The 57,671-nt window shown below is 35.4% G+C and carries 57 protein-coding genes; 27 read left to right on the top strand and 30 right to left on the bottom strand.

Annotated features, from left to right (window positions below):
- The first annotated feature begins 513 nt into the window (after positions 1–513).
- Both Q0838_RS04815 and Q0838_RS04810 read left to right on the top strand, forming a co-directional pair.
- Entirely contained in the window at positions 514–867 is a 354-nt protein-coding gene (locus tag Q0838_RS04815) for an ArsC/Spx/MgsR family protein (protein ID WP_298951948.1), read from the top strand.
- Positions 868–1,755 carry a DMT family transporter gene (locus Q0838_RS04810; RefSeq protein ID WP_298951946.1) on the top strand — a complete coding sequence of 296 codons (888 nt, stop codon included), beginning with the start codon at positions 868–870 and terminating at the stop codon, positions 1,753–1,755.
- A 508-nt stretch (positions 1,756–2,263) separates the two neighbouring features.
- On the opposite strand, the gene Q0838_RS04805 is transcribed toward Q0838_RS04810, so the two are convergent.
- The 6 genes from Q0838_RS04805 to aspS form a co-directional block, all read right to left on the bottom strand.
- Positions 2,264–2,743 (bottom strand): thioesterase family protein, encoded by a 480-nt coding sequence (locus tag Q0838_RS04805; RefSeq protein ID WP_298951944.1) that lies wholly within the window; start codon positions 2,741–2,743, stop codon positions 2,264–2,266.
- Between the two features lie 104 nt (positions 2,744–2,847).
- Positions 2,848–4,209 (bottom strand): MATE family efflux transporter, encoded by a 1,362-nt coding sequence (locus Q0838_RS04800; RefSeq protein ID WP_298951942.1) that lies wholly within the window; start codon positions 4,207–4,209, stop codon positions 2,848–2,850.
- A 79-nt stretch (positions 4,210–4,288) separates the two neighbouring features.
- A complete protein-coding gene (gene hemH, locus Q0838_RS04795; protein WP_298951940.1) occupies positions 4,289–5,320 on the bottom strand; it encodes a ferrochelatase in 1,032 nt (343 codons plus the stop codon).
- Positions 5,321–5,421: 101 nt separating this feature from the next.
- On the bottom strand, positions 5,422–6,063 hold the full coding sequence (locus Q0838_RS04790; protein WP_298951939.1) for a hypothetical protein: 642 nt from the start codon (positions 6,061–6,063) through the stop codon (positions 5,422–5,424).
- 98 nt (positions 6,064–6,161) lie between these two features.
- Positions 6,162–6,425: a hypothetical protein gene (locus Q0838_RS04785; protein ID WP_298951937.1), complete on the bottom strand. Its 264-nt coding sequence runs from the start codon at positions 6,423–6,425 to the stop codon at positions 6,162–6,164.
- A 29-nt stretch (positions 6,426–6,454) separates the two neighbouring features.
- Positions 6,455–8,206 carry an aspartate--tRNA ligase gene (aspS, locus tag Q0838_RS04780; protein ID WP_298951935.1) on the bottom strand — a complete coding sequence of 584 codons (1,752 nt, stop codon included), beginning with the start codon at positions 8,204–8,206 and terminating at the stop codon, positions 6,455–6,457.
- Positions 8,207–8,441: 235 nt separating this feature from the next.
- On the opposite strand from aspS, the gene Q0838_RS04775 reads away from it, so the two are divergent.
- From Q0838_RS04775 to Q0838_RS04755, 5 genes are all read left to right on the top strand, one after another.
- Complete coding sequence (locus tag Q0838_RS04775) at positions 8,442–8,798, top strand: nicotinic acid mononucleotide adenyltransferase (protein WP_298951933.1); 357 nt, start codon at positions 8,442–8,444, stop codon at positions 8,796–8,798.
- A gap of 195 nt (positions 8,799–8,993) precedes the next feature.
- Positions 8,994–9,194, top strand: coding sequence for a hypothetical protein (locus Q0838_RS04770; RefSeq protein WP_298951931.1), 201 nt, complete (start codon positions 8,994–8,996; stop codon positions 9,192–9,194).
- A gap of 10 nt (positions 9,195–9,204) precedes the next feature.
- Entirely contained in the window at positions 9,205–9,795 is a 591-nt protein-coding gene (locus Q0838_RS04765; protein WP_298951929.1) for a hypothetical protein, read from the top strand.
- 186 nt (positions 9,796–9,981) lie between these two features.
- On the top strand, positions 9,982–10,665 hold the full coding sequence (locus Q0838_RS04760) for a TetR family transcriptional regulator C-terminal domain-containing protein (RefSeq protein WP_298951927.1): 684 nt from the start codon (positions 9,982–9,984) through the stop codon (positions 10,663–10,665).
- 95 nt (positions 10,666–10,760) lie between these two features.
- Positions 10,761–12,101 carry an AarF/UbiB family protein gene (locus Q0838_RS04755; RefSeq protein ID WP_298951925.1) on the top strand — a complete coding sequence of 447 codons (1,341 nt, stop codon included), beginning with the start codon at positions 10,761–10,763 and terminating at the stop codon, positions 12,099–12,101.
- Between the two features lie 101 nt (positions 12,102–12,202).
- Here the strand turns inward: Q0838_RS04755 and Q0838_RS04750 are convergent, their stop codons facing one another.
- Positions 12,203–12,616, bottom strand: coding sequence for an endonuclease domain-containing protein (locus tag Q0838_RS04750; RefSeq protein ID WP_298951923.1), 414 nt, complete (start codon positions 12,614–12,616; stop codon positions 12,203–12,205).
- 719 nt (positions 12,617–13,335) lie between these two features.
- On the bottom strand, positions 13,336–14,469 hold the full coding sequence (locus tag Q0838_RS04745; RefSeq protein ID WP_298951921.1) for a DegT/DnrJ/EryC1/StrS aminotransferase family protein: 1,134 nt from the start codon (positions 14,467–14,469) through the stop codon (positions 13,336–13,338).
- A 241-nt stretch (positions 14,470–14,710) separates the two neighbouring features.
- Between Q0838_RS04745 and Q0838_RS04740 the strand changes: the two genes are divergently transcribed.
- The 5 genes from Q0838_RS04740 (at position 14,711) to Q0838_RS04720 (ending at position 17,582) form a co-directional block, all read left to right on the top strand.
- Positions 14,711–15,976 carry a glycosyltransferase N-terminal domain-containing protein gene (locus Q0838_RS04740; protein WP_298951919.1) on the top strand — a complete coding sequence of 422 codons (1,266 nt, stop codon included), beginning with the start codon at positions 14,711–14,713 and terminating at the stop codon, positions 15,974–15,976.
- Positions 15,954–16,931 carry a carboxypeptidase-like regulatory domain-containing protein gene (locus Q0838_RS04735; RefSeq protein WP_298951917.1) on the top strand — a complete coding sequence of 326 codons (978 nt, stop codon included), beginning with the start codon at positions 15,954–15,956 and terminating at the stop codon, positions 16,929–16,931. Before Q0838_RS04740 ends, Q0838_RS04735 begins: the two co-directional genes overlap by 23 nt.
- A 3-nt stretch (positions 16,932–16,934) precedes the next feature.
- Positions 16,935–17,120 carry a hypothetical protein gene (locus tag Q0838_RS04730; protein WP_298951915.1) on the top strand — a complete coding sequence of 62 codons (186 nt, stop codon included), beginning with the start codon at positions 16,935–16,937 and terminating at the stop codon, positions 17,118–17,120.
- A complete protein-coding gene (locus Q0838_RS04725; protein ID WP_298951914.1) occupies positions 17,121–17,282 on the top strand; it encodes a hypothetical protein in 162 nt (53 codons plus the stop codon).
- A 72-nt stretch (positions 17,283–17,354) separates the two neighbouring features.
- Positions 17,355–17,582 carry a hypothetical protein gene (locus Q0838_RS04720; protein ID WP_298951913.1) on the top strand — a complete coding sequence of 76 codons (228 nt, stop codon included), beginning with the start codon at positions 17,355–17,357 and terminating at the stop codon, positions 17,580–17,582.
- A 3-nt stretch (positions 17,583–17,585) separates the two neighbouring features.
- Here Q0838_RS04720 and Q0838_RS04715 read toward each other — a convergent pair whose 3' ends face one another.
- Both Q0838_RS04715 and Q0838_RS04710 read right to left on the bottom strand, forming a co-directional pair.
- Positions 17,586–18,248, bottom strand: a complete 663-nt coding sequence (locus Q0838_RS04715) for a DUF2461 domain-containing protein (RefSeq protein WP_298951912.1) — start codon at positions 18,246–18,248, stop codon at positions 17,586–17,588.
- A gap of 58 nt (positions 18,249–18,306) precedes the next feature.
- Positions 18,307–19,077, bottom strand: a complete 771-nt coding sequence (locus tag Q0838_RS04710) for a S24 family peptidase (RefSeq protein ID WP_298951911.1) — start codon at positions 19,075–19,077, stop codon at positions 18,307–18,309.
- A 131-nt stretch (positions 19,078–19,208) separates the two neighbouring features.
- Between Q0838_RS04710 and Q0838_RS04705 the strand changes: the two genes are divergently transcribed.
- From Q0838_RS04705 to Q0838_RS04680, 6 genes are all read left to right on the top strand, one after another.
- Positions 19,209–20,036: an SOS response-associated peptidase gene (locus tag Q0838_RS04705; protein ID WP_298951910.1), complete on the top strand. Its 828-nt coding sequence runs from the start codon at positions 19,209–19,211 to the stop codon at positions 20,034–20,036.
- Positions 20,037–20,049: 13 nt separating this feature from the next.
- Complete coding sequence (locus Q0838_RS04700; protein WP_298951909.1) at positions 20,050–20,334, top strand: hypothetical protein; 285 nt, start codon at positions 20,050–20,052, stop codon at positions 20,332–20,334.
- Positions 20,335–20,476: 142 nt separating this feature from the next.
- Positions 20,477–21,694 carry a DNA polymerase IV gene (gene dinB, locus Q0838_RS04695; protein WP_298951908.1) on the top strand — a complete coding sequence of 406 codons (1,218 nt, stop codon included), beginning with the start codon at positions 20,477–20,479 and terminating at the stop codon, positions 21,692–21,694.
- A 28-nt stretch (positions 21,695–21,722) separates the two neighbouring features.
- Positions 21,723–24,842, top strand: coding sequence for a DNA polymerase III subunit alpha (dnaE, locus tag Q0838_RS04690; protein ID WP_298951907.1), 3,120 nt, complete (start codon positions 21,723–21,725; stop codon positions 24,840–24,842).
- A gap of 130 nt (positions 24,843–24,972) precedes the next feature.
- Positions 24,973–26,235, top strand: a complete 1,263-nt coding sequence (locus Q0838_RS04685; RefSeq protein ID WP_298951906.1) for a putative DNA modification/repair radical SAM protein — start codon at positions 24,973–24,975, stop codon at positions 26,233–26,235.
- The gene (locus tag Q0838_RS04680) at positions 26,232–27,035 is read left to right on the top strand and encodes a TIGR03915 family putative DNA repair protein (RefSeq protein WP_298951905.1); all 804 of its coding nucleotides are present in this window, start codon (positions 26,232–26,234) and stop codon (positions 27,033–27,035) included. The genes Q0838_RS04685 and Q0838_RS04680 overlap by 4 nt, the downstream gene beginning before the upstream one ends.
- Before the next feature lie 73 nt (positions 27,036–27,108).
- On the opposite strand, the gene Q0838_RS04675 is transcribed toward Q0838_RS04680, so the two are convergent.
- A complete protein-coding gene (locus tag Q0838_RS04675; protein WP_298951904.1) occupies positions 27,109–29,844 on the bottom strand; it encodes an AsmA-like C-terminal region-containing protein in 2,736 nt (911 codons plus the stop codon).
- Positions 29,845–29,853: 9 nt separating this feature from the next.
- On the bottom strand, positions 29,854–30,552 hold the full coding sequence (locus tag Q0838_RS04670; RefSeq protein ID WP_298951903.1) for a queuosine precursor transporter: 699 nt from the start codon (positions 30,550–30,552) through the stop codon (positions 29,854–29,856).
- A 64-nt stretch (positions 30,553–30,616) separates the two neighbouring features.
- Between Q0838_RS04670 and folK the strand changes: the two genes are divergently transcribed.
- Entirely contained in the window at positions 30,617–31,747 is a 1,131-nt protein-coding gene (gene folK / locus Q0838_RS04665; protein ID WP_298952032.1) for a 2-amino-4-hydroxy-6-hydroxymethyldihydropteridine diphosphokinase, read from the top strand.
- Positions 31,748–32,124: 377 nt separating this feature from the next.
- On the opposite strand, the gene Q0838_RS04660 is transcribed toward folK, so the two are convergent.
- The 11 genes from Q0838_RS04660 to Q0838_RS04610 form a co-directional block, all read right to left on the bottom strand.
- Positions 32,125–33,678: an aldehyde dehydrogenase family protein gene (locus tag Q0838_RS04660; RefSeq protein WP_298951902.1), complete on the bottom strand. Its 1,554-nt coding sequence runs from the start codon at positions 33,676–33,678 to the stop codon at positions 32,125–32,127.
- Positions 33,679–33,692: 14 nt separating this feature from the next.
- Positions 33,693–34,688 carry an NAD(P)H-dependent glycerol-3-phosphate dehydrogenase gene (locus Q0838_RS04655; protein WP_298951901.1) on the bottom strand — a complete coding sequence of 332 codons (996 nt, stop codon included), beginning with the start codon at positions 34,686–34,688 and terminating at the stop codon, positions 33,693–33,695.
- Positions 34,689–34,904: 216 nt separating this feature from the next.
- Positions 34,905–36,752, bottom strand: coding sequence for a SulP family inorganic anion transporter (locus tag Q0838_RS04650; protein ID WP_298951900.1), 1,848 nt, complete (start codon positions 36,750–36,752; stop codon positions 34,905–34,907).
- Positions 36,753–36,864: 112 nt separating this feature from the next.
- Positions 36,865–37,623, bottom strand: a complete 759-nt coding sequence (locus Q0838_RS04645) for a tetratricopeptide repeat protein (protein WP_298951899.1) — start codon at positions 37,621–37,623, stop codon at positions 36,865–36,867.
- 1 nt (position 37,624) lies between these two features.
- Positions 37,625–39,391, bottom strand: a complete 1,767-nt coding sequence (locus Q0838_RS04640) for a BatD family protein (protein ID WP_298951898.1) — start codon at positions 39,389–39,391, stop codon at positions 37,625–37,627.
- Positions 39,391–40,239, bottom strand: a complete 849-nt coding sequence (locus Q0838_RS04635; RefSeq protein WP_298951897.1) for a tetratricopeptide repeat protein — start codon at positions 40,237–40,239, stop codon at positions 39,391–39,393. The genes Q0838_RS04640 and Q0838_RS04635 overlap by 1 nt, the downstream gene beginning before the upstream one ends.
- Positions 40,232–41,263 (bottom strand): VWA domain-containing protein, encoded by a 1,032-nt coding sequence (locus tag Q0838_RS04630; protein ID WP_298951896.1) that lies wholly within the window; start codon positions 41,261–41,263, stop codon positions 40,232–40,234. The genes Q0838_RS04635 and Q0838_RS04630 overlap by 8 nt, the downstream gene beginning before the upstream one ends.
- Positions 41,264–41,382: 119 nt before the next feature.
- Positions 41,383–42,393, bottom strand: a complete 1,011-nt coding sequence (locus Q0838_RS04625) for a VWA domain-containing protein (RefSeq protein WP_298951895.1) — start codon at positions 42,391–42,393, stop codon at positions 41,383–41,385.
- Positions 42,393–44,042 carry a hypothetical protein gene (locus Q0838_RS04620; protein ID WP_298951894.1) on the bottom strand — a complete coding sequence of 550 codons (1,650 nt, stop codon included), beginning with the start codon at positions 44,040–44,042 and terminating at the stop codon, positions 42,393–42,395. Before Q0838_RS04620 ends, Q0838_RS04625 begins: the two co-directional genes overlap by 1 nt.
- On the bottom strand, positions 44,039–44,902 hold the full coding sequence (locus Q0838_RS04615) for a DUF58 domain-containing protein (RefSeq protein WP_298951893.1): 864 nt from the start codon (positions 44,900–44,902) through the stop codon (positions 44,039–44,041). Before Q0838_RS04615 ends, Q0838_RS04620 begins: the two co-directional genes overlap by 4 nt.
- Before the next feature lie 59 nt (positions 44,903–44,961).
- Entirely contained in the window at positions 44,962–45,966 is a 1,005-nt protein-coding gene (locus Q0838_RS04610) for a MoxR family ATPase (RefSeq protein WP_298951892.1), read from the bottom strand.
- A 243-nt stretch (positions 45,967–46,209) separates the two neighbouring features.
- On the opposite strand from Q0838_RS04610, the gene Q0838_RS04605 reads away from it, so the two are divergent.
- From Q0838_RS04605 to Q0838_RS04590, 4 genes are all read left to right on the top strand, one after another.
- Positions 46,210–46,962 (top strand): SDR family NAD(P)-dependent oxidoreductase, encoded by a 753-nt coding sequence (locus tag Q0838_RS04605; RefSeq protein WP_298952030.1) that lies wholly within the window; start codon positions 46,210–46,212, stop codon positions 46,960–46,962.
- Positions 46,963–47,001: 39 nt separating this feature from the next.
- Positions 47,002–47,388 carry a hypothetical protein gene (locus Q0838_RS04600; protein WP_298951891.1) on the top strand — a complete coding sequence of 129 codons (387 nt, stop codon included), beginning with the start codon at positions 47,002–47,004 and terminating at the stop codon, positions 47,386–47,388.
- Positions 47,389–47,390: 2 nt separating this feature from the next.
- Entirely contained in the window at positions 47,391–48,365 is a 975-nt protein-coding gene (gene hemB, locus Q0838_RS04595) for a porphobilinogen synthase (protein ID WP_298951890.1), read from the top strand.
- Between the two features lie 102 nt (positions 48,366–48,467).
- On the top strand, positions 48,468–48,941 hold the full coding sequence (locus Q0838_RS04590; protein WP_298951889.1) for a regulatory protein RecX: 474 nt from the start codon (positions 48,468–48,470) through the stop codon (positions 48,939–48,941).
- Here Q0838_RS04590 and Q0838_RS04585 read toward each other — a convergent pair.
- The 7 genes from Q0838_RS04585 to Q0838_RS04555 all read right to left on the bottom strand — a co-directional run bounded on the left by Q0838_RS04585 (position 48,931) and on the right by Q0838_RS04555 (position 55,694).
- Positions 48,931–49,803 (bottom strand): cupin-like domain-containing protein, encoded by an 873-nt coding sequence (locus tag Q0838_RS04585; protein ID WP_298951888.1) that lies wholly within the window; start codon positions 49,801–49,803, stop codon positions 48,931–48,933. The two genes, Q0838_RS04590 and Q0838_RS04585, sit on opposite strands and share 11 nt — an antisense overlap.
- A 50-nt stretch (positions 49,804–49,853) precedes the next feature.
- Positions 49,854–50,942, bottom strand: a complete 1,089-nt coding sequence (bioB, locus tag Q0838_RS04580) for a biotin synthase BioB (RefSeq protein ID WP_104514023.1) — start codon at positions 50,940–50,942, stop codon at positions 49,854–49,856.
- A 113-nt stretch (positions 50,943–51,055) separates the two neighbouring features.
- Positions 51,056–52,177 (bottom strand): beta-ketoacyl synthase N-terminal-like domain-containing protein, encoded by a 1,122-nt coding sequence (locus tag Q0838_RS04575; RefSeq protein WP_298951886.1) that lies wholly within the window; start codon positions 52,175–52,177, stop codon positions 51,056–51,058.
- A 101-nt stretch (positions 52,178–52,278) separates the two neighbouring features.
- Positions 52,279–53,556 carry an adenosylmethionine--8-amino-7-oxononanoate transaminase gene (gene bioA, locus Q0838_RS04570; RefSeq protein ID WP_298951884.1) on the bottom strand — a complete coding sequence of 426 codons (1,278 nt, stop codon included), beginning with the start codon at positions 53,554–53,556 and terminating at the stop codon, positions 52,279–52,281.
- On the bottom strand, positions 53,553–54,170 hold the full coding sequence (gene bioD, locus Q0838_RS04565) for a dethiobiotin synthase (protein ID WP_298951882.1): 618 nt from the start codon (positions 54,168–54,170) through the stop codon (positions 53,553–53,555). The genes bioA and bioD overlap by 4 nt, the downstream gene beginning before the upstream one ends.
- Positions 54,163–54,576: a hypothetical protein gene (locus Q0838_RS04560; RefSeq protein WP_298951880.1), complete on the bottom strand. Its 414-nt coding sequence runs from the start codon at positions 54,574–54,576 to the stop codon at positions 54,163–54,165. The genes bioD and Q0838_RS04560 overlap by 8 nt, the downstream gene beginning before the upstream one ends.
- On the bottom strand, positions 54,573–55,694 hold the full coding sequence (locus Q0838_RS04555; protein WP_298951878.1) for a pyridoxal phosphate-dependent aminotransferase family protein: 1,122 nt from the start codon (positions 55,692–55,694) through the stop codon (positions 54,573–54,575). Before Q0838_RS04555 ends, Q0838_RS04560 begins: the two co-directional genes overlap by 4 nt.
- Positions 55,695–56,013: 319 nt before the next feature.
- On the opposite strand from Q0838_RS04555, the gene Q0838_RS04550 reads away from it, so the two are divergent.
- The 4 genes from Q0838_RS04550 (at position 56,014) to Q0838_RS04535 (ending at position 57,412) form a co-directional block, all read left to right on the top strand.
- On the top strand, positions 56,014–56,136 hold the full coding sequence (locus Q0838_RS04550; protein ID WP_298951876.1) for a hypothetical protein: 123 nt from the start codon (positions 56,014–56,016) through the stop codon (positions 56,134–56,136).
- Between the two features lie 3 nt (positions 56,137–56,139).
- Positions 56,140–56,640, top strand: coding sequence for a hypothetical protein (locus Q0838_RS04545; RefSeq protein ID WP_298951874.1), 501 nt, complete (start codon positions 56,140–56,142; stop codon positions 56,638–56,640).
- 3 nt (positions 56,641–56,643) lie between these two features.
- Positions 56,644–56,847, top strand: a complete 204-nt coding sequence (locus Q0838_RS04540) for a helix-turn-helix transcriptional regulator (protein ID WP_298951872.1) — start codon at positions 56,644–56,646, stop codon at positions 56,845–56,847.
- Positions 56,848–56,986: 139 nt separating this feature from the next.
- Positions 56,987–57,412: an ankyrin repeat domain-containing protein gene (locus tag Q0838_RS04535; protein ID WP_298951870.1), complete on the top strand. Its 426-nt coding sequence runs from the start codon at positions 56,987–56,989 to the stop codon at positions 57,410–57,412.
- The last annotated feature ends 259 nt before the right edge of the window (positions 57,413–57,671 follow it).

Raw genomic sequence — 57,671 nt, 5'->3', positions numbered from 1 at the left:
TCCATACGCAACGCCTTTTCTACATCACATTGTATAATTAGTACTAGTTGTGTATTTCTTAAACACCTTAAAAGATCTGTTCTCGCAGTCTAGTTTAGTTTTCTTATGCAAGGCTCACTACCTAGACTTTGCAATCTACTACCTACACTTTACTTACCACATCGTCCCGTGTTGCCGTTACCTTATGTTTATGTACATTGTTTGATTAGAATATTTACAGATTTCACGGATCCTAAAATAGACCTTGCCCTGCAATAATGCTATGCGCAATATTTTAAATGTTATTATTTTTTAATACTTATGGAATCCGTTTTAATTCATGTACAGTAAAGTATTTATTCTATAGAGATTAGAAACAGCTGTCTAGTAACTGGATTATATTTGAATAATTAAATGACATAACGATGTATTTCAACTACAGTTGGTATTATTTCGCTTTCGCGAAAGCGAAACGAGCACATTAATTAATGTTAAAGATATTCCTTATCAAAAAACCTATCGTAATTTTGCAATATGAAAAATCTATTCATTTATCTAGATAGCTGCAATACTTGTAAACGCATAAAAAGTGAGTTAAAACTTACAGAAGACATCTCTTCACAAAACACAAAACAAGAACCTGTAACCATAGATCAGGTTGAGTTTTTAAAAGAACAGGCAGGCTCTTATGAGTCTCTTTTTAATAGAAGAGCTCAATTATACAGAGGTCGAGGTCTTCATGAAAAGGATTTAACAGAAGAGGATTATAAAAACCTTTTACTGGATCATTATACGTTTATAAAAAGACCTATCCTTATATACAATGATCAGGCATATATAGGTAATTCTAAAAAAGTAGTCACTGCGGCGCAGGAGGCACTGTCTTAAATGAGTAAAAGAACAGTTGCTATTATTTGTGGCTTTTTAGTAGCATTATTTTATGCTTATAACTTTACGGCTGCAAAGGAGGTTACTCCAGAGCATGTAGGACCATTAGGCCTGGTATGGTATAGAGTTGTAGCTACTTGTGTCATATTCTGGATTATCTCCCTTTTTACTGAGTCTAAGAAAAAAATACCTTATCGAGAATTACCGCTCATAGCCCTAGCTGCTTTTTGTGGTGTAGGTTTTAACATGATTACCTTTATGTGGGGACTCTCATTAACGTCTCCTATAAGCGCATCTGTTTTAATGGTAAGTACACCTATAATCGTGCTGGTTTTGAGTGCTCTTTTTTTAAAAGAAAAACTACATACTTTGCGCATAATAGGTATTATGATTGGGTTTTCTGGGGCAGCGCTATTAACACTTCTTTCTACAGGAGCAAGCACCGCAGCAAAAGATCCCTTTTTAGGAAACATACTAGTTCTAGTAAACGCGATTTCTTACGGTATATATATCCTACTGGCAAAAAGACTAACCGCTGTATATGATGTGTTTACACTTATGAAATGGTTGTACTTTTTTGGTGTTTTAATTATCACACCTTTTGGCATTTCTCAGGGACTAGAATTTGAGATCACAACTGCTAGCACAGAGGTTTTACTGAATATAGGTTATGTGGTAATTTTTGCCACCTTTGGGACCTACATGCTCAATATTATAGCTATAAGAACATTAAAACCAAGTGTAGTTGCTGTGTTTATTTACTTACAACCTTTACTAGCAACACTTATAGCTGTAGGACTGGATAAAGATGTGATTACCTGGCAAAAACTCGTTGCAGGTTTGTTGATTTTTACTGGTGTATTTTTAACAGGACTTAAGAAAAAGTAACTTTTATAATATTTGAACAATCTATTGAGTTCTCTAAATATAAAGCTCAACACATACGCACTAGTATATTGGTAAAAATTAGAGAACGTACAAAATTGATTCAAATACAACACTTTTAAGTACTACTTGATACTATTCTACAATAACCTCTATACGTGCTTAAAGAAAATGAACTCATTCAACTGGTTTAATATAATAATGATTACCACGATTAAGCACATAAACCATTACCTTACCTCTAATGTTGCGGTGAGGCGATCTCTTATCCATCGCAATTTTCATGTAAGTCTAACAGAGATCACCCTTCCTTTTGTCTCTTAAAAAGAAATAGAAGTCTTCAAAATGGCAATTTGATTCCCTTTAAGCTCTAGTGTAAAATACAAAATCTGCTTAAACATTATAAAAAGCTATTGATACAGTACCATAATGGCTGAAAAACAAGCTGGTACAATACTTTTTCTTAACTTTTCAACTACCTTAATATTTAATCTGGTTTTAACAAAACAAATTAAATATCTAGATCTTGAGCAAATTGTCCATGGGATCTAGTATCTGATTTTTGTAATATTTTAAAATCTGCAGATCTAGGGAAATGTTTAATTTTATCGAGCAATTCTGGATGTAAGGCGGTTATTTTACGTTCTCTTAAATTCATCCATGCGCCGGTCATTAAACCTCGCGCAACATTACGACCCTTAAAATCATAAAAATTATGCACAAAACTGAATAGGCTACCGTCTTCACTCATTCCAGTTACTTCACAACTAACTCTAATGGGTCTACCTTGATGAATTTCTTTAAAATAAAATATATTTTCATTAAAAATGACCGGTCCTGTTTCATATTGGGACATTTCTCTATGACCAAAGTCGTTCTCTATTAAAAATGCCATACGCGTATGACTCATGAAATTTTGATAAGCACTGTTTGCCATGTGCCTATTAGCGTCTAGGTCACTCCATCTCACATCAAATTCTTTGATATACATAAAAGCTTAATTTTTAAGTAAAGATATTATATGCGCAGATAGTAAAGAAAAGGTTTAGAGAATATTTAATTATTCCGCTTTCGCGAAAGCGGAAACAAAATAAATTACCCTGTTATTTTTATTTTCAGTTTCTTCATCGCTTTCCACAAATAACCGGCAGTAATAATTGTAGAGAACACGTCTGCAATGGGAAAACTAATCCACACTCCTAACTCACCATATAAACCAGGAAGAATTAATAGCAATGGAATAAGAATAATAGCCATTCTCAAAAGAGTCAATAGCAACGCAGGAATTGCTTTACCGATAGCCTGATAATATGCTGCTCCTATTAACTGAATTGCTATAAATGGGACAGATAGAAAAACCATTTTCATTGCAAATGAGCTTTTTTCAATTACATTAATATTGTCTGTAAAAGCACCGGCTATTTCATAAGTAAATAGAAAAAGCCCCATAAAAATAAGAGCTCCTAGAATACAAGAAATCTTAATCGAGGTGTAAATAACTTCTCGTACACGACTCCATAATTGTGCACCGTAGTTAAATCCAGCGATGGGTAAAAACCCTTGTGTTACTCCTAGAACAGGAAATATGGCAAACATCATCATCGCCCCTATAATTCTAAAAACAGCAACACCATCTGCACCACTTAATTCAAAGAGTATATTATTCATGATCAAAAAAATAATACTGGAAGTTGCCTGTCTAGCAAGGGTAACAAAACCTAAACTTCCTATTTCTTTAAGAATATTTCTATCTGGAATTAAATCTCGTAGCGATATGTTTAATTCACTTCTTCCAGATAGAAAAAACCATGTCACATAACTAAAACACAAGAAATAACTAGCCGTAGTCGCCCACGCAGCTCCGGCCATTCCAAAATTGTACACATTAATTAAAATATAATCTAAAAACAAATTACCTACTGATGGAATAAGCATGGCAATCATAGCATGCGTAGGAGCACCTTCTGCACGAATGACATTATTTCCCATCATACATAAAGACAGAAATGGTATACCATAAAAGACAATCTGGCAATAGATGCTCGCTGGCTCGAACAAGACTCCTCTACCACCAAAAGCAGGAACCAGTGTATGGATAAATAACAGACCTAAAACGGTAAGAATAGCGGTTACAACTATAGTAAGGGCTAGCATATTACCCAAGGTTAGTTGTGCCTTAGTTTTATTATCAGAACCTAAAGCTCTAGAGATTATACTTGATCCACCTATCCCTATAGCCATTCCTAAAGCTCCTACAAAAAAGGAAATAGGCAACACTACACCCACGGCTGCTAGCGCATCAGAACTGATCCAGTTTCCCACAAAAAAGCTATCTACTAAGATGTTCAAAGACATCACAAGTATTCCTATAGAAGCAGGCACGGCTTGCTTGATAAGTAGCTTTGTAATAGGCTGTTTACCTAATAGTTCTGATTTACTAGAGTTTAATGGTTTCATGAGCGGCAAAGGTATGCGTAGTAAAATAAAAAAGGTCTCCTGACTAGAAGACCTTTTGTAATAAAGTAAAACATCATATTTATAAAGTAACCTCACTCATTGCCCATTCATCTATCCATCGAGAAAGTACTTTTACCCAATCTTCACGATCATTGAGACATGGAATTACATGAAATTCTTTACCTCCTACTTCATGAAAAATCTCTTCTCCTTCCATAGCTATTTCTTCTAGTGTTTCCAGGCAGTCACTCACAAAAGCTGGAGTAGCAATGGCCATTTTCTTAGTCCCACCTAATCCCATTTTTTCAATAGTACGATCTGTATATGGTGTTAACCATGGGTCAAAACCTAGTCGCGACTGGAAACTGGTAGAAAAAGTACCTTCTTCCATACCTAGGTATTCTCCTACTAATCTTGTTACCTCCTTACATTGATGACTGTAACAAAACTCGTGTGCTGGTGATGGTGTAGAACAACATTTTCCATCCATTTTACAATGTGACTTTGTGATATCACTCTTTCTTATGTGCCTTTTAGGAACTCCATGATAAGAGAACAATAAATGTTCATAATCTTTGCCTTCTAAGGATTCTCTAATAGATTCAGACAGTACGCGTATATAATCTGGATGATTATAAAATGGCGGCATGTGTGTAAAAGACATATTCGGGAATTTTTCCTGACGCAGCTCTTCAGCAAGTACTTGAATAGTTTCAGTAGTCGCCATAGCAAATTGAGGATACAGAGGTATAAGCAGTACCTCATCTACACCTTTATCATGCAATTCTTGCATTCCTTTTTCTATAGACATAGATCCATAACGCATAGCAAGAGCAATAGGCACACTAGTAAAAGCGTCTATTTTTTCTTGTAAGCGTTCTGAAAGTACAATTAATGGACTTCCTTCATCCCACCATATTTTACTATAGGCCTCAGCACTTTTTTTAGGCCTTGTGTTTAATACTATTCCCTTTACTAGAATAGCTCTCAATATGTATGGTAAGTCTATAACTCGCTCGTCCATCAAGAACTCATCAAGATATTTTTTTACATCTTTTGGGTTAGGACTATCTGGAGATCCCAGATTAACCATTAATACACCTTTTTTCATATTATTGTTTAACAGTTACAAAAGTCGGTAATAAGGAGAAGTTATTACTTAATTTGGTTCTAAAATGTGGAAAAGCTTTATGATTAATAATAAAATTGTAATCAAAAAGAATTACTTTTTAAATAGCCATTAGCTCGTATTTCTTTATGAAATGCCTCTATATCTTCTGGAATATCTGCATTTAATAGCCAGTTGACATCAAATCTATTAAATGTAGCTGCGCGCATCAAATACTTATTATCAGAAATGAGAGTTCCCAGTTTTTTTAGGTCATCTTCAAATTCCATAAATGTATCTTCATGCATTTTACAGATTAAAATTAATATTTTAAAAGCTCTAGCAATAATGTAAACAGAAAGTTTCCTAGACTTACCAGGGGTGTATTCTTCTATTTTTTTATTATGAATTTTTAAACACTCAACTAGCATCAATAAATTAAGACTTACTTCTCCGAATTTATCTTTAGTTATCTTGAGATGCTCGGTAATTCTACCACTCATATCTCTTAAGTCCATCATTAGATAACCTGGTGTCGTTACAAAAGTAGCTCTATATTCTATTTCGTTTTTTAAAGCTATTTCAAGATCAGCTCTTCTATCATCAACACTTCCATTGTCCAATAATTCAAAGGCTAATCTATTAGCCAGCATAAGATCTTTCTTTAAAAGTCTTAGAATGAGTTTATCCTTCTCGACACTTGATAGATGACTTAGCGCTTCTTTAAATTCTTTATGGAACGTCATTTAATTCTTTTATTTATTCAGTACTCACAATTATATATCTATTATCAATTTACCAGTGTTACTTAATTAAAAAGCTACCATATAAGTAACTATAATATTTAATTTAATCGGCTTTTATCATTGATATCCCAGTCTTCGTCCTCTTCACTTTTATTTTGATGAAAGTTAAATTTAGAAAGGTCCTTATTTTTATAGCGCGTCCAAATAAACGATGGCATGATGACTAAAAATATAAAAAGCGTAGCAAGCCCGATCATTTTATGACCTAACGCATCGTTACCTTGATGTAGTAATAAAAACCCTACCGCTATGGCCACAACAGCACATAAGAGTAGGATTCCTAATGTTTTTAAAAAGTTCATATTTTTAATAGGGTCGATGTGATCTACCTTTACGATACGGTTACTTTTAAATTCAATTCTTTCAATTGTTCTAGATCGATAGCACTAGGCGCATCTATCATAACATCTCTACCACTATTATTTTTAGGGAATGCGATAAAATCTCTAATCGTTTCCTGACCTCCTAAAATAGAAACCAACCTATCAAAACCGAAAGCTAATCCTGCATGTGGTGGCGCTCCATATTCAAAAGCATCCATAAGGAAACCGAATTGTGCTCGAGCCTCTTCTGGAGTAAACCCTAAATGATCGAACATTAAGACCTGTAATTCTTTATCAAATATTCTCACAGATCCACCACCTATTTCATTACCATTCATGACCAGATCGTAAGCGTTTGCACGCACATTTCCTGGATCTGTTTTTAGCTTTTCTATGTCTTCTGGTTTAGGAGAAGTAAATGGATGGTGCATGGCGTGGTAACGCTCTGTATCTTCATCCCATTCTAATAATGGAAAATCTACCACCCATAGAGGAGCAAATTCATTTGCATTACGCAATCCTAGTCGCTCTGCCATTTCCATACGCAAGGCACTTAATTGCGCACGCGTTTTATCTGCAGGTCCTGACATTACACAGATCAAGTCTCCTGGTTCTGCGCCAGTAGCTTCTGCCCATTTTGAAAGGTCTTCCTGAGAATAAAATTTATCTACACTAGATTTATAAGTACCATCTAGGTTGCATTTTGCGTACACCATTCCTGTAGCACCTACTTGTGGACGTCGCACCCAATCAATTAATTTATCAATTTCTTTACGTGTCATGCTCTCCCCACCTGGAATTGCAAGAGCAACAACCAGCTCTGCTTCGTTAAAGATTTTGAATTCTCCCGCTTTCGCGAAAGCGGAAATATCAGCAAACTCCATCCCAAAACGAATGTCTGGTTTATCATTACCATACTTCTCCATCGCCTCCTGATAGGTCATACGTGGAAACTCTGCAACATCTACGTTCTTCACTTTTTTCAATAAATGGCGCGTCATATCTTCAAAAATATTCAAGACATCTTCTTGTTCTACAAAAGACATCTCGCAATCTATTTGAGTAAACTCTGGCTGGCGATCTGCACGTAAATCTTCATCTCTAAAACATTTTACAATCTGGAAATACTTATCCATTCCACCTACCATCAGCAACTGCTTAAAGGTTTGTGGTGATTGTGGCAAGGCATAAAACTGCCCTTCATTCATGCGCGATGGCACCACAAAGTCACGAGCACCTTCTGGTGTGGATTTAATTAAAACAGGCGTTTCTACTTCAATAAAATCTTTATTTGCTAAGAAATTGCGCACTTCCATAGCTACCTTAGAACGGAAGATTAAATTCTCACGCACTGGATTGCGACGTATATCTAGATAGCGGTATTTCATACGCAGCTCTTCACCGCCATCTGTTTTATCTTCTATGGTAAATGGAGGCGTTTTAGACTCGCTTAATATTTCTAATTCTTTAACTAGAATCTCAATTTCTCCTGTAGGAATATTTTTATTTTTAGACTCACGCTCAATTACAATACCTTTTACCTGGATCACAAACTCGCGACCTAACTTTTGCGCCTTTTCTATGAGTGCCTTTTCTGTACGTTCTTCATCAAATAGCAGCTGAGTAATACCATAGCGATCTCTCAAATCCACCCAAACGATAAAACCTTTATCACGGCTTTTTTGAACCCAACCGGCAAGTGTTACTTCTTTATTTATATCGCTAGCACGCAGGCTTCCACAATCGTGTGATCTATACATAATAATCTCTTCTATTAATTATGCAAAAATAAAGGGATTTCACTCATAAACATATAACTAATGATACAAAGATTTTGCATTACGACTCCTTAAAACACATTTTAACATGATGTTTCATTTTGTTTAATTAATTGATTTTTAGATTATTATGAATTCAATGTAAATTTAATGTTACCTAATTGTTGTGTAAAAGCGTTTTTAATGTTAAGTTTGATTATAATTAAAAGAAAGAACGATGAAGAAATTAATAATTTTTGCAGTAATGATGGTAGGTGTATTTGCAACGGCACAAGAGGTAAAACCTACTTTTGAAAAAATGGAAGATGGTGTAGTTAAAGCTACCTATTTTCATGAAAACGGAACAGTAGCACAAACAGGAACATTCTTAAATGATAAAAGACACGGTGAGTGGATAAGCTATAGTGCTGATGGTCTTAAAACTGCTAAGGCAGAATATAAAAACGATAGAAAAGCTGGTAAATGGTTTTTCTGGAAAGGTGACCAACTTACAGAGGTAGATTATAGTGAAAATGCTATTATAGCAGTTAACACCTGGGTAAGTAAAGAGCCTGTTGCTACTAACAAACCATAGTTCACGAGTTACTTATAATCTTGAAAATCCCTTTTTAATTATTTAAAAAGGGATTTTTTTTGTAACATTATTTGTAAATGATAAAATTTTAGTAAAACTTTGTACATCGCTAAAATCACTTTATTGTGAAAAAACAACAAAACAGTAAAATAGCAAAGGAATAAATTTAGAAAATATTTTCTCAGCTTTGCAGTTATGACACCTTTAGTACTTGCCACTGGATGCAAATCTAGATCTTATAAGTATACAGAGGGAAGCGATTTTATAGGAGAATTTGATGTTGCATTTTATGATAGAATGATCCATCTTAATCCATGTGATAACAAATTGTATCTTAGGCTGTATTCACCTTCTCAACTGGAGATAGAAATAAGACCTGTACAAGTAGAATTTTAAAAAAGAAACTATGAATAATATAAAATTAATAGCGGTAATCATCATCAGTCATCTGTTTTTTGTAAGCTGCAATGATGACGATAATATCGAAACTTTACCTGCTAACCTGGGCATTTATGAATTGCAAAGTCTAGAATCCAGCATAGAAATGGACTTAGACTACGATGGTATTGCAAGCACAGATTTTAAAGAAGAGCTACAATTATTGTGGTTTTCCTTTCCATTCAGGCAGGAACATCATCATCTAGAACTATATGAATCTCAAACTAAAGGAAAATATTGGCTTGAAACAGAAGGCATGCCTAGAGATGACTATAATGGCTTTCATCAAGATTTGAATTATAGATTCAAACCTCAAGGGAGAACACATTCCCTATTTATAGAAAACGAGGAAATTGTTTCGTTCGTAGAAGATGAGCCTTATTTTAACCATTTAGATCCTACTGATATATTAGGTCAATCACGACCGTATTTAATTGAATTTGATACTTCTGATAAAATAACCATGGAGTTGACACAACACTTTTATGATCACATGATTGATGAATGGATAGAAGTCAGTTTAATAGCAAAATTTAATAAAAAAGAAGAAAATTTATAGCATTATCTTTAAGAAATCGTGTTTGATTTTTACAAAAATCCCTTTCTAAAATTTAGAAAGGGATTTTTTTTTGTGTGTGATGCTAAGTTTTAGAGTTAAACAACGACCAAATCTTAACATTCTTTTGTTTAAACTTATTATGTGATAAGTTGAACAGAGATTATCTTTACATATATATTTAAGATTATGGCAACGACTAAAAAAGCACCAGCAAAAAAGACTCCCAAAAACAAGGAAATCACTAAGCATGATATTCTTACTGCATATATGGATTATGTTCTAGAACATGAAAAAACACCTAAGTCTGTTTTTAAATTTGCTAAAGAGAACAATATGCCAGAGCAAGATTTTTATAAATTCTTTGGAAGTTTTGACAGCCTACGCAAGGATATCTGGAACACCTTCTTTACCATGACTATGGATGTCTCGCATAAAAATGAAGAATATGTTCATTTTTCTAACCGCGAGAAGATGCTTACTTTTTTCTATACTTTTTTTGAAATTTTAACTTTAAATAGAAGTTACGTGATCTACACGTTGAAAGAAAATCAGCACATGATGTCCAAAATGGAGCAACTGAAAGGTTTGCGCAAGCATGTGAAGAATTTTGCCAAAGAACTGATCATGGAACGCAATGAAAATAAGACTAACATCCTTTTAGAGCGTTCAGAAACGATTTATAGTGAAGGCGCGTGGGTACAAATGTTATTCCTTATAAAATTTTGGATGGACGACGACAGCGCTGGATTTGAAAAAACAGACATGGCGATAGAAAAATCTGTCAATACCATTTTTGACGTTTTTGATAACACACCTTTAGACGCTGTTTTGGATTTTGGTAAATTCCTTTGGAAAGAACGCATGTCTTAATAATATAGAGATCTATCTCTTTTTTAGAATTATTTGATTGTAACTATTTTTTATTGCATGTTCCGCTTTCGCAAAAGCGGAATTAATATCATCCTATGAAAACACTAGACAAAATACCTACCAGTAAAATAGGCCGTACCACAGAGCTAGTAAAAACTGGCGCTAAAATAGGTGCTAATTATATCAAGTATTATTCTAAAAAAGCAGTGAATCCTTCTATGGATAGATCTTCTCTAGACGAAGACAATGCCACTGATATTTATGATGGATTAAAGAGCTTAAAAGGTAGCGCGCTTAAGGTAGCACAAATGCTTTCTATGGATAAGAGCTTACTGCCTGGAGCTTATGTAGAAAAATTTAGTCTAGCACAATTTAGTGTCCCACCACTTTCTGCTCCTTTAGTAAGAAAAACGTTTAAAAAATATCAAGGTGCTTTTCCCGAAGAGATTTATGATACTTTTTCAAAAAATTCTGTAAACGCAGCCAGTATAGGTCAGGTACATCGAGCGACAAAAGACGGTAAAGAACTAGCGGTAAAAATTCAGTATCCTGGGGTAGCAGAGTCTATAGGTAGCGATCTTGCGATGGTAAAACCTATCGCTATAAAAATGTTTAATCTTAAAGGTGAAGATTCAAAGCGCTATTTTGCCGAGGTTGAAGATAAACTTACTGAAGAGACAGATTACACCCTTGAAGTAAAACAAAGTATTGAAATTACAGAAGCTTGCAGTCATATACCTAATTTGAAGTTCCCACAATACTATCCAGAGCTATCTAGTAAGCGCATCATTACCATGGACTGGATGACGGGACAACATTTAAGTGAATTTGCAAAAACCGAATTCGCTCAAAAAACTGGTAATAAACTAGGGCAATCGCTTTGGGATTTTTATATGTTCCAGATGCACGGTCTTAAAGCCGTCCATGCAGACCCACATCCAGGAAATTTTTTGATTTCTAAAGATGAAGAATTAATAGCTATAGACTTCGGTTGTATTAAAGAAATCGTGGACGAATTTTACCAACCGTATTTTGAGCTGGCTGTACCTGCAAGTATAAATAATCCTGCTATTTTTAAAGCAAAATTATACGAGCTAGAGATTCTACGGAAAGACGATAGTGAGAAAGAAATTATTTATTTCAGCGCATTGTTTCATGAAATGTTAAGCCTATTTACAAAACCATTTCAAGAAAAGACCTTTGATTTTGCTGATGAATCATTCTGGGATGAGATTTCTTCCCTAAGCGAGAAATACAGCAATGATAAAGAATTACGTAAGATGAACGGTAACCGTGGTAGCAAGCATTTCTTATACATTAACCGTACGTTCTTTGGCCTTTATAATCTTTTACACGATTTAAAAGCGACTGTGAATACACATGAATATGTAAAGTATCTAGAAGAGAAAGGTTTTAAAAATCATAGTGCTTTGTAGTAAGAAACCTTTATTGAAAAACAAAAAAACTTATTTCCCCTGCCTTAAAGGGTTAGGGAAAAGGTTTCTCATCTACTAAACCCAAACTTCTTTCCCCTACCCTAAAGGGTGGAAGTTTTTAGTCTGTCTTTTATTATAGCTTCTATTTCATTTTGAACCTTTTCAAAGTCTTGAATTACTTCAACGTCAGTGAATCGAATAACATCTACTTTATATTTTGAAATTTCTAAAGTTCTGTCTCGGTCTTTTTCTTGTTGCTGTCTAGTAAAATGATAACCTCCATCAACTTCTATTCCTAGTCGTAACTTATGACAGTAAAAGTCTAATATATAAAGATTAAAAGGATGTTGTCTTCTGAATTTTATCTCAAATGGTTTATTCTTTAAATAAGTCCACAATTTATCTTCAGATTCAGTAGTATTTGCGCGCAATTGAATCGCAAATCTTCTTACATCAGCGGTTGCTCCTGCAAACATTCCTTCAATTTTTAGATAATCTATTTCTTCTTTTTTCATTGTGTGACATACTAGAAGAAACCTACCCTTTAGGGTTAGGGAAAAGGTTTCGGCATTTGATCTTGAACGGTTTCCATTCCCCAACCTTGAAAGGTGCGGAAACAAAAAATTCAGGATTATTTTTAAAATTTAATAGTAACATTCAATTGTAATCTAGAAACCTACCCTTTAGGGTCAGGGAAAAGGTTTCTCTTCTATTAAACTAAAACTTCTTTCCCCAACCCTAAAGGGTGGAAGTTTTTAGCCTGTCTTTTATTATAAAATCAACTTTAAAATAGCTCTTCAAAAGGATATTCTTTATTAATCTCTTTATCTAGAAACCTACCCTTTAGGGTTAGGGAAAAGGTTTCACTTCTACTAAACCAAAACTTCTTTCCCCAACCCTAAAGGGTGGAAGTTTTTAGTCTGTCTTTTATTATAAAATCAACTTTAAAATAGCTCTCCATAAAACGAAATCATTTATGAAACGCTTTATTTAGAAACCTACCCTTTAGGGTTAGGGAAAAGGTTTCAACATTCAACCTAAAATATTATCACCATAAGGCAGTGCTTATTAAGCTCTATCGATTTATTTAAGTGTATTATTACTTTAATGGCATTATAAACCGTAAGACGGTAAGTATTCCGCTTTCGCGAAAGCGAAAAATGGAAAAACCCCTATAAAAACAAATTACATCTTTGTTTTCATAAGGGTCTTTTATTTATTATTAGATCTTCATCTATCTATTCAAAAACTCTTTTACATGATCTGTAATGAATTTAATTTGCTCGTCGTCCAGCTCTGTGTGCATAGGTAAAGAAATACATTCTTTTACTAGCTGGTTAGTCACGGTAAAGTTTTCTTCTTTATATCTATCGTCTACATAAGCTTTTTGTTTATGTAAAGGTATCGGATAATAAACACCGCAAGGAATGTTATTTGCCTGTAAATGTTTTACAAGTCCATCGCGATCTGCGTCTTTAATAACTAGTGTGTATTGATGGAAAACGTGACAGTCACAATTATCACAAACTATAGGTGTTATTATTTTTTCTTCTCCTGCAAATGCAGCTGTATACTTTCTCGCCGCATCTCTACGTGCGTTATTGTAATCATTAAGTTTAGGCAGTTTTGCTCTTAAGACTACGGCTTGCATTGCGTCTAGCCTAGAGTTAACACCTACTACGTCATGGTGGTAACGCTCGTACATACCATGATTTACAACACCTCTTATAATGTGTGCCAGCTCATCGTCATTTGTAAAGATAGCGCCTCCATCTCCATATGCACCTAAATTTTTAGATGGAAAAAAAGATGTTGTACCTACATTACCTATAGTACCAGTCTTAGACTTAGAACCATTTGCGTGCATATAATTAGAACCTATTCCTTGTGCATTATCTTCTATTACAAAAAGGTCGTGCTCGTTTGCAATAGCCATGATCTCGTCCATATTTGCCGTCTGGCCGAATAAGTGAACTGGTACAATCGCTTTAGTTTTAGGCGTTATAGCTTTTCTTATCGCGTCTGTATCGATATTAAAGTTATAAGGATTTACGTCTACTAGAACCGGCGTTAGATTTAAAAGTGCAATTACTTCTACGGTAGCTGCAAATGTAAAGTCGGCAGTAATGACTTCGTCGCCAGGTTTTAAACCTAGTCCCATCATAGCTATTTGTAAAGCATCAGTACCATTTGCACATGGTATTACATGTTTTACATCTAGATAGTCTTCTAGCTCTTTTTGAAAAGCATGAACTTCTGGTCCATTAATAAAAGCCGCCGACTCGATGACTTCTTTCAACCCATTATTCACTCTATCTTTTATTCCTTCATACTGACCTTGAAGGTCAACCATCTGTATTTTACGCATTTGCAAATTTTATTAAATTAGTGCGTTTAACCACACTAGTCCTTGTAAAAATAAGCAATAATGAGAGGAATGCCTACACCTAATTTCACACTACTCAACTGGGAGTTTTAAGGATAAGGAAACTTATAACCACTGGTTTTGGATAAATAGAGAAACTATTTTTTTTTTATATCACTACGTTTTAGTCTTGTAAATTTAACTAGTAAATGCTATTGTGCTACATTTGAAAAAAAACTGATTTTTGAAGACGTTGTATGATATTTTTTCCGCTTTTGCAAAAGCGTGCCTACCACTAGCCGGTCCCTTTAATAAAAAACTCCAATTAGGTGTTAAAGGACGTGCGAGAACATGGGATATTATAGACCAGAAAGTAAAATCTTCTCTGCCTAAAGTATGGGTACACGCAGCGAGTTTAGGAGAATTTGAACAAGTAGTGCCTGTCATTGAACATATTAACCGTGATAAATTTCAGATAATTCTTACCTTTTTCTCACCTAGCGGTTATGAGAATAAAAAGAACACTCACCTGGCAGACGTAGTTTGTTATCTACCTATAGATGCCGTAAGCAATGTGAATAAATTTATGGCAACGGTAAATCCTACGGTGGCTATTATGATTAAGTATGAATTCTGGCCTAATTATTTAAATGCGCTTAAAAAAATAGACTGTACGACTATATTAGTGAGTGGCGTTTTTAGAGATAAAATGTCATTTAATAGCTGGTATGGAAAATGGATGACTAGATCTCTAGAGAGTTTTGATTATTTCTTTTTACAGAATAATTCTTCTCTTAAAAATCTAGAAAAACTGGGTTTTACAAATGCTAGTGTAAGTGGTGATACGAGATTCGACCGTGCGAGCCAGTTGATAGAACAGGACAGTACAATAAAGCAACTAGAAGAATTTGTAGGAAACAAGAAATGCATAGTTATAGGCAGTTCCTGGCCAGAAGACATTGAGATCATGAAAAACTGGCTCAATGAAAATGAAAAGACTGGAGCTTATAAGGTCATTATCGCACCGCATGAAGTAGGAGTTTCTCACATAAATGAATTAGAAAAAACACTGAGTTATTATCCAGCCAAATGGAGCAGTCTACAAGGCTGTGTTATTCATGATTTAAAAAAGTCGTCTACCCTAATCATAGACACTATAGGTTTACTGACTAAAGCCTACAGCTATGCAGATGTTGCTTATGTAGGTGGAGCAATGGGCACAAAGGGATTGCACAACATTCTAGAAGCAGCTACCTACGGTGTACCGGTAATTATAGGCAAGAATTATGAAAAATTTCCTGAGGCTGGAAAACTAGAAGACTTAGGCGGCTTATTTTCTGTTGCGACTTCTACAGATTTTAAATCTATCGCAACCCAATTATTTGAAGACGATCATTTTAGAGATAAAAGTGGTATGATTTGTGGACACTGGATCAATAGCAATACGGGCGCAACTCGCGAGATAGTCGCTTATTTAAAAAACATCAATGAAAAACTTATTCTGGATTAGTCTCATATTACTCAACTTAAACCTAATACAAGGTCAGGACATCATTATCAAAGATGGAGCTACTCAAGAGGCGATTGCTTTTGCTACTATTAGTTTTGGTAATGGTAAAGGAACATTTGCCGACGATGAAGGTAGTTTTAGGTTTACCAAAGAATTATATAAAGATGTAGATTCTTTATTCTTTTCCAGCATCGGTTATGCAGACTTAAGTGTGTCTGTAGCCAATTTAAAATCTGAAGTTTTTTTAACTCTAGAAGCAGACGAACTAGAAACCGTAATCATAAGCGCCGCACTTACTGGCAAACATAAAGATCGCAAGCAGAAGGAAATAGGTCATGATAATTATTTTGACTGCTGGTTACCTACGGTAGAAAGTGAAATAGCCGTAAAATTTGAACGTTATGATGGCGAGCCTACACAAATTACTCAACTTAAATTACCTGTAGTTCTAGAAGAAAGTCAGCGTAGTAAGAAAGGGAAGCTACGTAAATTTTCTACGATGTTTAGAGTTAGTTTTTATGACGTGCAAGAAGATGGCAGCCCATCGAGAAAATCTTTATATCCTTCAAAAACATTTGTGATCAATCAAACTACCGAAGAGACATACGAACTAGACATTACAGAACTTAAAATAAATATTCCTAAAAATGGAATTTTTGCTTCTATACAAGTATTAGGTTATACAAAGCCCGATGGAAAATTAATCAAGGCAAAGAAATACCGAGAGATTAAAACTAGATCTGGTTTTGAGAAAGTTTCTACTACTTACCGACCGCTTTTGCCTTTTACTAAAGAAATAGAAGGTAAAAACACATGGGTACGCCGTATTTTCTTTAATAATAAGACTTGGCAATTATTTGATTTGACTTATAATCCTAACAGTAAATTAGTGCGATCTGGAAACGATGATTATGGTATGGGCGCAGAGTTTAAGGTGTTTTATAGGGATAAGTAAAGGATGAAAAAACTTATCTTTTTATTTCTATTATCAATTCTTATAGGTTGCAAAGAATCTGATTCAACAACAACTGTAATCACTAATGAGTTTAAATTAGAATTTTTAAACGAGGTGTTTTCTGACACAGTAGATATTCAAATACTTTATTCAAAAAGCGAGATAATTTCAAATTTTGGTAAAGGATAAATGTCACCTCCCTTATCTATGGATCCCGATATGATAAAGACCATTACGGGATCTGACTTTAGTTACCGTACTGCTTACTCTACAGAAAACACAGACTTGAATGAACTTGAATTAATCTCAAATAGCTTATCAGAACCTGATACGGCTTTCATTCAAAAATAAAGAAAAAGCGTTTCAACCATTGATCTTAACGAGCTATCAACTTATGGTTTCAGAATTCTTGATGTTAAAGAAATGTCTAGAAATAACTATTCTTATGAAAATATCTTAGAATCGGCAGATAGTATAAATCAAAAAACTGGTAACTACAGTTTTTTAAAATTCACAATCCCGATTTTTAATAAAGAAAAGAATCTGGCGTATATAAGGTTAGAAAAAGACGGTAGCGGTGAAGCTATTATTTTGGAGCAAAAAGAGTGTGGCTGGAAAAGGAACATACAACTTTATGAATGGGTAGAGTAAAATTTAAACCGTTACCGCTTCACTCAAATAAGTTCTAAAAGGTTTCATCTCTTTATACAACTTGATATAAAGATCTGTAAAATATGGAGATAGAATCTGTTCTCTTGTTAATGGATATTCTACGGCAAAGGTCTTTTTACGCAATAAATCAATATGCTCATGATCTTTAGGAAAACCCTTTGGTGCTGTTTTTAAAGAATTCCCATCGTCATATAATTCACCGTAAATCTTTTTAAAAGAAGGCTTTTCAATAATTGCTATTAATTCTTCTCCGTTATAATCTATGGCTTCTCTTATGGATTTGAGCACTTTGGCTTCTGGTCTATAAAAACCACCTGCTATAAAAGATTGCTCTAGTCCTACTTGTAAATAAAAATCATTTTGTTTTTCATGATATGAAAGGTCCAGCCCTGCTCCAAAATGATCTTTATAAATAGGCTTATTAGGCTGAAACATCAAATTATTATTGATCCTATTGATAGACCTTTTAACATCTGTATCTGTATAATCTGGATCGATTTCTACCAGACGCTCTTGCATTTCTGTAAGCCAATTTATAAACCATAAACGCACCGCTTGGTATTCTTTGCGGTTCACTACCATCCATTCTTTGTTATTATTGACTTGTAATCGTTCTAGAAAGTCATAAAGATGCTCAAAACCCATATTATGTCTCTTAAATAATTAGAATATCCGCTTTCGCGAAAGCGGAACAAACAACCTATTACTTCCCTTTTTTAATGCTCTGTATTTCTTCACGCAAACTATCTAGGCCTTGTTTTAAAGAAATCATCGCTTCCTCGCCTTCATGAACGTCTAGATCAAAGCTGAGCTTAGAATTCACTTCCCAAAGCTCTTTAATATCTACAACTGGTTGCTCGATAACTGGATATTCCCTATTTAAAGAAATTAAATTTACCGCTTCTGGAGATTCTGATTTGCGTAGTTTCTTCACAAGAACACTATCTGCGGTAACCACTACATGAATGCGGTTATCGTTTGCAGTGCGCACACTTTCTACCGCTTTACCCATTACCCATTCTTGAGGTTGTAAGACCGGCAACATACTATCACCTTTTACTTGAAAGGCACGATAACTTCCTTCTCTATACTGTGGTAAGGGTATATTAAACGCAGGCAAATCGTTATACCAGTCTGTATCTTGAACGTTACTCGCATATCCAGCACTTGCTTTTATAGGTACCATGATCATGTTTTCACGATCGTTAGTATCCATAGTAATGATTTTAGGAGCGGTACTCGTGCTAGTTTCTAGATACTTATTATAACTGTTACCATACAACCACAGCGGATTCACGTTAAACTGTCGCAACAACTCCGTCACGATCTTACCTGTAATTTTCTTTTTACCACGTTCAATATCTGCCGTTGTACTACCTGCATCGAGCAAGTCTGCAAATTCACTTTGTGTCTTTCCTAGGTCTTCACGAACTTGTTTAAACCTTTTTGCTTCTGTTGAAATCTCTTGTGCCATAGAACAAATATAGGGTATTTAGGAATATTTCCAATTTTAACAGTGGAATTATTCCATAATATTGGAATTATTCCATATATTTGAATCGTTAATAGGAATTATTCTAGGAATATTTCCGAAATACTATAATTATGTGTGGAAGAGCAACGATAATTACACCAGCGGCAGAATTAGAAAAGCGTTTTAATGCTGCTTTTATAAAAGGCACTGTACTTAATGAAAATGTGAACATAAGCGCAGGTAATAAAATACCTGTCATCACAAACAAGCAACCCAACCATATACAGATGTTTACCTTAGGATATACTCCTAAATGGGCACATAAACAGACGTATATGATTAATGCGCGTAGTGAAGGCGATTTGAATCCAGAGAATAATCCTAAGTATAAAGGAGCGATGGGTATTTTTAATAAACCTATGTTTAAACATGCTGTAAAATCACAACGTTGTCTAGTTCTAGTAGATGCTTTTATAGAAGGACCTAAACAAGAGAAACTTAACAAACCATATCTGGTTTATCCTAATCGCGACAGAGGCCCATTTGCTCTAGCAGGTATATATGATACATGGCAACATCCATTAACAGGAGAATTGCACCATACAGTAGCTATATTAACAAGTGCTGCAAATAGAATTACACAAAGAATAGAACACCATAGAGCACCAGTTATATTAAGTAGAGAAGATGAAGAAAAATGGCTTAATTCAGATATGTCAGTTGCAGAGCTTTCTAGAATGATGGAGCCATTTGATTCTAAAGGATTTAATGCTTATCCTATATCTTCAAAAATAAAAAGTCCTGATGCAAACGGACTTGAATTATTAAAACCTACAGGAGATAAACTTTTCAAGGATTACGATCGCTGTTTATATGAACGTCTTAAATATGCCGAAGAAGATGATTATGTTATAAGAGAAGAACGTCTAGTAGAAGGAGACCAATTTGTTTTATTTTAAAATGATTACCGACATGAATATTGAACTTATTAAAACAGAGTTAGCCCAAAGAGTAGAACAACTCGTAATTAAAAGAAAGACAGGAAAAAAAGCGACTATGAAAGTCGTACATAAAGTAAAAACCTGGTCTGATAAAGTTGCTGAAACCGAAGATCTTATCCATAAGGTTTATCATACATTACATGAGGTACTACAACAAAATGGTATTCATTTTAAAAACGAAATTGAAAAAGAGACCTTTGTGAATTTTATGGAGCCTACCGTAAATGATCTAGTTATTAAAAACATGATCGATTAATTAAGTAGCTACGCATAAATAATAAACTGATTAACATACACCTCACAAGAAAAATCTTGTGAGGTTTTTTAACCTCTTGTTTTAAAAAAGCATTTAAATAAAATCAAACAAATCGATTCCTAATAATACAGGAATAACAACTATGAGCGATAAACAAATCATGCACTTAGATCTAGACACTTTTTACGTTTCGGTAGAGAGAAAAATGGATTCACGACTAGAAAACCGACCCTTATTAGTAGGTGGTACGAGTGATCGTGGTGTGGTAGCTGCATGCAGTTATGAAACTAGAGGCTATGGTGTGCATAGTGGTATGTCTATGAAACTTGCTAGACAACTATGTCCAGAGGCAGTAGTTATAAGAGGTAATGCAGGTGCTTACTCTAGACACTCGGACGAGGTGACAGAAATTATAAAACAAGAAACCCCATTATTTGAAAAATCGAGCATCGACGAGTTCTATGCAGATCTCACTGGAATGGATCGTTTTTATGGATGTTATAAACTAGCTACAGAATTGCGTAAGAAAGTAATTAAAGAAACAGGACTACCTATCTCCTTCGGTCTATCTACTAATAAAGTTGTTTCTAAAATAGCAACCGGCGAGGCAAAACCGAATAATCAATTGATGATTAATCATGGAGAAGAAAAAGGTTTTATGGCGCCACTATCTGTAAAGAAAATACCACAAGTAGGTGATAAAACTTATCAAACCTTGAGACATCTAGGTGTAAAACGCATACACACTATTCAAGAAATGCCAGAAGAGATGTTAACTAATGTACTAGGTAAAAATGGCAGCATGATATGGCGTCGTGCACAAGGGTTAGACAACAGACCAGTTGTTGCTTTTAACGAGCGTAAATCTATAAGTACAGAGCGCACATTTGATCGAGATACCATAGATGTAAAAAAACTGAATTCTATCCTTATTGCTATGACAGAAAATTTGGCTTTTCAACTTAGACGCGGTGATAAATTAACTGGTTGTATAAATGTGAAAATTAAATATTCGGACTTTAATACTTATACAAAACAAATGCGCATTCCTTATTGCAGCGCAGACCATGTACTCATACCGCACATCTTAGAACTCTTTAAAAAACTTTATAACCGCAGACTCTTGATACGATTAATAGGAATTAGATTTTCACACATTGTAAACGGACACTACCAGATCAACCTCTTTGATGATAATGAAACAGCAATAAATCTATATATCGCTCTAGATAAAATAAGAGAAAAATATGGTGATAGAACTGTGATGAGAGCCGCCGGTATGGAGGCAAAAACAATAGGCAGAATGTTAAATCCATTTAATGGACTACCACCAGTTGTTCTTGCCCATCGCAAACAGTAGTATTAATTCTAATTAAAAAAAGCATCATTTGTACCTTAACAATCATACATATTACTCACTACGGTACGGTACATTTAATGAAGAAAACCTCATTGAACTTGCCTTAGAAAATGGCGTTAAAAAAATTGTACTTACAGATATTAATAACACCAGTGCTTGCCTTAATTTTATCAGGTTATGTGCAAAACATAAACTAGAAGGAGTACTAGGAATAGATTTTAGAAACAACCACCAACAGTTATACGTAGGCATAGCACGCAATAATGAAGGATATCAAGAATTAAACGAATTCTTATCTCTACATCTAGAAAACAAAACACCTTTTCCTGAACAGGCACCAGCATTTAAAAATGCTTTTATCATCTATCCTTTTAAAAAGGTGGTAGAAATGGATGGATCTCGCTTTCGCGAAAGCGAATACATAGGAATCTCTATCGCCGCATTACGCAAACTGCCTTTTACCAAATATGTGAAAATGAAGGATAAACTGGTCGTAATGCAAACGGTTAGTTTTAGAAACAAAAGAGATTTTAATGCACATAGATTACTGCGTTGTATAGATTTAAACATTTTATTAAGTCAGATGCCCGTCTCACAACAAGGAGATTTTGAGGATCAAATGATACCTGTTCAGGAGATTAAAAAGACATTTGAAGACTATCCTTTTATCATTGAAAACACCACTCTGTTATTAGATCAATGTCGCATTAGTTTTGATTTTGAAAATGCACAACTTAATGCAAATCAACATATTTACTCTACAAGTAAACAAGCCGACTATAAAAAACTTAAACAACTGGCTTATAACGGAATTGAAAACAGGTATGGCGATAAGGAAGATAAAAGCGATGTAATTGAACGCATAGAAAAGGAAATAGGAATCGTAAAAAAGAAAGGCTTTGTCGCTTATTTCTTAATCAACTGGCGTATTTGTGAATATGCACGCACTAAAGGTTATTTCTATGTAGGACGTGGTAGTGGTGCCAATAGTATTCTTGCTTATTTGCTGCAAATAACTGATGTAGACCCTATAGAATTAGATCTATATTTTGAACGTTTTATAAATGATTATAGAACGAGTCCACCAGATTTTGATATTGATTTTTCTTGGGATGATCGAGAGGATATAACAAGATTTATTTTTGACGAGTTTAAGAACGTCTCTTTACTAGCGACATACAACACCTTTCAATACCGAGCGGTTATTAGAGAACTAGGTAAGGTTTTTGGTCTACCACGAGCAGATATTGATATGCTTACTACAGGTAATTTTAAACCAGAACGTCTAGATCAAATGCATGAGCTGGTTCTTAAGTACAGTCATTTAATAAAAGGCATGCCTAACTATACCAGCATACATGCCGGTGGTATTTTAATTACTGAAAGGCCCGTACATTATTACAGCGCGACCAGTTTACCGCCTAAGGGGTATCGCACGGTGCAATTTGACATGCACATTGCCGAGGATGCTGGAATACACAAATTTGATATTCTCGCTCAACGTGGTCTAGGTAAAATACGTGATGCGATAGAAATAGTAAAGTACAATCAGCCAGATGCGCAAATTGCAAACGTACATACTGACATAAAAAAATTCATGAAAGATCCTGAGATCAACAGCATGATCTCACAGGCAAAATGTATAGGTTGTTTTTATATAGAATCACCAGCTATGAGAATGCTATTGAGCAAACTAGCAACTAACGATTATATAGGACTAGTTGCAGCCAGTTCTGTGATACGACCTGGTGTTGCTCAAAGCGGTATGATGCGCGAGTTTATTTTACGCACGCGGTATCCAGAAAAACGTAAAGAAGCGCACCCTATCATGCAGGAAATAATGCCAGAGACTTATGGGATAATGGTCTATCAAGAAGATGTTATAAAAGTCGCACATTATTATGCAAAACTAGACCTTGCCGAAGCTGATGTACTGCGTCGTGGAATGAGCGGTAAATACAGGTCACGAGAAGAGTTTCAAAAAGTAGAGAACAAGTATTTTAAAAATTGTCTGGACCTAGGACATGATATTGTACAGACTAAAGAGATATGGAATCAGATCAAGAGTTTTGCTGGATACGCTTTTGCCAAAGGTCACTCTGCATCCTACGCTGTAGAGAGTTATCAAAGCCTTTATTTAAAACGCTATTTCCCGTTAGAGTATATGGTAGCAACATTAAATAATGGTGGTGGCTTTTACAGCCCAGAACTTTATATACATGAAGCTAGAATGTGTGGTGCGATTATAGAACCACCATGTATTAACCATAGTAACATAGCAAATATTATTAAAGGTAATAGTATCTATCTAGGTTACAGTTACCTTAAAGAACTAGAGAAGAAAACGATGATACGTCTTATAGAGGCGCGTCATTTAGATGGCTTATTTATTTCTCTAGAAGATTTTATAAATCGTGTTCTTATAAGTATAGATCAGCTATCTATTTTAATACGTATCGATGCTTTTAGATTTACCGGCATGGATCGTTATGAGTTATTATGGCAGGCGCATTATAAACTAGATAAATCTCCACAAACATATATTCAGAATAAATTATTTGTTCCTGAACATAGAGCAGCTACCATACCGCAATTACACACCACTAGATTAGAACTAGCTTATGAACAGATTGAATTATTAGGTTTTCCCTTGTGCTCTCATTTTGAATTATTAGTAGAAGAACCTATAAATAGTTATGATCTAGAAGACATGAAAACACATCATAACAAAATGATACTCATTTATGGTTATGTAGTTAACATTAAAACGACTCATACAGCAAAGGGCAAACGCATGCAGTTTGGTACATTTTTAGACCGTAACGGTAGGTTTTTTGATACGGTTATGTTTCCGCCAGTAGCTGCAAAAATCACCTTTCGCGGAAGCGGTATTTATAAAATATATGGTAAGGTCGTAGAAGAATTTGACTTCTATTCTATCGAAGTACATGACATGCAAAAAGCAGATTATATTCAAGATCCACGATATGCAGAAGAAAACCCACAGACCATACAGCGGCTAGATAAACAATCCAGTCTACGTGACCGAAGAATGGGAAATAGCAATGGTTACCGTAAACAAGAATTACCGCATGAGAAAATGGAGATTCATCAACCTGGTGGGTCTAGAAAATCTCGTCAAGTGTAATGAGAGTTAAATTAAACTGAGATAAAACTAGCCGATGCCTTACTGCGAAGGCATGACAGAATGATTAAAGGAATAGTACCTTGAATAGGTATTGAATTAAAAGAGACATCCACCTGCGTGGACCATTAATATGAACTACGAGAGAATAAAAGAGAAACTAGAAATACTAGCTGACGCGGCAAAATATGACGTAAGCTGCAGCAGTAGTGGTAGTAAACGACAAAATAAGAATAAAGGATTAGGTGATTCTAGCGGTATGGGAATATGTCATACTTATACAGAAGATGGCCGCTGTGTATCGTTACTTAAGATTTTACTGACTAATGTATGCATTTTTGATTGCGCTTATTGTGTAACCAGAAAGTCTAATGATATAAAACGTGCTGCTTTTACTGTGCAAGAAGTTGTTGACCTGACCATTAATTTCTACCGTCGTAACTATATAGAAGGATTGTTCTTGAGCTCTGGTATTTTTAAAAGTCCAGATGCTACTATGGAAAGACTCATACGCGTGGCTAAGAAACTAAGAGAAGAAGAAAACTTTAATGGTTACATACATTTAAAGTCTATTCCAGGAGCTAGTGATGAATTAATGCAGGAAGCAGGCTTATATGCTGACAGATTATCTGTAAATATTGAAATCCCAACTAAGGCTGGACTAAAGTTACTCGCACCAGATAAAGACCATAAGGATTTTATCAAACCGATGAAGGCTGTACAAAATTCTATTCAAATCTATAAATCTGAAAAGAAACTTATTAAAAGCACTCCTATTTATGCACCTGCAGGCCAGAGCACACAAATGATAGTAGGTGCTACCGGAGAAAGTGATCGAGATATCATGTACAGCGCAAATTTTTTCTATGATAAATTCCAGATGAAACGTGTCTATTACTCTGGTTATATACCTGTGGCAAATGATTCTAGACTACCTGCCATAGGTACTGAAGTCCCTATGATGCGAGAGAACAGACTTTATCAAACGGACTGGTTACTGCGCTTTTATGGTTTCAACGTTAAAGAGATTTTAAACGACACGCATCAAAATTTAGATATGGATATAGATCCTAAGTTATCATGGGCATTGCGCAACCTAGATCTGTTTCCTATAGATATCAATAAGGCAGATAAAAGAATGCTGGCGCGAGTGCCTGGTATAGGAATGCGATCTGTAGGAAAAATTTTAAGTGCAAGACGTTACAGGAAATTAAACTGGGAACATTTAAAGGCGATAGGTATTTCTATGAATAGATCTAAATATTTTATGACCTGCGACTCTCGTGAATTTGAATCTAGAGATCTAACTAGTGCAAAGATCAAGAACTTAATCCTGCTAGATTCTAGCAGCAAGTACCACAAGAACTTCAGTAACCAATTAAATTTATTCTCATGACCACGACCTTATTATATGATGGTAGTTTAAATGGTTTAATGACTGCTATTTTTACGATTTATGATCGTAAGATAAAACTGCCTATTATAGCACTAGATTCTCGAACACAGAACGACCTTTTTGAAGGGACAGAGCTGGTAATTACAGATCCTGATAAAGCACAACGTGTATGGAATCGCTTTAAATCTTTATGTAATCATCACGATTCTCATCAAGTGTACTGTGCTTTTTTAAGTGAAATAATAGGTATAGAAAACACCATTTATGAGTACTTAAAAATGACTTTTATTGATCAAAAAGCGCCTAGTGGTGATTATGCAAACACGACTGTGCTAAAACTATCACAGGCTGCAAAAATGGTAGGTCGTGAAAAGCACCGTATGGAGGCTTTTGTACGTTTTCACCTTATCGATGAAGAAACTTATTACGCTAACATAGAACCAGATTTTAATGTTTTACCCCTTATAATGAAGCATTTTAAAAATCGCTATGCCGACCAGAAATGGATCATATATGATTTAAAACGTAATTACGGAATTAGTTATGATCTTAAAACCGTCCAAGAGGTGCAAATAGATTTTAATAAAGCGCGAGGTCAACGTGGTATTTTAAACACAACTATTTCTGGAAAAGATGATGAAATGACTGTAAAGGGTAGCTTCCGCGAAAGCGAGAACAACTACAAAGATCTCTGGAATCAATATTTTAAAAGTACCAATATAGAGTCTAGAAAAAATTTAAAACTACACTTACAGCACGTTCCAAAAAGATACTGGAAGTATTTAAGTGAGAAAGTATAATTATATTAAAAAGAAGATTCCCCAAGGATAGAATTAATTCTACTTTTGGGGAATCTAAGTATTTGTACAGAACCTATTTCGTCTTAGTGGTGTCTGTTTTTGTTTTCTTCTTACCGAACAAGTTATTAATTAAACCACTAGCAGCTTCTTTTACCTTGTCTTTAGTTTCTGTAGAAACTGGCTGGGTTGTTCTTGTTGAATCTTTAGGTGTAGTCACCTTAGTAGAATCGCTAGCCTTAGTATCGTTACCTTTTATTACATCTTTAATACCAGTTAAAGGATTGTTACCACTTATAATATCATTCACAGCATTATTTAACGCGTCTTCTCCTTTGTCTTTTAATTTTGTCTTTTGAATTTCTATAATCTGATTAGTTAAGTTTTTAACTGCAAGGTCTAGATTTAAATCTATTTTAGGACTTAAAAATGATCCAGAAAATTTAACTGGAATAGGCACCTTAATTTTCTCTACGTCTTCAGCTTGTAATTTAGAAAGTAAACCGGCGGCTTCTTTACCTAAGTATTTTGCAGGTACATCTAACGCTAGTGTGTAATCCATCTCATTAGTAAGACTGTGATTACCACTGGCAGTAGCTTTAATATCTTTAATATTAAAATCAAATGGTGACACTTGTACAGCACCGTCCTTAAAATTGACATTTGTAGCAATATCAGATAGATCAAATTTTTCTAAATCTATGAAGCTTATTTTATTGTCTAGCTTGCCCAATAAAGGGTTGTTAGCCGCATTAATATCCTTAGTCAACACTTGTGCAAAAGCATCTCCTACAACTGTACCTAAAATAGGTGACAGCTCATTATCTAAATTTCCAGATAGGGTAATATCGGTATTGATTTTACCTTGTAATGATTTTAGAATAGGAACAAAGGATTTAAACATATCAAATCCTTCAAATGATTTTGCAATATCTAGATTTTTCATATCCAGCACCATATTAAAGACAGGCGTATCTCCCTTTGTACTTACCGAACCGTTTACACCTATATTACCGTCAAAAATATCGGTCTTTACATTATTAAGCGTTAGTGTCTCATCACGCACTAATGCTATACCACTAACATTCTTTAAATCTAATCCATCGTACAAAACGCGATTTGCCTGAAAGTCTAAATTTGCATCTAGAAAAGCCGGTATTTTAATAGCCTCTTTTGTAGTGGATGATGTAGAATTCTGCGTTTTATCGGTTGCTTTTTGCGCTGGTGTTACCTCTGTAGCAGTCATAAAGTCTGACGCATCAAGTGTATTAGAACTTACATTAAATGTTCCTTTAAGGTCTTGATCTTGCAACAAGAATCCTACTAGGTTATTAATAGTACCACTCGCTTTTAAATCTGTATTACCAGTTTGCGCGTCAAAATCTTCTAGTTTAATTCTAGAAGTAGTCATATTTACAATTGCCTTATTAATAGTAAGAGGCTTAGTCATAGCATCACCTACATACTTAAAATCTGTTAGGCTAGCAGTTCCTTTAGTAGTGATACGCTCATAACGTTCTTTCTCGATACTTTTCATATCAAACTTTGCTGCCATATCCAGCGCTAGTTTACCATCTAGTGTCATGCCGTCTGGAAGAGGAAATGCTTGTGCAAGGTTTTGAAAATTTAGATTTCCTTGTGCATTAATATCTACGTCCATATTAGTAGTTAGGTTTTTAATCATCGCACTACCACTTATTCTATCACTACCTATATGGAATGAAGTTTGAGCCACATTAAAATAGGTATCATCTACATTACCTGTATCGTTTTTAAGCTGTGCATTTATATTTATATTAGTTACCGTTTTAGGCAAATCTGGATATTTAAAAGAAGCATTATTAGAACTTATTCTAATATCCATTTTTGGAATGCGTGTATCATCTACCGCACCTTTTATCGTCCCATTTACTGTAAAATCTCCAGTAGTGGTTATGCCTGCAAGGTTTTTACGATACGTTTCTGGAATTACTGCAAAGAAGTTTTTAAAGTCAGAAGATGGTGTGTCAAAGCTTAGATCTACCATAGTATAAGCGTCTTCTAGCTCTACAAAACCATTTAGCTTTAATTCTAAATCGTTGATGAATGCTTTGTTTTCTTGGAACATATACTTTTGGTTTTCTAGATCCATGAGAATCTCTGCATCGAGTTTTACCTGTTGTCCAGATAAATAATCAATTCCATCCATGGTATAAAAAACAAGTGCTTCTGTATAGGTGTCTAATGTACTCTGTCCCAAAGAAAAATCACCGTTACCAGAATGATTCATTTGAGACATCGCAAACTTCATTTGCGTACTCTTATCTTCATAAGTAAGCTGTGTATTTGTAAGCTCATAATGTTTCAGATCAAAAGAGAATCCAGTACCTTCTTCTATTGTATCTGCCTGAGCAGTCACTGCAGCTGTGTCTTCCTTTGCAATATCCCAACTGGAATTACCTTCTTCATCTACCGTAAGACGGCTTACTGCACCATTAACTATCAACTCATTAACATGGATAGACTCGCTAGCGTCGTTAAATAAATCACCTATAGGCAAGTCTAGTTTTACCTCTCTACCATAGAATAAAGTATCACCAGCAAATGGTGCTTTATTGATAATGGAAACACCTTCTATGTTTAATCGTGCATCTGGAAAGGCACTGAAAAGGCTCAAATCTACATCAGCAAAATCAATTTGAGCATCCATAGATGCATTGAGTTTATCTTTAATAATTTGGGCTATTTGATCTTTAAAGAAAAATGGTGCTGCAACGACCAAAATGATAACGGCTAGCAACGTGACTCCTAATATTTTAAATAACTTTTTCATGATTTCTTTTTAATCAATTTTAATTTCTTCTCCTATTTCCAGTTTAAATAAACGTCTAAAAATGTAAACACCACCATACAATAATAGCGTATCTATTAATGCTACCAGCATTTTAAACAGGAAACCAGCCGTTAATAAGGGCCAGAATTGTTCCCATAACAATACCTCAAAATAACACAAGAACAATAACACGCTTAAAGTATCAACAAACTGCGAAAATACCGTGCTGAAGTTATTACGCAACCAGAGCATCTTACCACCAGTAAGTTTTTTCCAAAAATGATAAATATGTATATCTACAAATTGAGCAAATAAATAAGCGGTCATACTCGCTACTACAGCAATAGTCGTTGCACCAAACACTTTATTAAAAACGGCATCCTGAATAGGGCTACCATCTATAGCAGGTGTAACGGCTGCAACAGCAACTATTCCTAAACTAAATACAGATGCAAATATACCTGCTAGAACTAGATCATTTGCTTTACGACGCCCATAAATCTCACTAACTAAATCGGTTACAAGAAATGTTATAGGATAGGGTAATAACCCTACTGATATTTCAAAATTATAAAGTCCCATGGGATTCCAATGGAAGAATTTTTGAAATATAAGGTTAGAAACCACTAGCGAGCAAATAAATAATGCACCGAGCACTAAATAAATGCGATGAGCCAGACGTAGTTTTCTACCCGTGAGTGTCTTCATAATTATGGTAAAAGTACTTCAACAGTGTGTTATTATTCCTTAATTTGCTGCAAAATTTAAAAGTATCTCAACAAATCATAACCATAATATATTCATTGCATTAGGCAGCAATATAGGGGACAGAGCACAACACCTCGTAGATGCTGTACGTCGTATAGAAATGCAATTAGGCCTTATTATTAAAGTTGCTGGCGTGTATGAAGTCCCTGCAGCTGGGTTTAATGGTGGTGATTTTTTAAATACTTGTATACTCGTCCATAGTAACAAAACAGCTCTACAGGCTATAAATATTTTACAGCAAATAGAGCAAGACATGGGCCGCGTACCACGTACTGGAGATGTTTATGAAGATCGAGTAATTGATCTAGATATTGTACTTTATGACCACCAGGTTATCGATACTCCACATCTACAGATACCGCACAGTAAAATGCAAGATCGTAATTTTGTAATGCAGCCGCTGGTAGATATTGCCGCAAAAATCGAGCACCCTGTATTGGGTAAAACCATGCAAGAAATTTCTAATAGTCTAGAGCAACTAGAAAATAAGGTGGTTGTTGAAATTCCGCTTTCGCGAAAGCGGTATCCTATCCAAGACCTTAACTTTATAGCCATTGAGGGAAATATAGGTAGTGGAAAAACCAGTCTCACACATAAATTATCAGAAGATTTTAATGCAAAACAAGTTTTAGAACGTTTTGCAGACAATCCTTTTTTGCCTCTTTTTTATGAAGATAAAGAACGGTATTCTTTCCCACTAGAAATGTCCTTTCTAGCCGATAGGTACCAGCAATTAAGCGATGATGTTGCGCAACAAGATCTTTTTAAAGAATTTACCGTAGCTGATTATTATGTAGTTAAGTCACTTATTTTTAGTAAAATAACACTAGAAAAAGAAGAGTACTCTTTATATAAACGCCTTTTTAATATGATGTATAAAGAACTGGTTAAGCCAGATTTATACATCTACCTCTATCAAACAGAAGATAGATTGCTCGAGAATATTAAAAAACGCGGCCGTGAATATGAGAAAAACATAGAAGCCAGCTACCTCTCTCAAATACAGCAAGGCTATGCCGATTTTATAAGATCGCAGCAAGAGTTAAAAGTAAAAGTGATCGATGTAAGTGACCTGGATTTTGTGAATAATCAAGAAGATTATTTAAAGGTGCTGGAGTTGATTCTAGAGGATTAGAGTTTACTACATGATTATATCGTTTAAGACATTCACTTTCTAATTGACTATCGGCTGCAGAATAAAAGTCTTCTTTTAATCGTCATTACCTTGTAGAGCAGAATCGCTTTAAAGTTTTCTCAATTTACTTGAAATCTATATTATCATATTTCTCCCAAGGATAGAATTTATTTTACCTATAGCAAAAACTTAGTTTGACACAAAAAAAACCACCTTATTTCTAAGGTGGTCTTATAGATTTAGATAATACCTAAAGATTCCAGATAAATTTGGAACATTTACCCTTCCAAGAATCTAGCTTTTTTCTAGCCAAATTTTCTGGAAAATCAATCTGGTCAACTATATTGATCTTGAATAAGAGTCTATTAAACTAACTTTTACAAATCAAATTTAATCCCTTGAGCAAGAGGCAATTCTGTAGTATAGTTAATTGTATTGGTCTGTCTTCTCATGTAGACTTTCCATGCGTCAGATCCTGACTCGCGTCCACCACCGGTATCTTTTTCACCACCGAAGGCTCCACCTATCTCAGCACCACTAGTACCTATGTTTACGTTTGCGATACCACAATCAGAACCTCTTTGAGAAAGGAAGTGTTCTGCCTCTCTTAAATTATTAGTCATGATAGCACTAGAAAGTCCTTGTGCTACACCATTTTGAAATTCCAGTGCATTTTCTACATCACCAGAATATTTTAATAAGTATAAAACTGGAGCAAATGTCTCGTGTTGTACGATTTGCATATCGTTAGTAGCCTCTGCAATAGCAGGTTTTACATAACAACCGCTTTCATAACCAGCACCAGAAAGTACGCCACCTTCTACAAGTATTTTACCACCTTGCTTTACCACTTGCTCTAGAGCATTGTTATAACCAGCAACTGCGTCTTTATCGATAATAGGACCTACGTGATTATTTTCATCTAGTGGATTCCCTATTTTAAGCTGTCCATAAGCAGCAACTACTGCGTCTTTTACTTTATCATACATAGATTCATGAATGATTAAACGACGTGTAGAAGTACAACGTTGTCCTGCAGTACCTACAGCACCAAAAACAGCACCTATAACTGTCATTTTCACGTCAGCATCTGGAGTAACTATTATTGCATTATTACCACCTAATTCTAATAATGATTTACCTAAACGTTCTCCTACTTTACTAGCTACTATTCTACCCATGCGAGTAGAACCTGTTGCACTAATAAGTGGTACACGCTTATCTGTAGTCATCATTTCTCCTACTTTGTAATCTCCGTTTACGAGGCATGAAATTCCTTCTGGTAGGTTGTTATTTTTAAGAACAGTTGCGATAATATTCTGACAGGCAACACCACAAAGAGGTGTTTTTTCACTAGGTTTCCATATGCAGACATCTCCACATATCCATGCAAGAGCTGTGTTCCATGCCCAAACCGCCACTGGAAAGTTAAATGCACTAATAATACCTACTACTCCTAGTGGGTGGTACTGCTCATACATTCTATGTCCTGGTCGCTCAGAGTGCATCGTTAAACCGTGCAACTGACGAGAAAGACCTACTGCAAAATCACAGATGTCTATCATTTCTTGTACTTCTCCGAGACCTTCTTGATAAGATTTACCCATTTCATAAGAAACAAGTTTACCTAGAGGTTCTTTTAATCTTCTTAATTCTTCACCGAACTGGCGTACGATCTCACCACGTAAGGGAGCAGGCTTCATTCTCCAGTCTTTAAAAGCGGCTTGGGCACTGGCCACTACTTTTTCATAATCTTCTTGAGTTGTAGCAGTTACTTTACCTATTACAGCGCCATCCACAGGAGATGAAGAAGTGATAGTAGCTCCATTACCAAAGTGATCGTTACCAGTAGACGTACCGTGATTTAATTCTTTGAGAACCAATTGCTCTAGAGCAACATCCATCCCAAAATCTTTTGCAAGTGTTGACATTGTATAGTTTTGGTTTAGTCCAGCTTATCAGCCAGTTTTTTAAATACCTTTTTAGGGTTTTTATTATCGTATAAGATGCTGTAAACGGCATCTAGGATAGGAGTTTTGGCCCTTTTTTCTTCATTAATTTTAAAAGCACTATTAGTAGCATAATAACCCTCGGCCACCATACTCATTTCCATTTGTGCGCTTCTAACTGTATAACCTTTACCTAGCATATTACCGAATAAGCGATTGCGCGAGAAACCAGAATAACCAGTTACTAGTAAGTCACCTAGGTAGGCACTGTCATTAATATTACGTTTCATCTTATGTACTTTCTTGATAAAACGTTTCATCTCACGTATGGCATTACTCATCAACACGCTCTGAAAATTATCTCCATACCCTAGACCGTGAGCTATTCCTGCCGCGATAGCATAGATATTTTTGAGCATTGCAGCATATTCTGTACCTATTATATCGTCACTTATTTTACATTTAATGTAGTCGCTTTCTATTCTGTCAGCAAGAAATTTTGCCTTTGCTTCGTCAGCACATGCGATAGTTAAATAAGAAAGTCTCTCTAGAGCAACTTCTTCTGCATGACATGGCCCTGTAAGAACACCTATGTTATCAAATTCTATATTGTAATGCTCATGAAAATGTTCTCCTACTATAAGTCCAGTTTCTGGAACAATTCCTTTAATGGCACTAAAGATGATTTTATCTTGGAGAGGCACCGTTAGATTTTCTAATTCTTTATATACAAAGGCACTAGGCACTGCAAAAATGCAAAGGTCTGCCTGGCTTATAATTTCATTAATGTCGCTAGAAAGATGCAATTGATCTACCTTAAACTCTACAGAGCTTAAATAGTTAGGGTTATGATCATTGCGTTTTATGTGCTCGATAGCATAATCGCTACGCATGTACCAGTAAACGGTATCGAGGTTTTCGCAAAGCATTTTTACTATGGCTGTCGCCCAGCTACCACCACCTATTACAGCAATTTTTTTGGTCTGATCCATATCATTTATTTGGACATCAAAGATACCATTTTTTTAAGGCAATAAAATTATCAATATCGTTTACAAACAGTACGATAACAAGGAAATAATTCACCTCTCAGACTTTGTGCTTTTTACAAAAAGACTTGCACAGTGACTTTTGATTTCTTTAATCTTATTATTTATAATTCCTATTTATGAGGTTTACGCTTTCGCGGAAGCGAGAACAATTCCCTTCTACTCTTTTATAGCTGGCACCGTGTCTTCTACATGCTCAACTATCCAGTTAAGACAGGCCTCATAATCTTTAAAAACATGTTCCTTACCTATTAAATCAGGAATTATATCTATGGTTTCTAATCTGTACAAAGGCTGCTCTTGCACTGAGACTAGCAATGGCTGAATTCCTTTTTGAATAAGATTTTGTAATACATCTTCAAATGCAAATAGTCCTGACTGATCTATGAAGGGCACTTTTTTCATACGTATAATCGCATGGGTAGCATATTCTGGAACATCTCTAGACATAGATTGAAAATCACGAGTATATCCAAAAAACATAGGTCCAAAAAGTTCTTTAATAAAAATCTCTTCTCTAAGTTTAACTGGTATGCGAGAATAGTCTGCGTGATCCAGATTCTTAATATCGGACAGTTTTTTAATAGCAGATTTATTATTATTAGAATCTCCCATTTTTTTCATGAAAATTAAACTAGCTATCACTAACCCAATTCCTACTGCGTAAACTAGATCCCAAAAAACGGTGAGGACCAAAACAACAAACATAACGACTATATCACTTTTAGGAATAGACTTTAATACTTTAAGTCCTTTATAATCCATAACACCTATACCTACGGTTATTAGTATACCTGCAAGTACAGCACTAGGAATATTTTCGGCAAGACCACCTAGAGCAACTACTATAACAAGTAACATCACTGCAGCTACCATACCTGACAGTCTAGTCTTACCTCCAGAGTTAATGTTTACTACGGTACGTATGGTTGCTCCTGCGCCCGGTATACCGCCAAAGAAGGCTGCAATACTGTTCCCTATTCCCTGACCTATAAGTTCTTTATTAGGATTGTGCCTAGTTTTAGTCATATTATCTGCGACTACACTGGTAAGTAGAGAATCTATAGCACCTAGAAAAGCTAGTGTGAGAGCGGTGAAAATATAGGGCGCAACGGTACCTAGATCAAATTCTGTTATTATAGCAAAATTAGGTCTAGGTAAATCTGTGGGTATTTCTCCTATTGTACGTACTTCTACACCTATAAAATACACGGCGATAGACACGCTCAATAAGGCAACCAGTGTAGAAGGAATGGTACTAGTAATGCGTTTAAAGCCAAAGATTATAAATATGGTCAATGAGGTAAGCCCTAATTCTAACCAGTTGATATTTTTAATGGCGGTAGGTAATGTTTTTAAGGTGCCTAGAACTCCAATGCTATCTTTTTTTGCTTGTATTTTAGATTCTGCCAGAATTTGATCTGGAGTGATTTCTTTTGCCTTTTCTACCGTGGCTTCTAGGTTTTCTATAACGAGTAGTTTACCGTCTACTTGATCTTTAATTATGTTTTTTAATACTACTTCTCTTGCTACTGGGTTGTACTTTTCTAAAAACTGATCATCCTCTGCAGGGTAGTAACCTATGGCTGGTAAAATTTGTGTGATAAGAATAATCACACCTATTCCTGTCATGAATCCAGAAACTACTGGATAAGGTATGTATTTAATGTATTTACCTAGTTTTAAAATCCCTAGAGAGACTTGCAAGATACCGGCCATAATAAATACAGCTAGAATAGCTGGTAAAGCATTTGCGAGTTCACCTTCATAGACTTGAACTATTCCAGCAATGACTACCATACTAACAGCAGTCATAGGTGCAGTAGGCCCAGAAATTTGTGTACTCGTACCACCGAATAGTGATGCAAAAAAACCAATAAAAATAGCGCCGTACAGTCCTGCAACTGCGCCCATTCCTGACTGCACACCAAAGGCAAGCGCCAGTGGTAATGCTACTACTCCTGCAGTTAAACCACCGAGTAAATCTCCTTTAAAGTGTTTAAACATATCTCTACTTTATTAAAATATACATATCAAATTGCTACAAGCAATGGATTAAAGTTACTGCAATAAATGTAAGATAGGAAAAGGTGTTTAAAGATTAGTAGAAGATTAAATTTTATAATTTTTTAATCTTATCGAGAGGCATCCATCCTTTATTACCATTAGACAAAGAAACTAGTGCCCAATTGTTAAACTCTTCTTGCACTTTTACCTTAGTACCTTCATGTAGGGTAAAACTCTCGATAGCCGTTTCTTTAGGTTCTTCTCTCACGATAAACTCTGCGGTGTATACTATCGCATACTGTTCTTTATTCAAATGATCTTTAGAATAAAAAGCCGCATAAATAGCTAATGCAGAAAATAGAATACCTACAAACATAAAAATAAAAAAAAGTCTTTTTTTACCAGCCGTTTGTGCATAGAAATAAAATACAGCCATCAAAACGGTAAACAGAACTAATAGAATGCTAAAGTAAGCCCACTCATCTACACTTAAAGAAGCAACATATTTCTCTAGGTTAGATCCTATACTAACTGCTTGAGTATCTTCTACAGCATCAATTTTCATCTGGTTAGCAAAGTTGAGATTATTCTTTATATCTTGATTTTCTGGATCTAACTGAAGTGCTTTTTCAAAGTTATAAACCGCAGGTCCTACAGCATTAATTTTATAATAAGCATTTGCTAGATTAAAATAAACCTCAGCACTGTGCTTACCTGTTTTAAGTATTTGCTCGTAACCTGCAATAGCAAGGTCAAAATTTTCTGCTGTGTACGCCTCGTTTGCTTTTGTAAACGCAGCTGCTTCAAAAGACTCTTGTGAATTACCTATAAAAACAAAAAGCAGCAACAATATGGATAACGTCTTCTTCATCTTACTTCTTTAATTGTTTATCTATATCATTTAATACTCTACCAGCTTTTTCATAATCCTCTTTCATACTGGCCTCAGAAGATGGTGTGTAACGAGCAAATTCACAACTAGCTAGCAACTCACTAAATTCCTTTCTAGTCGTCAGACTAGCATTTCTTTGATCTAACAACTCATCTACCTTATCCTTAGACATATCTGCCGTTTGAATACGAAGTTTAGATTTCAAATAATTATGTAAAGATTTTTCTAGCGAAATGTAAAATAACTCGTGGTTACCTAAGTTTTTCTTTGCTGTACTAAGATATTTCTTGCTCAACTTATTTGCGGTTCTTATGCGATTACCATCCACGTCTGCACTGCGTTTTTCTACTTGCCCGCGGTACAACAGCACGACAGGTAAGATCAATAATAAGCCTGCTAGAATAGACCAATAGGTAGTCGTGTTAAAGAAATAGCTTTTTGTCTTATCTATTAATCGTGTATCTGTTTTAATGAATGCAAATGGCACGTTGCTTTTAATCAAATTTTTAGATTCACTCTCACTAGCAACAGCAGTATCATTACTTGCTGTAGTAGGTGCATCACCATCTACTATTAATAATATCTCACCACTAGACTTAGTAATATACTGTTCTTTTTTAGGATCAAAATAAGAGAATTCTACCGGTGGTATAACATATTTACCACCATACTGAGGTACTACGGTATAAGAATCTTTAATACTACCGCGCATACCATAAATATTTGTACTCACCTTATTAATGCGCTCAGGATCATATACCTCTAGACTTTGTGGCGCTTTCAACTTAGGCAGCTGCATTAATTTTAAATTTCCAGATCCAGAAACGCCTACTGCTGCAGTAAGACTTTCTCCAGCATCTAGTTGTGCCCTATCGGTTTCTACCTTAAAATCAAATGCACCGACTGCGCCTGTAAAACTCGCTGGCCTACCTATAGCCGGCAAGTTTTTAACAGTAATAGCTCTTTTTCCAGCACTTACCGTTCTACTTACTGTTGTTGTATAGGGTCTGCCAAAAAAGTCTCTTCTGCTCGTAGGTATTTGTACCTTAACATCTAGTGTTAATGGTTCTATCTCTAATTTACCTGTTTTTTGAGGATATAAAACAGCTTCTCGTAATATTAAGTATCTATATGGCTGTCCTTGATAGGTTCCATTCTTTACCTGTCTATTGCGGTTATCTATATTTTGCGACCAGAAATCGGCATACTTAGGACTATCTAGCTCATTCCAGCCAGTAACCCCAGTCTCATTAGAAACATAAAGTTTATACACTACTCTTATGGCTTCATTAAGATAAGGATTAGCATCTGACACTTCGGCAACTAGATGTATGCTATCTTCTACACTTATAGATTGATCATCTGGACTCTTAGGTTGTGCTACAGCGCCAGTAACATTAATAACCTGAGGTATCGTTTTATACTCATTACCGTCATAAGTCATCGTGCCTTGTTGTATGGTTAACTTACCAGTTTTAGTAGGTTTTAAAACATACGTATAGGACTTTGTCATACTGCTTTTACCATTTATCCAACTTTGAGAAACCGCCTGACTAGGACCAGCAACTACCTTAAATCCCGCAAAATTAGGTGGTGTAAAATTATCACCATCTACATTCATTTTAAATTCAATGCGCAACCTTTCATTAACCGCAATTCTAGTGCGACTAGCATTTGCAGTAAAATCCACCTGACCTAGGGTCAAAAAGCTGCTCAAAAGAAATAGTATATAAATCAAATGTTTCATTACCAATCCTTTTCTGATTTTTTAGCTGGCCCTTGAGCCTTCTTTGCATTTACTTTATCCCTAATTTTTTGCTCCTCATTATTCATCGCCTCCAGTATTTGACTAATTTGTTGTGGCGTCATTTTACCTTCTACACGTTGCGGTGCTTTTTGATCTTGTTTTTTAGGCTCACCATCACCGTCTTTTCCGTCGTTAGGTTTACCGTCTTTATCCTTATCTCCTTCTCCATCACCTTTCTTATCGTCGCCTTCTTTCTCGTTTTCCTTGCCGTCGTTTTTACCGTCAGAGTTTTTATCCTTATCTCCTTCTTTGTTATCCTGGTCGTCGCTCTCGCTGTCGTCCTTTTTATCGTTTTCATCGTCGCCACCGCCACCGCCGCCGCCTTGTTTCTCTTCCTCTTTTTTGGCTAGCGCTAGATTGTAACGTGTTTCTTCATCAGTAGGGTCATTTCTAAGTGCCTTTTTATATACCTCAACTGCTTTTTTGTACTCCTTATTTTCTAGTAATAAGTTGCCTTGATTGTGATAAATTCTATGCTTTTCTTCTTTAGTAGTAGCAGCCTCTGCAGCAGCGATGTAATTATTAGACGCGTTGTATTTTTTTGTATGATCGTAATAAAGATTCCCTAAATTATAAGCAGCATCTGTCGCTTTAGGGTTAACGGCCTTAGCTTTTTTATATGCTGCTTCAGCAAGGTTAAAGTTTCCTTTTTTTGCATATTCTTGCGCTTTGGCAATCGCGTTTTCATAAACTGGATCTATAGATGGTTTTTCTTGCGCTTTCGCGAAAGCGTAACCACCCAAAAACACTAATACTACTATTATCTGTTTGATCATTATCTTACTCATTGAAAAAGTTTAATTTTTTGAGCCATCTTGTTTTCTTCTCTAAATAAAATATATCTAAAAATAAGAAGAACAATCCAAATCCTAAAAACCACTGAAATTGGGATTCAAAGTCTGAATATTGTTGTGAATCAAAGGCCACCTTATCTATACCTGAGAGCTGTCCTTTTAACTCTTCAATTACTGTTGCAGTAACTGTACCGTCTATATAGGTACCATTACCAGCGCTCGCTATTTCTTTAAGGGTTTGTGAATTTAACTTAGTAATTACCGTTTTACCGTCTCTATCTTTTTTAAATTCTCTAACGATACCATTCACTTTTATAGGTATGGTACCACCTTTTTCTGTACCTACACCTATGGTAATGATGCGTATTCCTTTTTCTGCAGCAGCCTCTGCAACGGCAGCGCTATCACCTTCATGATCTTCTCCATCGCTTATGATTACTAATATTTTTGCTGCTTCTGTCTGGTCGCCGTAATAACTCTCAGCCAGTTGTATGGCTTCATTAATAGCCGTTCCCTGACTGGATACTAAATCGGTATTAAGTGATTGAAGAAATAATCGTGCACTACCGTAGTCTGTTGTTATAGGTAGTTGGGGCACGGCACTACCAGCATATGCTATTAGTCCTATACGGTCACTAGCTAGGTTATTAATAATTTCGGTAACGAGTCTTTGTGATTTTTCTAATCTACTGGGCGCGATATCCTCGGCCAGCATGGATTTTGAAACATCTACCGCAAAAACTATATCTACACCTTCTCGGTTTACTGTTTCTAGTTTTTCACCAGCTTTTAGATTTACTAGTGCGAGTATTAAAAAGGTTATACCCATACACACAGTTACTAATTTTAATACAGGTTTAAACCAAGATCTATCTGGGATTAAATGACCCAGCATCTTTTTTGTGGCATATTTTTTTTGTGCGCGATATCTCCAGAAAGAAAGTCCTATAAATAGAACCACTAATACTGGGATAAGACACAAAAGCCAGAAATATATTTTTTCTTCTAGTATATACACTTGTTCGTATTTATTAGTCGCCGTTATTCTCTTTTTTAATGAGTGGCAGAATTTTTATTTTAAAGTTTCTATTGATTAAACGGACACTTATTTTTAAATCAACCTAGAGTTGCAATCAATTAAGCTGCCGTTTTAAAAATGGTATATCTCAATAGCATTTCAACACCTATTAACATCAATGCTAGTAAAACTAGGTCGCGGTATTTTTCTTCTACATTGTAGAATTCAAATTGTTCGATTTCTGTTTTTTCTAGCTTATCAATTTCGGCATAGATTTCTTTCAACTTTTTATTATTTGTTGCTCTGAAATACTTACCTCCAGTATCTGCAGCAATTTGCTTCATTAACTCTTCATCGATTTCTACTGGTGCCATTTTAAATTGAAATCTACCATTAGGTAATTGTGCATATGGTGATGGCGCGTTACCGTTAGTACCTATTCCTATGGTGTACACTTTAATGTCAAATTCTACAGCCAGCTCACTTGCTATTTTAGGGTCTAAAAAACCACTATTGTTAACACCATCAGTCATTAAAATAATCACTTTACTTAATGCTTCACTTTCTTTAAGTCGGTTCACTGCAGTAGCCAGCCCCATACCTATAGCAGTACCATTTTCTAGAACACCGTCAAATTTAATATCCTTTATCGCCTTAAGTGATATAGTTTTATCTGTAGTAATAGGTGTTTTAGTGTAGCTTTCTCCTGCATAAACCACGACTCCTATACGGTCACTAGGTCTACCATTAATAAAATTTGCTGCAACTGCTTTTGTTGCTTCTAGTCTATCTGGTTTTAAATCTTGTGCCAGCATACTTGCACTTACATCTACCGCAAGAACTATATCTATTCCATTTGTAGTTTTAGTCTTTGTGGTAACGTCTGTAGTTTGTGGTCTTGCTAGCGCCACAATAATTAAGACTAATGCAAGTAAACGCAATAAAAACAATACAGGTCTTAGTTTACCTAATAAAGATCCTCCTGGTAGAAAACCTTTAATGGTAGACACTTTAACTTGTGCATTTTGTCTTTTAAAAGTCCAGATGTAAAAACCTATCGCTAGTGGTAACAGTAGCAATAACCAAAACATTTCTGGTGAGGCAAATTTGATATTTGTAAACCAGTTCATTATTCCTTTTCTTTCTTTTTACCATCGTCAAAGGATGGGAACGTAATTGAACTTCTAACTCTTTCTCTCAATATTCTACCGTACTCACGATCACGGTTCTCTTCATTATCTTTTAAGTTACTAATGATAATTTGATCTATACCTACTTTATTTGCCATCATAAGAATCTCATATTCATAATCCTTATTATCTAGTTTATAAGTACCCTCTAGAGATACACCTTTTACACCATTTATCTCTACCTCATCTTCTAGCATGAGAATAGCTGTAGCACCTAGTCCATCAAGAACTTTGGTCATGTTATCTCGCACTACGGCAGGTGGCAACTGGTCATCTTCTTTAAAACCATCTCCTTTTAATGTAAATGTGATTACACCTATATAAAAGTCGTCAGAGATTTCACCTGTTGCAAACTGGTCTATGGATGTAGACATCAATTTAAATTGATCTCCTAATGCAGTCGTGTCCTGACGTACTAAAATATCTGGCGAATTCAATTGAACAGGCGGCATACCGTAATCGCTAGTTAGCCAGGTTTGCTCTGTAAGATCGCGTTGTGCGTTACCGAATACCTTATCTTTTACATTATCAAAACCTATAACATAGCTCCATATTCCCATGGCAATAACCAGTGTAAGAATACCTATACCGACACCTATCAATATATTGCGAGTACGTTTTTTAATTTCTTGTTTACGTCTATAACGCGCATCCTGCATCAGCTCTTCTTCTGTAGGTGGTGGCAGTACTTGATGGATATTATTGATAATTTCCATGGTGCGCTTCCTGTCTTCTTTGGCACTTATTGCATCACCACTAGCAGTTGCAAACTTTACCAAATCGGCTTTTTGAAGAATTTCTTCTAATCGAGATTGTGTTTTATCTGTAATATGCATGCCTTTTTCTGACATGGCTATTTTCAATTCTTTTATTAGCTGTCCTGTTGTACTTTCTAGTGTATGACCATAAACTTTAGAGTCTATATACCTTCTTATAATATAAGTAAGCTCTGTATAATATTCTTTCCACTGGCGGTTATCTAAGTAATAGCCTTCGTCTAATAATTTTAAACGATACTTAGTCCACTCATAAGGTTGTAACGTCTCTTCATAGGTTTTTTCTTCTCGTTTGCGCGTAAGCAAAACAACAGCAATAATAACTGGTATTAAAAGTAACAACCACCACATCCATCCATAAGATGCTATAGATTTATCTTCTATATCTACATAACCCTTGATAGGGAACATACCTTGCTTAGTAGTATCTACTTCTACCTCACGCACACTTATAAGTATAGAGTCTGATTTTAAGCGGCGGTCATTTTTAAGAATTTCTAATCTAGGCACCCAGTAATCACCAGAATCAAATTGGGTTACACCATACTGTTTAAAGAGTCTAATTTTATCTGCTATTCTTAGGCTATCTACAGGATAACTTTGTAACACCTCTAGTGCACCCATGGTTTGCTGCTCTGGAAATATGATTAAATCTCCCAGATCTGCATCGACGCTTATGCCCAGTTTTACTTCTTCACCTATTTTAATAAGGTCACGATCTACAGTTGTAGCTACCTCAGCTTTATCCTGAGTCTGGGCTGTAGTTATGGCAACGCATAATAAAAATAATATGTATACTAGTTTTTTAATCATCGTGCTTTAAAGTATCCTAATAGTTTCTTTGTGTAATTCTCTCTAGTTTCTAGATCTATTGCGCCTGCGTCAGACCTAGTAAATGCTTCTTTAAAATAGGCAGCGCTCTCTTTATGATAAGCTGCATATTTATTACGTACCGATTTAGAGCTGGTATTAATCAATTGTGATTGCCCTGTTTCCTGATCATTAAACTGGACTAGACCCATTTTAGGCATGACCGTCTCACGCTCATCATAAACTCTAATTCCTGTGACGTCGTGTTTGCGACCTGCTATTTGTAATGTCTTTTTATAATCGGTACTCATAAAATCTGACATCACAAAAACGATAGCTTTTTTCTTAAGCACACCTGCTAGAAATTTTAAAGCCCCTGCTATATCTGTGGCCTTACCTTTAGGTTGAAACTCTAATAACTCACGTATAATTCTAAGAATATGAAATTTCCCCTTCTTAGGTGGTATGAACAATTCTACCTGATCAGAAAATAGAAGCAAACCTACCTTATCATTATTCTGCATCGCACTAAAAGCTAGTGTCGCACACAATTCTGTAATAATCTCTTTTTTGATTTGCTCTTGTGTACCAAAAAGTGTCGACCCACTTATGTCTGCAACCAGCATAAGAGTAAGCTCGCGCTCTTCTTCAAATACTTTTATGTAGGGCTCACTATAACGAGCAGTTACATTCCAGTCTATATTACGTACGTCATCACCGAACTGGTACTGTCGCACCTCACTAAAAGTCATTCCACGACCTTTAAAAGCACTATGATACTCGCCACCAAATACTGCGTCGCTTAAACGACGAGTCTTGATCTCGATTTTACGTACTTTTTTAAGAAGTTCTTGTGTATTCATACAGCGTGTACTCTATATAAGTTAATTGAAATTGATTATTCTTATCAGTATCAATAGGACTATGGCACCTCGATCGTGTTCACGATCTTGTTTACTATATCTTCAGTTGTGTAGTTCTCAGCTTCGGCCTCATAAGTAATACCTATTCTGTGACGCAATACGTCTAATACTACCGCACGTACATCTTCTGGTACTACATAACCACGTCGTTTTATAAATGCATAACACTTTGCAGCTTTGGCAAGGTTAATAGATCCACGAGGTGATGCCCCAAAAGAGATCAACGGTTTCAAGTCTGCTAGATTATATTTTTCTGGATAACGAGTCGCAAATATGATGTCTAGAATATACTTCTCGATCTTCTCGTCCATATATACGATTTCTACCGCATCCTGAGCACGTAAAATTTGCTCTACAGACACTACCGCGTTAGGCTCTGTAAAATCTTTTTTCAAATTTGCTCGCATGATGTACTGCTCGTCTGCGATAGTTGGGTAATCTATTACCGTCTTTAACATAAAACGGTCCATTTGCGCTTCTGGTAATGGATAAGTACCTTCTTGATCTACTGGGTTTTGAGTTGCCATTACTAAGAATGGTTTCTGTAATTTAAAAGTCTCATCACCTATAGTAACCTGCTTCTCCTGCATGGCTTCTAGTAGAGCACTTTGCACCTTTGCTGGCGCACGGTTTATCTCATCTGCAAGGACAAAGTTTGCAAAAATAGGTCCTTTCTTGATGTTAAATTCACCATCCTTCATGTTATATATAAGCGTCCCCACAACATCTGCCGGTAATAAATCTGGTGTAAACTGTATTCTTGAAAAAGAGCCACTTACCGCCTTAGAAAGTGTAGTAATAGCAAGAGTCTTTGCTAGTCCAGGTACACCTTCTAATAAAATATGCCCGCGACCTAAAAGACCTATAAGCAGTCGCTCTATCATGTATTGTTGACCTACAATTACCTTATTCATTTCATTAACAAGTAATTCTACGAACTGGCTTTCTTGTGCTACCTTTTCATTGATACTCGCAATATCTATTTGAGTGCTTTGTTGATCCATAAAAGTATTTATTTAATCTTTTTAATTACAAAAATGTCCAAACATTAAATTTTGAACTGTTTAAAAGCTGTTAAAATTAGCCCTACGTCTGTGACTACCAAATTTAAAGAAGGTCTCTGGGATAAACCTCACATAAGTATGTTTTTATGTTATCGATTGTTAACGTTACCGCTTTCGCGAAAGCGAGACCAAAATAAACATCTCGCTAGCGCCTTTTCCCTACTTTTGTACAAAGATCTTGATATGAAAACTGCTTTAATTACTGGCGCAACTAGTGGAATAGGACTAGCAACAGCGCAAACTCTAGCCGATAATAATTATGCTCTTGTACTTTGCGGGCGTAATAAAGAAAGGCTGACCCAATTAAAAGAAGAGCTTTCTCAACTCGTTCCTGTAGAGACTTTATGCTTTGATGTAAGAGATAAAGAAAAAGTAGAAGAACAAATTAACAGTCTTAAAGAATTTCCTTTTAATGAGATTAATATCTTAATAAATAATGCAGGTAACGCTCATGGACTAGACCCTATTGATAAAGGTAGTCTAGAAGATTGGGACGCTATGATGGATATAAATGTAAAAGGATTGCTTTATGTAAGCCATACGATTATACCCAAAATGCGAGAGCGTAAAAACGGACATATCATTAACATAGGTTCTACCGCTGGTAAAGAGGTCTATCCTAACGGTAACGTATATTGTGGCTCTAAGCATGCTGTAGATGCTATCACTACAGGTATGCGACTGGATTTAAACCCATATAACATAAGAGTAGGTGCTGTAAATCCAGGACTGGTAGAGACTAATTTTAGTCAGGTGCGATTTAAGGGAGATAAAGAGCGTGCAGATAAAGTGTATCAAGGTTACATGGCTTTACAACCACAGGACGTGGCAGATGTGATTCTATTTGCCGTAACGCGACCACCACATGTTAACATTGCAGACTTAACCGTGATGTGTACCGCACAAGCTAGTAGTACGGTATTAAAGAAAAACTAGAAACACCATTTTTATCAAAGCTTTTTAAAATAAACAAATATGAAAAAACTAATTCTCATACTGAGTATTTTATTTCTTGCGTCGTGCACGCAAGAGGTAGAACCGACTATAGAAAACATGAATTCTATTTTTGAAAGCAAAGATTTTACTATCGAGTATCATCTTACCGATGCAAGGATAGAGTCCATGAGTTTTATTGAAGATATTTTAGTTTATAAAGCAAATGATAGTGTGGTAAGAAAAACCATCTCCTTTAATGACGCGTTACTAATTAACCAACTTATCCAGGATAAATTTAAACAACACGACAGCAATAATAAGGAAACTCCTTCTATAATTGTATTAAATACAGCAAAGAAGGTAACTTTGAAAATCCCTAATTACGAGGTGGACTACCTCAATTTAATTAACAAATTAGACCTATAGATATGTTACCATTAAGAAGAAACAGAAGATTAAGAACTAGCCCAGCAGTAAGATCTTTAGTACAACAAACGTTGATCTCACCTAATGATTTTATAGTACCATTATTTGTAGTAGAAGGAAATGGCATCAAAGAAGAAATAGCCTCTATGCCAGACTATTACCGATACAGTCTAGATCTTTTAAAGAAAGAAGTTCAATTACTATGGGATATGGGATTAAAAAGTGTCTTACTCTTTGTTAAAGTACCAGATCATTTAAAAGACAACAAAGGGACTGAGGCTATTAATAAAGATGGACTGATGCAACGAGCGATTAAAACCGTTAAGGATATTGCGCCAGACATGTATGTAATGACAGATGTAGCTCTGGACCCTTTTTCTAGTTTTGGTCATGATGGAATAGTAGAAAATAAGAAAATTCTTAATGACGCCACTTGCGAGGTACTTGCTCAAATGAGTATTTCTCATGCACAAGCTGGTGCAGATATGCTCGCACCTAGCGACATGATGGACGGTCGTATTCTTTACATAAGAGAAGCACTAGAAGAAGAAGGATTTACAGATACTGGAATTATGAGCTACTCTGCAAAGTATGCTAGTGCTTTTTACGGTCCTTTTAGAGACGCACTGGATAGCGCACCAGGGTTTGGAGATAAAAAAACCTATCAAATGGATCCTGCAAATCGTAATGAAGCCATAAAAGAAACTTTAATGGATATCGATGAAGGAGCAGATATCGTTATGGTAAAACCAGGATTATGCTACCTAGACATAGTTAGAGACATTAAAAACGAAGTAGATGTTCCTGTAAGCGTGTATCAAGTCAGTGGAGAATATTCCATGCTTAAAGCTGCTGCAGAAAAAGGATGGTTAAATCATGATGCCGTAATGATGGAACAAACTATCGCTATTAAAAGAGCTGGAGCAGATTTAATAGCTAGTTATTTTGCAAAAGATGTAGTGAAGTTGATTTCTTAAATAAGAACAAATTTTATCCCCTAAAGATAGAATTAATTCTAAGCTTAGGGGATTTTCTGTAAAACCATCTATTACCATCTGTTTTAGAACTTTTATAAACCCATGCCCAAAGATTCTTATACCGTAGAAGAAGCGACTCGTTCCATAGAGCGATACTGTGCCTATCAAGAGCGCTGTCATAAAGATGTGGAAGATAAATTAAAAAGCATGGGTATTATTCAACTAGCAATTGATGAAATCATACCTCACTTGATCCATCACAAATTCTTGAATGAAACGCGTTATGCCGAGGCTTTTGCGAGGGGAAAATTCCGTATAAAACAATGGGGAAGAGTGCGTATAGTTCGCGAGCTTAAAATGAAAGGCCTTAATGAACGTACTATAAAGATAGGACTCAAAGAGATATCTGATGTCGATTATGAGATTGCTTTGGATACGCTTTCGCGAAAGCGGTTACAACAAATAACTACGGAGAGTGATAAATATAAAAAGCGTAAAAAACTTGCCGATTACCTGCTCTATAGAGGTTGGGAAAGCCACCTAGTTTATGCAAAAGCTGTAGAGCTTATTCCTTGATATTTAGATTTTCGTGGGTTCTAATTATCGCTTTTTCATTTTTATAATCTATCCACTCCTGTCCTTTACGTTTGCGCATAAAGTTATCATAATGACGCATAAACAATAAGTTATAAAGCGCTTTAATTAAATTTTTAATCTTTCTAGGGTAAGAACGCAAACTTATAGAAAATCCTGGCGTTAGGTAATGCATGTAATGCCAGTACCCCTCGGGCATGTATAACATCTCGCCATGATTAAGCTCACATACAAAACCTTGTGCCTGTTTTAAAGCGGGCCATTTTTCAAAATCTGGATTTGAGAAATCTATATCTTCTCTAGCAATTAAAGAATGTGGTACTCTATATAAATAAGGCGATTGATCTGGAGGAAAAATCACACATCTCTTTTTACCATGGAAATGGAAGTGAAGGATGTTAGTGAAGTCTATATCAAAATGCATAAAAACCTTAGAGTCCGTACCACCGAAGAACATCATCGGTAAACCCTTGATCAATCGCATTCCTAGTTTAGGGAATTTAAAATCTGTCTGAAGTGCTGGCACCTCACTCATAATATTATAGAGGAAGATTCTGAAATTAGTAGGTTTCTTTTTAAGAAGATCTACATATTCAGACATCTTCATCTCTGCATGTGCCTGGTTAAAACCCTCGTCATGTTTTACTGGACGATCGTCATAAAGAGGTACGGTTTTATCTCCAGCAACTTGCTTTATATAATCTAGATTCCATTTTTTATAAGCGGGCCAGTCTTGAGTTAATTTTTCAATAACTACAGGGCACTGTGGCTTGAGATAATTTTTTATAAAATCATCTTTACTTATCGTGGAAACACGCGGTATTTGTTTAAGGTTGAGTGGCATAAATAGCGTACAAACTTAAGTGATGAAATAAAGAAAGTGTAATTAGTTAACTATGCTTTAACGGCTTTACCAGCTTGTTTAGCCTCTTCATTACGCTCGATCTTGTGACCTGGACGAGACCATTTAGGCTTTTCACCTTGATCCTTATATTCAGAATATTGTGCTTCTACCGTTTCTGGTTGTGCCTTTTTCACAAATGGTTTCATAGGCTCTAGTCCTAATAATTCAAACATTTTCATGTCTTCATTCACATCTGGATTAGGTGTGGTAAGTAATTTATCACCTGCAAATATAGAATTAGCTCCTGCAAAGAAACACATCGCCTGTCCTTCTCTAGACATGTCTGTTCTACCAGCACTTAATCTTACCTGTGTTTGTGGCATTACTATACGCGTAGTTGCTACCATACGTATCATTTCCCAAATAGAAACAGGTTGTTGCTCCTCAAGCGGTGTACCTTCTACGGCAACAAGTGCGTTAATAGGTGTACTTTCTGGTTGCGGACTTAAACTAGCTAGTGCAACTAACATACCTGCACGATCTTCTATGTTTTCTCCCATACCTATAATACCACCACTACATACGGTAACATTAGTTTTACGTACGTTATCTATAGTATCTAGTCTATCTTGGTAACCACGAGTAGAAATTACTTCTTTATAATATTCTTCAGAACTATCTAGGTTGTGATTATAAGCATATAATCCAGCCTCTGCTAGACGGTGTGCCTGGTTTTCAGTGATCATACCTAGAGTACAACACACCTCCATATCTAATTTATTAATAGTACGTACCATTTCTAACACTTGGTCAAATTCTGGTCCGTCTTTTACATTTCTCCATGCTGCACCCATACATACACGAGAACTACCACTGGATTTTGCTCTTAAAGCCTGTGCTTTTACTTGCTGCACAGACATTAAATCATTTCCCTCTACATCGGTATGATAACGAGCTGCTTGTGGACAGTACCCACAATCTTCTGGACAACCGCCAGTTTTAATAGAAAGAAGCGTAGAAACTTGTACCTGATTAGGATTGTGAAATTCTCTATGAATAGTCGCCGCATCATATAACAAATTCATAATCGGTCTGTTATAAACTTCTAGTATTTCTTCTTTAGTCCAGTCGTGTCTCATAATCGTGTTCTAGGTTAAAAAGGTAAAAATAAGGTTTCCTTAAGTAATAGCTACAATGAATTAATAGTAAAGAAAATGACTTATTATTATATGATTAGCTTTTAATTCAAGTATTATTTTTCTATCAGTAAACTTACTGCATTACCACCGAAGCCAGTCGCGTTGATCAAAATGCGTTTAGGAATTCTAACATCTCCACGCGGATTCACAAATGAACTTTCTAAAAACGGAACAGTAAACATACTCTTTGATTGCAACATTTCTATTCCCATAGCTAGATTAAGCGCACTACTTGCACCTAGCGCATGACCTAATTGCCATTTATTATTACATAAATGCGGATGTTGATCTCCAAAAACGCTCTTAATCGCAGCAAACTCTGCTTTATCTCCTTTTATAGTTCCAGGTGCATGAGTGATAATTGCATCTACATCTTCTAGATTCATGTGCCGTGTTGCCTGCCTCATTGATTCTTGAAGACAGTTTCCACTAGCGGTTACAGATGTTGCACTAGCTAGCTTTTCTATCGCACTACCATAACCTGTTATTTTTGCTACACTGTTATTATCTTCTTTAGAAAGTAAAAACACAGCAGCTGCTTCTCCTAGAATCATGGAGTTTTGTGTCTTATCCAGATCGAGTGCTTTACATGGATACTGATCGGTATCTCGTGAGTATATGCGTAAAGCTTGCATTTGACTCACTGTAAACGGCGTTAATGGTGCTTCACTACCACCAGCTATAAAGCTAGTTGCCATACCACTTTCTAACCATGCCATAGCATTAAGTATCGCATGAGATGCCGTTGCGCAGGTAATACTATGTGAAAAAGCAGTTCCTTTAAGACCTAGATCTTGTGCTACCCAACTCGATATATTACCTAGTGTAGTTAATGGAGATGTTGCTGTTGGTACAGTCCCGCTATTGCAAAAGCGAGAATAAAACTCTTCCCATAAACCAGTTGCACCACGACTAGAACCTATATTAATGCACGTTTGTGATGGAACATTTTTTAAAGATCTAGCAGATAATAAAGCCAGTTGCACACTACGGTCTAGAGATTTATAATTTTCATTTCCTTTTAAAAACGCATTTAACTGAGTTTCTTTTTTGCTAGAAATAGGACCTACCCAAGCACCATCTTTTTTATTAAAAAAGCTAGATTCTTGTTGATCTTTAAAAGAGTCTATCGCAGCTACCATCGCTGCATCGTTAATGTATATAGGGTTTTTCACATGCTTATTTACGACTGCAAAAATCGTGAAAAGAACTTAGATTAAGAATCTATTAATAAGTTCTTTTATATCGTTTCAATACAGATTGTTAGATACTCAGATTAACTAATCTGATCTAAAAACTCTTCTAATAACTTATAAATAAAGTCCAACTCTCCTGCTGTAGTAGTAAAAGGAGGCACGATATAAATAGTTTTACCTAGCGGTCTCAAGAACAAACCACGCTGCCAAAACCAATGAAATATCTCATTGCGTTTATTACCATAGCGTTCCATTTCTATAGCAAGATCTATAGCTAGTATGACACCTTTAGTTCTAACTGCGGCCACATTATAATGTGATTCAATTTTTGCTTTAAATTCTATGTTAGAAATCTCTATATTTTTTGCACCTGCTTGAATGTCCTCAGAGATTAATAAATCTATCGCAGCTGCAGCGACTGCACAACCTAGTGGATTGCCAGAATAGGTATGTCCGTGAAATAATCCTTTGGCAAGATTATCATCATAAAAGGCATCGTATATATTTTGTGTACAAGAGGTAATTGCCATAGGCATGATACCACCAGTAAGCGCCTTTGATAAACAGATAACATCTGGTTTTGCATCTATCTGATCACTAGCAAAATAAGTCCCTGTTTTACCAAAACCTGTCATCACCTCGTCTGCCACGGCGATAACCCCATGTTGTTGAAATTTTCTAATCACTTGGGACAGCGCAGCAGCATCGTTAAGTTGCATAGCGGCAGCTCCTTGAACTAGCGGCTCATAAATAAAACTAGAAATTTCATATTCTTCTACAAGAGAATCTACTAATTCTAAAACTTGGGTAAGATTCTCATTTGTTGGAGCAGGAATACGCACCACATCTATAAAAAATTCTTCAAATGGCCCATTATAGACTGATAAACCACTAGCACTCATGGCACCAAAGGTATCTCCATGAAAACCATTTTCTAAGGCAACTACCATATTGCGTTTCTCACCTTTATTAAAGTGATACTGAAAAGCCATTTTAAGACCTATCTCTACACTAGTAGAACCATTCTCAGAGAAGAACAGTTTTTGCTGGTTATCTGGCAAGATACCGATCAGTTTCTTACCTAAAGTAGCAACGGGCTCATGGGTCATACCTGCAAAAACCACATGATGCAACTGATCTATTTGTTTCTTAATCGCACCAGTAAGAACAGGATTAGTATGTCCATAACTACAGGTGTACCAGCTAGAAATACCGTCAAAGTATTTATTACCATCAAAATCATACAGATAATTACCCTTTGCATGAGCAATCGCAAGAGGCTCACTAGCCGTTTTATGCTGCGTCAGTGGATGCCAGATAAAATCGGCATCATTTTTTATGATATCCTTTTTGATCATAATGCTGTTAAAGCTTTTTGAAATTTTAAAGCATACTTCTCAACCACCGTCGCGTTTATTTCTTCTTCTCTAGATATATGACCTAAAGTATGAAGTCCAGTCATTTTTTCAATTACCTCAATTGTGCCGTCTAGATCAACATGGTTGTATATAACGCCTACACAATTGAGTCCTTTTGCTTTTAAAAGTGCCGCACTTAACAACGTATGATTGATACTACCTAAATAACCAGAGCTAACTAAAATCACTTTATCCTCTGGCATGATAAGGTCTACAATGGTATCCTTATCATTTAAAGGAACTAATAGACCGCCCGCACCTTCTATAACCAAAGTATTTTCAGTATCAGGACGTATTACTTTATCTAGATCGATAGTAACACCATCTATTTGAGCAGCCTGGTGTGGACTCATAGGCGTCACTAATCTGTAAGATTCTGGATGTATGGTAGTTATATTATTTGATAACAAGGTAGAGATAGTCGCTTTATCTGTTTCTTCTAGACCACTTTGAATCGGTTTCCAATAATCTGCCCTAAGTGATTCTGTAACTATAGCAGCGACTACTGTCTTACCTACATCTGTACCTATACCGGTAATAAATATTTTACTCATTTAAGTCAAATTTTGTGTAACAACTCTTACATTGATAATTGTAAGAATTAGAAAAAGGAAAAATGTTTAAAAAAACAGCTTTCATTTTATCTGCAAAGGTAGGTGCCGTTTCAATATCTCGTATTTCTCTAGCGTCTGTTTTTCCACAATTAGGACATTTTATATATTCTACACGATATTTTAATAAATCAGGATTAGATCGTTCTAGAATACCCATTGCTTTTATAAAATCCTCTTTATACACCAGCATTTTAACACCACCTATAGCGTTAGTAGCAAATGGATCTGTTGCAACGGTAAACTCGTCTTTTAAGAAAACCTCTACTTGTTCACTTTCTAGCTTCCCTTTTACCACGACAGCCTCTGCTGGATAAGCAAATACGGCTATAATTTTAAATTTACTCATAAATCTTTAACAGTTTTGGCAAGTAATTGTAGCATGCCACTCATTTGTTCTTCTGTATTAAAGCTATGAATACATATACGCAGTCGTTCTTCTCCCTTATTAACAGTAGGTGACAGTATCGCCCTTACATCATATCCACTTTCTTGAAGCGTGAATGCGGCTTTTTTAACCAGCTCGTTATTAGGTAGGATACAAATTTGGATGGCTGTCTCGCTTTCGCGAAAGCGTAATCTCAATCCAGCTTGCAACACCAGTTTATTGAACAACGCAATGTTACTAGCTAATCGAGAGATGGCATCTTCACTGCGACTCAAAGTAAGGTACCCATTTAAAATGCACTGCAATGAATGCTCTGGCAATGCTGTGGTATAAATAAAACTGCGAGCATAATTAATGAGATACTCTTTAAGATCTTCACTACCTAGAACGGCTGCCCCATGACAGCCTAAACCTTTACCAAAGGTCATAACGCGTGCAAAGACATCGTTCTCTAAATCTAGAGATTGTGCTAGTCCAGCACCTTTATTACCTAGAACACCCAGGGCATGAGCCTCGTCTAGAATTAAATGTACGTTATCAAACCTGCTCACTAAATCTATCAATTTTTTAAGATCTGGCATGTCGCCATCCATAGAGAACACAGATTCTGTGATCACATAAACCTGTCTTCCCTCTGACTCGCTAAATTTTGATAGCAAAATTTCTAGATGTTTTAAATCATTATGACGGTATTTAAGAGATTTAGCTTGAGATAACTGTATTCCATCGCGTATACTGGCATGAACTAGCTGGTCAAAAAGTATCAAATCTGCTCGATCTGTAAGGGCAGGTATGAGACCTATGTTTGCGTCATAACCTGAATTAAATAATAAGGCTGCTGGTGCATTATGAAACTGTGCAATTTGCTCTTCTATCTGGTTATGTAAATCACTATGTCCAGAAATAAGCCTACTGCCAGTAGCGCCATTAGATTGCACTTTATGTGACACATGTATCTTAGAAAAACCTAGATAATCATTTGAAGAGAAATCTATAAGATGATCGTTTACAGTAAGTTTACGCAAACTCCCTGAGAAGTAACGCATACCTAAAAGAGTCTGTAATTTTTCTGGAAGCATGATGCAAAAATAAGTGTTTTAGTATTCGGTTATTTGTTGTTCTCAAAAAATACAAGTTACCATTACGTCAAAATAAAAGCCATTTTTTGTTAAAAAAGCAAAACAGGTAGAGGATAAGCTCGTCACAGCCGATGGAGCAAACAAAAGGGTTTTATGGTTGAGAAAACTAATTAAAGATCAAACTTCACCTTAACACACCTCAATCAATTAAACATCACATATGAAGCTATTTAACTAATTTTATTATCTTTTTTCGATAATTTATTATTGTTAATCAATAATAATGTAATAAGTTTGTTATCGAAAAACAATAATTATTATGAAACTAAGAAAAACTCTAAAAATCGTGCTGTACAGTTTAACCGGTTTTTTTCTACTAGCCATTTCTCAAATCATTCAAAAAGCAGAGTATTATAAAATTCAAAACGACTTAACCATATAAATTATGAAAAACAAAAGATACTTTAACCGATTCACTACCGGATTTACTTTGCTTATAATTATTGGTCTTATTATTATGTTTGTTTCCAAAATATCCAAACAAATTCTGGTTAGTTATGATTTAATCATCTTAGAAAATACAAATCAAAAAAAAACTCTTTTGAATATATTTATTGGTGAAATAGAACCGGATAAACCTTTAGCTGAAACTATTCTACAAACGATTTTTACAATTCTAGTAATATACTCTATCATTTGCTTTTACAGATTTATGATTGGGTCAAATAAAGGAATGTTATTTTCTAGTTATTCTTTTCGGCTATGGAGGCAAATTGCTATCATATATCTCGTTATTAGCATTATAATTTTGTTATTAAACCTGTCAGGACTAACTAAGTTAGCGTTTGTTATTATATATGGTTTGATAAGTGCTATTGCTTATTCCTTTAGCAAAATATTTAAAGACGTCAACCTGCTTAAACAAGAAAACGACCTAACCATATAACTTATGCCCATATACATAAACCTAGACATCGTTCTAGCGCAAAAAGGAATGAAAAGTAACGAGCTGGCAGACATAGTAGGGATTACTACTGCAAATCTTTCCATACTTAAAACAGGTAAAGCAAAGGCTGTACGGTTCTCAACTCTTGAGGCTATTTGTGAAGCACTAGAATGTCAGCCTGGAGATATACTAGAATACAGAAAATAACTCTAAAAGAACTATTTACCTGCTCATCCAATTGTATTTTCTCTTAAAGCTAAGTCTCTACAAATTAAAATCTATTGATAAACAGATAAAAGTTTTTAAACGATAGTGTTATATTAGCATATCTTAAAACCTAACAATGATGAAAAAAGTTCTTTTTATTCTCGCTCTTATCCTAGCAGGAACAGCAAGTGCTCAAGATTTAACTAGAGACATGACTATTGCTCTTAAAAATGATAGTCCTACAGATCTTAAAGGTCTTGTAACTGAATCTAATAAAGATAATTGTTTGCGAGCTGGCAAAAGACAATCCACATTATTACAACTAGCCGTACAAATGAATAGCGGCGACGTTATTTCTTACTTATTAGATGACGCAAAAGTAAACGTAAACCAAACATGTGGAGACAACACTCCATTAATGTGGGCTGCAAAGATGGGACGTGATAATACAGTATCTCTTTTACTAGCAGCTGGCGCTGATAAATCTATTAAAGTAGATGGTAAATCTGCATTAGATCTAGCTACAAAAAACGGTAATGAAGCTACCATTAAATTATTACAGTAATTTATTATAACAACATACCTCGTTCTTAGTATCGAGGGAATTTATATAAAACCTGCAAAGCCTACTTTGCAGGTTTTTTGTTGCATTAAAAATTAAAATTACCGTCGGTTTCTAAAAACACAATCAGCAACAGTTTTAAAATTGATAGAAGTAATCTAGAGCCGTTAAACTGGTCAAACCTATAATACCAATATAGTTATATAATGTCATTTATTTTTTGTATATTTATGTATGGGAAGAACAGCATATTTAGATATCA

Source organism: uncultured Nonlabens sp., from assembly GCF_947495285.1.
Taxonomy (GTDB): Bacteria; Bacteroidota; Bacteroidia; order Flavobacteriales; family Flavobacteriaceae; genus Nonlabens.
The sequence above is the reverse complement of the archived record's forward strand: the minus strand, read 5'-3'. Positions and strand labels throughout refer to the sequence as shown.

Coding starts and splice junctions, on each gene's coding strand:
- Q0838_RS04815 (WP_298951948.1), top strand. CDS start 514: ATGAAAAATCTATTCATTTATCTAGATAGCTGCAATACTTGTAAACGC.
- Q0838_RS04810 (WP_298951946.1), top strand. CDS start 868: ATGAGTAAAAGAACAGTTGCTATTATTTGTGGCTTTTTAGTAGCATTA.
- Q0838_RS04805 (WP_298951944.1), bottom strand. CDS start 2,743: ATGTATATCAAAGAATTTGATGTGAGATGGAGTGACCTAGACGCTAAT.
- Q0838_RS04800 (WP_298951942.1), bottom strand. CDS start 4,209: ATGAAACCATTAAACTCTAGTAAATCAGAACTATTAGGTAAACAGCCT.
- hemH (WP_298951940.1), bottom strand. CDS start 5,320: ATGAAAAAAGGTGTATTAATGGTTAATCTGGGATCTCCAGATAGTCCT.
- Q0838_RS04790 (WP_298951939.1), bottom strand. CDS start 6,063: ATGACGTTCCATAAAGAATTTAAAGAAGCGCTAAGTCATCTATCAAGT.
- Q0838_RS04785 (WP_298951937.1), bottom strand. CDS start 6,425: ATGAACTTTTTAAAAACATTAGGAATCCTACTCTTATGTGCTGTTGTG.
- aspS (WP_298951935.1), bottom strand. CDS start 8,206: ATGTATAGATCACACGATTGTGGAAGCCTGCGTGCTAGCGATATAAAT.
- Q0838_RS04775 (WP_298951933.1), top strand. CDS start 8,442: ATGAAGAAATTAATAATTTTTGCAGTAATGATGGTAGGTGTATTTGCA.
- Q0838_RS04770 (WP_298951931.1), top strand. CDS start 8,994: ATGACACCTTTAGTACTTGCCACTGGATGCAAATCTAGATCTTATAAG.
- Q0838_RS04765 (WP_298951929.1), top strand. CDS start 9,205: ATGAATAATATAAAATTAATAGCGGTAATCATCATCAGTCATCTGTTT.
- Q0838_RS04760 (WP_298951927.1), top strand. CDS start 9,982: ATGGCAACGACTAAAAAAGCACCAGCAAAAAAGACTCCCAAAAACAAG.
- Q0838_RS04755 (WP_298951925.1), top strand. CDS start 10,761: ATGAAAACACTAGACAAAATACCTACCAGTAAAATAGGCCGTACCACA.
- Q0838_RS04750 (WP_298951923.1), bottom strand. CDS start 12,616: ATGAAAAAAGAAGAAATAGATTATCTAAAAATTGAAGGAATGTTTGCA.
- Q0838_RS04745 (WP_298951921.1), bottom strand. CDS start 14,469: ATGCGTAAAATACAGATGGTTGACCTTCAAGGTCAGTATGAAGGAATA.
- Q0838_RS04735 (WP_298951917.1), top strand. CDS start 15,954: ATGAAAAACTTATTCTGGATTAGTCTCATATTACTCAACTTAAACCTA.
- Q0838_RS04730 (WP_298951915.1), top strand. CDS start 16,935: ATGAAAAAACTTATCTTTTTATTTCTATTATCAATTCTTATAGGTTGC.
- Q0838_RS04725 (WP_298951914.1), top strand. CDS start 17,121: ATGTCACCTCCCTTATCTATGGATCCCGATATGATAAAGACCATTACG.
- Q0838_RS04720 (WP_298951913.1), top strand. CDS start 17,355: ATGTCTAGAAATAACTATTCTTATGAAAATATCTTAGAATCGGCAGAT.
- Q0838_RS04715 (WP_298951912.1), bottom strand. CDS start 18,248: ATGGGTTTTGAGCATCTTTATGACTTTCTAGAACGATTACAAGTCAAT.
- Q0838_RS04710 (WP_298951911.1), bottom strand. CDS start 19,077: ATGGCACAAGAGATTTCAACAGAAGCAAAAAGGTTTAAACAAGTTCGT.
- Q0838_RS04705 (WP_298951910.1), top strand. CDS start 19,209: ATGTGTGGAAGAGCAACGATAATTACACCAGCGGCAGAATTAGAAAAG.
- Q0838_RS04700 (WP_298951909.1), top strand. CDS start 20,050: ATGAATATTGAACTTATTAAAACAGAGTTAGCCCAAAGAGTAGAACAA.
- dinB (WP_298951908.1), top strand. CDS start 20,477: ATGAGCGATAAACAAATCATGCACTTAGATCTAGACACTTTTTACGTT.
- Q0838_RS04685 (WP_298951906.1), top strand. CDS start 24,973: ATGAACTACGAGAGAATAAAAGAGAAACTAGAAATACTAGCTGACGCG.
- Q0838_RS04680 (WP_298951905.1), top strand. CDS start 26,232: ATGACCACGACCTTATTATATGATGGTAGTTTAAATGGTTTAATGACT.
- Q0838_RS04675 (WP_298951904.1), bottom strand. CDS start 29,844: ATGAAAAAGTTATTTAAAATATTAGGAGTCACGTTGCTAGCCGTTATC.
- Q0838_RS04670 (WP_298951903.1), bottom strand. CDS start 30,552: ATGAAGACACTCACGGGTAGAAAACTACGTCTGGCTCATCGCATTTAT.
- Q0838_RS04660 (WP_298951902.1), bottom strand. CDS start 33,678: ATGTCAACACTTGCAAAAGATTTTGGGATGGATGTTGCTCTAGAGCAA.
- Q0838_RS04655 (WP_298951901.1), bottom strand. CDS start 34,688: ATGGATCAGACCAAAAAAATTGCTGTAATAGGTGGTGGTAGCTGGGCG.
- Q0838_RS04650 (WP_298951900.1), bottom strand. CDS start 36,752: ATGTTTAAACACTTTAAAGGAGATTTACTCGGTGGTTTAACTGCAGGA.
- Q0838_RS04645 (WP_298951899.1), bottom strand. CDS start 37,623: ATGAAGAAGACGTTATCCATATTGTTGCTGCTTTTTGTTTTTATAGGT.
- Q0838_RS04640 (WP_298951898.1), bottom strand. CDS start 39,391: ATGAAACATTTGATTTATATACTATTTCTTTTGAGCAGCTTTTTGACC.
- Q0838_RS04635 (WP_298951897.1), bottom strand. CDS start 40,239: ATGAGTAAGATAATGATCAAACAGATAATAGTAGTATTAGTGTTTTTG.
- Q0838_RS04625 (WP_298951895.1), bottom strand. CDS start 42,393: ATGAACTGGTTTACAAATATCAAATTTGCCTCACCAGAAATGTTTTGG.
- Q0838_RS04620 (WP_298951894.1), bottom strand. CDS start 44,042: ATGATTAAAAAACTAGTATACATATTATTTTTATTATGCGTTGCCATA.
- Q0838_RS04615 (WP_298951893.1), bottom strand. CDS start 44,902: ATGAATACACAAGAACTTCTTAAAAAAGTACGTAAAATCGAGATCAAG.
- Q0838_RS04610 (WP_298951892.1), bottom strand. CDS start 45,966: ATGGATCAACAAAGCACTCAAATAGATATTGCGAGTATCAATGAAAAG.
- Q0838_RS04605 (WP_298952030.1), top strand. CDS start 46,210: ATGAAAACTGCTTTAATTACTGGCGCAACTAGTGGAATAGGACTAGCA.
- Q0838_RS04600 (WP_298951891.1), top strand. CDS start 47,002: ATGAAAAAACTAATTCTCATACTGAGTATTTTATTTCTTGCGTCGTGC.
- hemB (WP_298951890.1), top strand. CDS start 47,391: ATGTTACCATTAAGAAGAAACAGAAGATTAAGAACTAGCCCAGCAGTA.
- Q0838_RS04590 (WP_298951889.1), top strand. CDS start 48,468: ATGCCCAAAGATTCTTATACCGTAGAAGAAGCGACTCGTTCCATAGAG.
- Q0838_RS04585 (WP_298951888.1), bottom strand. CDS start 49,803: ATGCCACTCAACCTTAAACAAATACCGCGTGTTTCCACGATAAGTAAA.
- bioB (WP_104514023.1), bottom strand. CDS start 50,942: ATGAGACACGACTGGACTAAAGAAGAAATACTAGAAGTTTATAACAGA.
- bioA (WP_298951884.1), bottom strand. CDS start 53,556: ATGATCAAAAAGGATATCATAAAAAATGATGCCGATTTTATCTGGCAT.
- bioD (WP_298951882.1), bottom strand. CDS start 54,170: ATGAGTAAAATATTTATTACCGGTATAGGTACAGATGTAGGTAAGACA.
- Q0838_RS04560 (WP_298951880.1), bottom strand. CDS start 54,576: ATGAGTAAATTTAAAATTATAGCCGTATTTGCTTATCCAGCAGAGGCT.
- Q0838_RS04555 (WP_298951878.1), bottom strand. CDS start 55,694: ATGCTTCCAGAAAAATTACAGACTCTTTTAGGTATGCGTTACTTCTCA.
- Q0838_RS04550 (WP_298951876.1), top strand. CDS start 56,014: ATGAAACTAAGAAAAACTCTAAAAATCGTGCTGTACAGTTTAACCGGT.
- Q0838_RS04545 (WP_298951874.1), top strand. CDS start 56,140: ATGAAAAACAAAAGATACTTTAACCGATTCACTACCGGATTTACTTTG.
- Q0838_RS04540 (WP_298951872.1), top strand. CDS start 56,644: ATGCCCATATACATAAACCTAGACATCGTTCTAGCGCAAAAAGGAATG.
- Q0838_RS04535 (WP_298951870.1), top strand. CDS start 56,987: ATGAAAAAAGTTCTTTTTATTCTCGCTCTTATCCTAGCAGGAACAGCA.